48 protein-coding genes, 8 tRNA genes and 3 pseudogenes (2 of these 59 running past the window's edge) are annotated in these 56,725 nt (G+C 61.5%); 33 read left to right on the top strand and 26 right to left on the bottom strand.

What is annotated here, in order from left to right; genetic code table 11:
- The 6 genes from A7317_RS08800 to A7317_RS08825 all read left to right on the top strand — a co-directional run.
- A protein-coding gene (locus tag A7317_RS08800; RefSeq protein ID WP_069075586.1) for an AMP-binding protein crosses the window boundary here: on the top strand, positions 1–55 show its 3' end. The gene continues 1,601 nt to the left of window position 1, outside the view; only the last 55 of its 1,656 coding nucleotides appear in the window; its start codon lies beyond the left edge, outside the window; its stop codon occupies positions 53–55.
- Between the two features lie 30 nt (positions 56–85).
- On the top strand, positions 86–529 hold the full coding sequence (locus A7317_RS08805) for a hotdog fold thioesterase (RefSeq protein WP_024074324.1): 444 nt from the start codon (positions 86–88) through the stop codon (positions 527–529).
- A gap of 97 nt (positions 530–626) precedes the next feature.
- On the top strand, positions 627–1,430 hold the full coding sequence (locus tag A7317_RS08810; protein ID WP_024074325.1) for an alpha/beta fold hydrolase: 804 nt from the start codon (positions 627–629) through the stop codon (positions 1,428–1,430).
- The gene (locus A7317_RS08815) at positions 1,427–2,281 is read left to right on the top strand and encodes an alpha/beta hydrolase (RefSeq protein ID WP_069075587.1); all 855 of its coding nucleotides are present in this window, start codon (positions 1,427–1,429) and stop codon (positions 2,279–2,281) included. Before A7317_RS08810 ends, A7317_RS08815 begins: the two co-directional genes overlap by 4 nt.
- Positions 2,282–2,395: 114 nt before the next feature.
- Positions 2,396–3,214 (top strand): DUF4892 domain-containing protein, encoded by an 819-nt coding sequence (locus A7317_RS08820; protein ID WP_024074327.1) that lies wholly within the window; start codon positions 2,396–2,398, stop codon positions 3,212–3,214.
- Between the two features lie 72 nt (positions 3,215–3,286).
- Positions 3,287–4,348: an AI-2E family transporter gene (locus A7317_RS08825; protein WP_024074328.1), complete on the top strand. Its 1,062-nt coding sequence runs from the start codon at positions 3,287–3,289 to the stop codon at positions 4,346–4,348.
- A gap of 31 nt (positions 4,349–4,379) precedes the next feature.
- Here A7317_RS08825 and A7317_RS08830 read toward each other — a convergent pair whose 3' ends face one another.
- Together A7317_RS08830 and A7317_RS08835 are read right to left on the bottom strand one after the other, a co-directional pair.
- Entirely contained in the window at positions 4,380–5,414 is a 1,035-nt protein-coding gene (locus tag A7317_RS08830; protein WP_069075588.1) for a sensor histidine kinase, read from the bottom strand.
- A complete protein-coding gene (locus tag A7317_RS08835; RefSeq protein WP_041161131.1) occupies positions 5,414–6,178 on the bottom strand; it encodes a response regulator in 765 nt (254 codons plus the stop codon). Before A7317_RS08835 ends, A7317_RS08830 begins: the two co-directional genes overlap by 1 nt.
- 260 nt (positions 6,179–6,438) lie before the next feature.
- Between A7317_RS08835 and pyrF the strand changes: the two genes are divergently transcribed.
- Entirely contained in the window at positions 6,439–7,137 is a 699-nt protein-coding gene (pyrF, locus tag A7317_RS08840) for an orotidine-5'-phosphate decarboxylase (protein WP_069075589.1), read from the top strand.
- Positions 7,138–7,199: 62 nt separating this feature from the next.
- On the opposite strand, the gene A7317_RS08845 is transcribed toward pyrF, so the two are convergent.
- Positions 7,200–8,207: an NADP-dependent oxidoreductase gene (locus A7317_RS08845; protein ID WP_024074332.1), complete on the bottom strand. Its 1,008-nt coding sequence runs from the start codon at positions 8,205–8,207 to the stop codon at positions 7,200–7,202.
- A gap of 292 nt (positions 8,208–8,499) precedes the next feature.
- Between A7317_RS08845 and A7317_RS08850 the strand changes: the two genes are divergently transcribed.
- The 4 genes and pseudogenes from A7317_RS08850 (at position 8,500) to A7317_RS31475 (ending at position 12,959) form a co-directional block, all read left to right on the top strand.
- The gene (locus tag A7317_RS08850) at positions 8,500–9,261 is read left to right on the top strand and encodes an SDR family oxidoreductase (protein WP_024074333.1); all 762 of its coding nucleotides are present in this window, start codon (positions 8,500–8,502) and stop codon (positions 9,259–9,261) included.
- A gap of 203 nt (positions 9,262–9,464) precedes the next feature.
- Positions 9,465–10,877 carry a PLP-dependent aminotransferase family protein gene (locus A7317_RS08855; RefSeq protein ID WP_069075590.1) on the top strand — a complete coding sequence of 471 codons (1,413 nt, stop codon included), beginning with the start codon at positions 9,465–9,467 and terminating at the stop codon, positions 10,875–10,877.
- A gap of 1,023 nt (positions 10,878–11,900) precedes the next feature.
- Positions 11,901–12,098: pseudogene (locus A7317_RS31470) on the top strand (HAMP domain-containing protein); the annotation flags it as partial.
- Between the two features lie 18 nt (positions 12,099–12,116).
- The gene (locus A7317_RS31475; protein ID WP_371858394.1) at positions 12,117–12,959 is read left to right on the top strand and encodes a methyl-accepting chemotaxis protein; all 843 of its coding nucleotides are present in this window, start codon (positions 12,117–12,119) and stop codon (positions 12,957–12,959) included.
- 36 nt (positions 12,960–12,995) lie between these two features.
- Here the strand turns inward: A7317_RS31475 and A7317_RS08865 are convergent, their stop codons facing one another.
- Positions 12,996–13,808 carry an alpha/beta fold hydrolase gene (locus A7317_RS08865; protein WP_069075592.1) on the bottom strand — a complete coding sequence of 271 codons (813 nt, stop codon included), beginning with the start codon at positions 13,806–13,808 and terminating at the stop codon, positions 12,996–12,998.
- Between the two features lie 114 nt (positions 13,809–13,922).
- Positions 13,923–14,693: a hypothetical protein gene (locus A7317_RS08870; protein WP_024074338.1), complete on the bottom strand. Its 771-nt coding sequence runs from the start codon at positions 14,691–14,693 to the stop codon at positions 13,923–13,925.
- Positions 14,694–15,051: 358 nt separating this feature from the next.
- Here A7317_RS08870 and A7317_RS08875 point away from each other — a divergent pair.
- The 4 genes from A7317_RS08875 to A7317_RS08890 all read left to right on the top strand — a co-directional run bounded on the left by A7317_RS08875 (position 15,052) and on the right by A7317_RS08890 (position 15,466).
- A tRNA-Glu gene (locus A7317_RS08875) sits at positions 15,052–15,127 on the top strand.
- A 3-nt stretch (positions 15,128–15,130) separates the two neighbouring features.
- Positions 15,131–15,206, top strand: a tRNA-Gly gene (locus tag A7317_RS08880).
- A gap of 105 nt (positions 15,207–15,311) precedes the next feature.
- Positions 15,312–15,387, top strand: a tRNA-Glu gene (locus tag A7317_RS08885).
- Positions 15,388–15,390: 3 nt separating this feature from the next.
- Positions 15,391–15,466, top strand: a tRNA-Gly gene (locus tag A7317_RS08890).
- 100 nt (positions 15,467–15,566) lie between these two features.
- Here A7317_RS08890 and A7317_RS08895 read toward each other — a convergent pair.
- The 7 genes from A7317_RS08895 to A7317_RS08925 form a co-directional block, all read right to left on the bottom strand.
- On the bottom strand, positions 15,567–17,303 hold the full coding sequence (locus A7317_RS08895; RefSeq protein ID WP_069075593.1) for a dipeptidase: 1,737 nt from the start codon (positions 17,301–17,303) through the stop codon (positions 15,567–15,569).
- A gap of 213 nt (positions 17,304–17,516) precedes the next feature.
- Positions 17,517–19,256: a dipeptidase gene (locus A7317_RS08900; RefSeq protein ID WP_069075594.1), complete on the bottom strand. Its 1,740-nt coding sequence runs from the start codon at positions 19,254–19,256 to the stop codon at positions 17,517–17,519.
- Positions 19,257–19,351: 95 nt separating this feature from the next.
- Positions 19,352–20,569, bottom strand: coding sequence for a phospholipase D-like domain-containing protein (locus A7317_RS08905; protein WP_069075595.1), 1,218 nt, complete (start codon positions 20,567–20,569; stop codon positions 19,352–19,354).
- Between the two features lie 54 nt (positions 20,570–20,623).
- Entirely contained in the window at positions 20,624–21,271 is a 648-nt protein-coding gene (locus A7317_RS08910; protein WP_069075596.1) for a MotA/TolQ/ExbB proton channel family protein, read from the bottom strand.
- Positions 21,272–21,288: 17 nt separating this feature from the next.
- A complete protein-coding gene (locus tag A7317_RS08915; RefSeq protein WP_024074347.1) occupies positions 21,289–23,568 on the bottom strand; it encodes a TonB-dependent receptor in 2,280 nt (759 codons plus the stop codon).
- Positions 23,569–23,592: 24 nt separating this feature from the next.
- A complete protein-coding gene (locus A7317_RS08920) occupies positions 23,593–24,303 on the bottom strand; it encodes an energy transducer TonB family protein (protein ID WP_069075597.1) in 711 nt (236 codons plus the stop codon).
- A gap of 2 nt (positions 24,304–24,305) precedes the next feature.
- Complete coding sequence (locus tag A7317_RS08925; protein ID WP_017254317.1) at positions 24,306–24,713, bottom strand: ExbD/TolR family protein; 408 nt, start codon at positions 24,711–24,713, stop codon at positions 24,306–24,308.
- Positions 24,714–24,903: 190 nt separating this feature from the next.
- Here A7317_RS08925 and A7317_RS08930 point away from each other — a divergent pair.
- Positions 24,904–25,203: pseudogene (locus tag A7317_RS08930) on the top strand (GNAT family N-acetyltransferase); the annotation flags it as partial.
- 11 nt (positions 25,204–25,214) lie between these two features.
- Positions 25,215–26,789: an alkaline phosphatase D family protein gene (locus A7317_RS08935; protein WP_024074350.1), complete on the top strand. Its 1,575-nt coding sequence runs from the start codon at positions 25,215–25,217 to the stop codon at positions 26,787–26,789.
- Between the two features lie 40 nt (positions 26,790–26,829).
- Here A7317_RS08935 and A7317_RS08940 read toward each other — a convergent pair whose 3' ends face one another.
- Positions 26,830–27,456 carry a serine-tRNA(Ala) deacylase AlaX gene (locus A7317_RS08940; protein ID WP_024074351.1) on the bottom strand — a complete coding sequence of 209 codons (627 nt, stop codon included), beginning with the start codon at positions 27,454–27,456 and terminating at the stop codon, positions 26,830–26,832.
- 89 nt (positions 27,457–27,545) lie between these two features.
- Between A7317_RS08940 and A7317_RS08945 the strand changes: the two genes are divergently transcribed.
- A complete protein-coding gene (locus A7317_RS08945) occupies positions 27,546–28,478 on the top strand; it encodes a LysR family transcriptional regulator (protein WP_041161134.1) in 933 nt (310 codons plus the stop codon).
- 368 nt (positions 28,479–28,846) lie between these two features.
- Here A7317_RS08945 and A7317_RS08950 read toward each other — a convergent pair whose 3' ends face one another.
- On the bottom strand, positions 28,847–29,254 hold the full coding sequence (locus tag A7317_RS08950) for a PA2817 family protein (RefSeq protein ID WP_010567536.1): 408 nt from the start codon (positions 29,252–29,254) through the stop codon (positions 28,847–28,849).
- Between the two features lie 75 nt (positions 29,255–29,329).
- Entirely contained in the window at positions 29,330–31,777 is a 2,448-nt protein-coding gene (locus A7317_RS08955; protein WP_069075598.1) for an acyl-CoA dehydrogenase, read from the bottom strand.
- Positions 31,778–31,978: 201 nt separating this feature from the next.
- Between A7317_RS08955 and A7317_RS08960 the strand changes: the two genes are divergently transcribed.
- The 4 genes from A7317_RS08960 to A7317_RS08975 all read left to right on the top strand — a co-directional run bounded on the left by A7317_RS08960 (position 31,979) and on the right by A7317_RS08975 (position 35,155).
- Positions 31,979–32,638: a transglutaminase-like domain-containing protein gene (locus tag A7317_RS08960; protein ID WP_024074354.1), complete on the top strand. Its 660-nt coding sequence runs from the start codon at positions 31,979–31,981 to the stop codon at positions 32,636–32,638.
- Between the two features lie 56 nt (positions 32,639–32,694).
- Complete coding sequence (locus A7317_RS08965; protein ID WP_024074355.1) at positions 32,695–33,312, top strand: glutathione S-transferase family protein; 618 nt, start codon at positions 32,695–32,697, stop codon at positions 33,310–33,312.
- Positions 33,313–33,446: 134 nt separating this feature from the next.
- Positions 33,447–34,379, top strand: coding sequence for an ABC transporter ATP-binding protein (locus A7317_RS08970; protein ID WP_024074356.1), 933 nt, complete (start codon positions 33,447–33,449; stop codon positions 34,377–34,379).
- Positions 34,376–35,155, top strand: a complete 780-nt coding sequence (locus A7317_RS08975; protein ID WP_024074357.1) for an ABC transporter permease — start codon at positions 34,376–34,378, stop codon at positions 35,153–35,155. Before A7317_RS08970 ends, A7317_RS08975 begins: the two co-directional genes overlap by 4 nt.
- A 128-nt stretch (positions 35,156–35,283) precedes the next feature.
- On the opposite strand, the gene A7317_RS08980 is transcribed toward A7317_RS08975, so the two are convergent.
- Positions 35,284–35,829 carry a TetR/AcrR family transcriptional regulator gene (locus tag A7317_RS08980; protein ID WP_069075599.1) on the bottom strand — a complete coding sequence of 182 codons (546 nt, stop codon included), beginning with the start codon at positions 35,827–35,829 and terminating at the stop codon, positions 35,284–35,286.
- Positions 35,830–35,920: 91 nt separating this feature from the next.
- Between A7317_RS08980 and A7317_RS08985 the strand changes: the two genes are divergently transcribed.
- The 4 genes from A7317_RS08985 (at position 35,921) to A7317_RS09000 (ending at position 40,651) form a co-directional block, all read left to right on the top strand.
- A complete protein-coding gene (locus A7317_RS08985) occupies positions 35,921–37,114 on the top strand; it encodes an MFS transporter (RefSeq protein WP_069075600.1) in 1,194 nt (397 codons plus the stop codon).
- Positions 37,115–37,157: 43 nt separating this feature from the next.
- Entirely contained in the window at positions 37,158–37,469 is a 312-nt protein-coding gene (locus A7317_RS08990) for a cupin domain-containing protein (RefSeq protein WP_024074360.1), read from the top strand.
- A 107-nt stretch (positions 37,470–37,576) separates the two neighbouring features.
- A complete protein-coding gene (locus A7317_RS08995) occupies positions 37,577–38,725 on the top strand; it encodes a TDT family transporter (RefSeq protein WP_024074361.1) in 1,149 nt (382 codons plus the stop codon).
- Between the two features lie 57 nt (positions 38,726–38,782).
- The gene (locus A7317_RS09000; protein WP_069075601.1) at positions 38,783–40,651 is read left to right on the top strand and encodes an MFS transporter; all 1,869 of its coding nucleotides are present in this window, start codon (positions 38,783–38,785) and stop codon (positions 40,649–40,651) included.
- Between the two features lie 130 nt (positions 40,652–40,781).
- Here A7317_RS09000 and sugE read toward each other — a convergent pair whose 3' ends face one another.
- The 3 genes from sugE to rdgC all read right to left on the bottom strand — a co-directional run bounded on the left by sugE (position 40,782) and on the right by rdgC (position 43,195).
- Entirely contained in the window at positions 40,782–41,096 is a 315-nt protein-coding gene (sugE, locus tag A7317_RS09005) for a quaternary ammonium compound efflux SMR transporter SugE (RefSeq protein WP_024074363.1), read from the bottom strand.
- A gap of 105 nt (positions 41,097–41,201) precedes the next feature.
- Entirely contained in the window at positions 41,202–42,167 is a 966-nt protein-coding gene (locus A7317_RS09010; protein WP_069075602.1) for a bile acid:sodium symporter family protein, read from the bottom strand.
- 107 nt (positions 42,168–42,274) lie between these two features.
- The gene (gene rdgC / locus A7317_RS09015) at positions 42,275–43,195 is read right to left on the bottom strand and encodes a recombination-associated protein RdgC (RefSeq protein ID WP_069075603.1); all 921 of its coding nucleotides are present in this window, start codon (positions 43,193–43,195) and stop codon (positions 42,275–42,277) included.
- Between the two features lie 159 nt (positions 43,196–43,354).
- Here rdgC and A7317_RS09020 point away from each other — a divergent pair.
- The 5 genes from A7317_RS09020 to pcaG all read left to right on the top strand — a co-directional run bounded on the left by A7317_RS09020 (position 43,355) and on the right by pcaG (position 46,188).
- Positions 43,355–43,430 (top strand) — tRNA-Val (locus A7317_RS09020).
- Between the two features lie 19 nt (positions 43,431–43,449).
- Positions 43,450–43,526: transfer RNA gene (locus A7317_RS09025), tRNA-Asp, on the top strand.
- A gap of 268 nt (positions 43,527–43,794) precedes the next feature.
- Positions 43,795–44,724 (top strand): pca operon transcription factor PcaQ, encoded by a 930-nt coding sequence (gene pcaQ / locus A7317_RS09030; RefSeq protein ID WP_024074366.1) that lies wholly within the window; start codon positions 43,795–43,797, stop codon positions 44,722–44,724.
- Positions 44,725–44,853: 129 nt separating this feature from the next.
- Positions 44,854–45,573 (top strand): protocatechuate 3,4-dioxygenase subunit beta, encoded by a 720-nt coding sequence (gene pcaH, locus A7317_RS09035; RefSeq protein WP_024074367.1) that lies wholly within the window; start codon positions 44,854–44,856, stop codon positions 45,571–45,573.
- 12 nt (positions 45,574–45,585) lie between these two features.
- Entirely contained in the window at positions 45,586–46,188 is a 603-nt protein-coding gene (pcaG, locus tag A7317_RS09040; RefSeq protein ID WP_069075604.1) for a protocatechuate 3,4-dioxygenase subunit alpha, read from the top strand.
- A 52-nt stretch (positions 46,189–46,240) separates the two neighbouring features.
- Here pcaG and A7317_RS09045 read toward each other — a convergent pair whose 3' ends face one another.
- The 3 genes and pseudogenes from A7317_RS09045 to A7317_RS09055 form a co-directional block, all read right to left on the bottom strand.
- Entirely contained in the window at positions 46,241–48,673 is a 2,433-nt protein-coding gene (locus tag A7317_RS09045; protein ID WP_024074369.1) for a TonB-dependent siderophore receptor, read from the bottom strand.
- 78 nt (positions 48,674–48,751) lie between these two features.
- Entirely contained in the window at positions 48,752–49,735 is a 984-nt protein-coding gene (locus tag A7317_RS09050) for a FecR family protein (protein ID WP_024074370.1), read from the bottom strand.
- A 6-nt stretch (positions 49,736–49,741) separates the two neighbouring features.
- A pseudogene (locus tag A7317_RS09055) lies at positions 49,742–50,260 on the bottom strand (sigma-70 family RNA polymerase sigma factor).
- Between the two features lie 200 nt (positions 50,261–50,460).
- Between A7317_RS09055 and A7317_RS09060 the strand changes: the two are divergent.
- Positions 50,461–50,536, top strand: a tRNA-Val gene (locus tag A7317_RS09060).
- A gap of 19 nt (positions 50,537–50,555) precedes the next feature.
- Positions 50,556–50,632, top strand: a tRNA-Asp gene (locus tag A7317_RS09065).
- 191 nt (positions 50,633–50,823) lie between these two features.
- Here the strand turns inward: A7317_RS09065 and A7317_RS09070 are convergent.
- From A7317_RS09070 to kdpC, 4 genes are all read right to left on the bottom strand, one after another.
- Positions 50,824–51,516 (bottom strand): response regulator, encoded by a 693-nt coding sequence (locus A7317_RS09070; protein WP_024074372.1) that lies wholly within the window; start codon positions 51,514–51,516, stop codon positions 50,824–50,826.
- Complete coding sequence (locus tag A7317_RS09075) at positions 51,513–54,164, bottom strand: sensor histidine kinase (protein ID WP_069075605.1); 2,652 nt, start codon at positions 54,162–54,164, stop codon at positions 51,513–51,515. The genes A7317_RS09070 and A7317_RS09075 overlap by 4 nt, the downstream gene beginning before the upstream one ends.
- A 130-nt stretch (positions 54,165–54,294) precedes the next feature.
- Positions 54,295–56,364, bottom strand: coding sequence for a potassium-transporting ATPase subunit KdpB (gene kdpB, locus A7317_RS09080; RefSeq protein WP_069075606.1), 2,070 nt, complete (start codon positions 56,362–56,364; stop codon positions 54,295–54,297).
- 12 nt (positions 56,365–56,376) lie between these two features.
- Positions 56,377–56,725: the 3' portion of a K(+)-transporting ATPase subunit C gene (kdpC, locus tag A7317_RS09085; protein ID WP_069075607.1), read on the bottom strand. The gene runs 311 nt beyond the window's last position; only the last 349 of its 660 coding nucleotides appear in the window; the start codon falls outside the window, past its right edge; it ends in the stop codon at positions 56,377–56,379.

Raw genomic sequence — 56,725 nt, forward strand, 5'->3', positions numbered from 1 at the left:
TCCACAGTTTCAGGTGTGGAGCGAGCGCAACGAAGTGATTCTGTGGCAGGATTAGGGCCATCATAAAACCAACAAGGACAACGGTATGAGCCTGTGGCGCACCCAACCCAATATCGAGCAACTCAACGCGAGCCAGAAAAACACCATTGGTGAGTTGCTGGATATTCGTTTCGAAAGTTTCGACGACGAGTCCCTGACCGCCAGCATGGTGGTTGACCATCGCACCCACCAGCCCTACGGCTTGCTGCACGGCGGGGCGTCGGTGGTGCTGGCCGAAAGTGTCGGCTCCATGGCCGCCTACCTGTGCATCGATGCCAGCAAGTTCTATTGCGTGGGCCTGGAGGTCAACGCCAACCACCTGCGCGGGGTGCGCAGCGGGCGGGTGACGGCGGTGGCCAAGGCGATTCATATCGGCCGCACCACGCAGGTGTGGGACATCCGCCTGACCAACGATGAAGGCAAGACCAGTTGTGTCTCGCGCCTGACCATGGCCGTGGTGCCCCTGGGCGAGACCCCGCCGGCGCGATAGGCGTGGCGTGAGTGTCATCATTCCTGGCGGTTACGGTCATTGCTGTCCGAGCCAGGCGTGGGACAATCAGTGTCTGTTTTTTGTCGATGGAACCGGTATGTCGCAGCCTGTGTTTTTTGCCCACGCCAATGGCTTTCCTTCCGCTACCTACGGCAAGCTGTTTGCCGCCCTGGCGCCGGAATATGCCGTGGCCCATCTGCCGCAGCACGGCCACGACCCCAGGTTCCCAGTGGACGATAACTGGCAGAACCTGGTGGACGAACTGATCCACCATCTGGAGCAACAGCCAGAACCGGTGTGGGGGGTAGGCCATTCCCTGGGCGGTGTACTGCATTTGCATGCGGCCATGCGCTGCCCGCAGCTGTATCGCGGCGTGGTGATGCTCGATTCGCCAGTGCTGACCCGCGCGGACCGTTGGGTGATCCGTGCCGCCAAGCGCTTTGGCTTTATCGATCGCCTCACGCCGGCCGGGCGTACCCTGGGTCGTCGCGAAGAGTTCACAGACCTGGAGGCCGCGCGCAGTTATTTCGCGGGCAAGACCCTGTTTCGCGGCTTCGACCCGGAATGCTTCGACGCCTATCTGCAACACGGCCTGCACCAGGTGGGTGATCGCCTGCGCCTGCGCTTTGACCCCGCTACCGAAATCAGCATCTACCGAGGCGTGCCCCACACCAGCCCAGGTCAGGTGCGCCAGTTGAAAGTGCCCTTGGCAGTGGTGCGAGGTCGCCAGAGCCGGGTGGTGATGCGTCACCATGCCAGCGGCGTCGACCGCTTGCCCATGGGCGAAATGCTCACCATGCCGGGCGGCCACATGTTTCCCCTTGAACGCCCCCAGGACACTGCAACCTTGATCAAGAACCTGTTCACTCGTTGGCAGACCCGCGAGCGCAGTTGCGCATGAGTACGCCGGTCGAAGAGGTTCGCCTGGGCTTGCCGCATATCGAATTGGCGGCGCACCTGTTCGGCCCCGAGGATGGCGTGCCGGTGATCGCCCTGCATGGCTGGCTGGATAATGCCAACAGCTTTGCGCGGTTGGCGCCGAAGCTGCAGGGCTTGCGCATCGTCGCACTGGACATGGCCGGGCACGGGCATTCGGCGCATCGCCCTGTCGGAGCCGGTTATGCCTTGTGGGATTATGTCTTTGACGTGCTGCAAGTCGCCGAGCAACTGGGCTGGAAACGTTTTGCATTACTTGGCCACTCCCTAGGCGCCATCGTCTCGTTGGTACTGGCCGGCGCCTTGCCGGAGCGCGTGACGCACCTGGGGTTGATCGACGGCGTGATCCCGCCGACCGCCAGTGGCGAGAATGCCGCTGAGCGCCTGGGCATGGCGTTGCAGGCGCAACTGAACCTGCGGGACAAGCGCAAACCGGTCTACAGCACCCTGGAGCGTGCGGTCGAGGCGCGCATGAAAGGGGTGGTGGCTGTCAGCCGCGAAGCCGCGGAACTGCTGGCCCAGCGCGGTTTGATGCCGGTGCCGGGCGGTTACACGTGGCGTACCGACAGCCGCCTGACCCTGGCGTCGCCGATGCGTCTGACTGATGAGCAGGCGATGGCGTTCGTGCGCAGAGTGAGTTGCCCTACGCAATTGGTGGTCGCGGCTGACGGCATGCTGGCGAAACATTCCGAATTGCTTTCTCAACTACCCTTTACGGTCACAACGCTGCCGGGAGGCCATCATTTACACCTGAATGATGAGCCGGGCGCGGTCCTTGTTGCAGACTGTTTCAATCGGTTCTTCCACGCGCCTTGACTTGGCGCGGGCAACTGCCGAGGCTGGGCGGATTGAAAGGGAGTCAACCATGTACGATCTCAACACCGATCTTGAAACTGCTGTGACCTCCGATGGCCAGGGCTTGCCGATCCGATGAGCCTGCGTAAAGGATGTATCCGTGCCCTCGGCCTGTGCTGTTTCAGCCCCTTGGTGTTCGCCGCCGATGTGCCGGGAAGCCAGGATTTACCTGCCGTGTCCCGCCAGGTTGATGCGCAAATCGTCGATTACCGCCCCGCTGAAGAAAAGGAACGCATCTACCCCATGGGCGCGATCCGCAAGATCAGCGGCCAACTGCGCTACGAAGGCCAGGCCACTGCCCGCGGGCGAACCACGGCGATCACCTATGAACTGCCCGCCGAACACACCTCCAGCGCCGCTTTCACTGCCACGCGCGAAGCCTTGCAGGCCAAGGGCGCGCAACTGCTGTTCTGGTGCCAGGCCCGCGATTGCGGCGAAAGCAGCCTGTGGGCCAATGAAGTGTTCGGCAATGCCAAGCTGGTCGGCGCCGACGGCCAGCAGGAGTACCTGCTCTTGCGCCTGGCCGCCCCGCAGGAAAACTCCCTCGTGGCGCTGTACGGCATCACCCGGGGCAATCGCCGGGCTTATCTGCATGTCGAGCAAATAGACGCCGGCGCACCGCTCGGCGAGCTGCTGCCAACCTCCGCCACGCTGTTGCGAGAGCTGAAAAGCACCGGCGAACTGGACTTCCCGACCTTGGGCACAGACCCTGACGCCACCTGGTTGACCTTGATATCCCGCGGGTTGAACCTCGACACCACCTTGCGTGTCAGTTTGACCGGCCCTACTGCCGAAGCGTGGCGCCAGGCCCTGGTTGACAGCGGTGTGCGGGCTACGCGGCTGGAGACCGGCACGGATCAAGCCAAGGGTCTGCACCTGCATCTGATACGCTGACCGTAACAGGGCGAACGGACCCGTGCCGTTCGCCTAAGCTCTCCTCCTACAGCCTTTTGCTAGAGATACCCCATGCTCAATAACGATCGCCTGCTGGTGCAAATCCTGCTGCTGGTGCTGTTCGGTGCCAGCTTCTGGGTGATGGCGCCGTTCTGGTCGGCGCTGTTCTGGGGCGCGGTGCTGGCGTTTGCCAGTTGGCCGCTGATGCGTCTGCTCACCCGTTGGCTCGGCGGTCGTGAATCCCTGGCCGCCGGCATCCTGACCCTGGGCTGGATGCTGCTGGTGGCGGTGCCATTGGTGTGGCTCGGGTTCAACCTGGCGGACCATGTGCGTGATGCGGTGGCACTGATCAAGGATATTCAGGTCGACGGTTTGCCCGCGGCGCCGACCTGGCTGGGTTCGATCCCGTTTGTCGGCGAGCGGTTGGTGGCGATGTGGGACAGCATTGACCAGCAGGGCGCGGCGCTGATGGTCAGCCTCAAGCCGTACCTGGGGCAGGTCGGGAATTGGCTGCTGGCGCGCAGTGCGCAGATCGGCGGCGGCATTCTGGAGCTGACCCTGAGCCTGGTGTTCGTGTTCTTTTTCTATCGTGATGGGCCGCGCCTGGCGATGTTCGTGCACCGCTTGCTGGAGCGCCTGATTGGTGACCGTGCCGGTTATTACATCGAGTTGGTGGCTGGCACCGTGCAGCGCGTGGTCAACGGCGTAATCGGTACCGCCGCCGCCCAGGCGTTGCTGGCGCTGATCGGCTTCCTGATCGCCGGTGTGCCGGGCGCACTGGTATTGGGTATTGTCACCTTCCTGCTCAGCCTGATCCCCATGGGGCCACCGCTGGTGTGGATTCCGGCCACGGCCTGGCTGGCGTGGAAGGGCGATTACACGTATGCGGTGTTCCTCGGCGTGTGGGGCACGTTCATCATCAGCGGCGTGGACAACGTGCTCAAGCCGTACCTGATTAGCCGTGGCGGCAACCTGCCGCTGGTTATCGTGCTGCTTGGGGTGTTCGGCGGGTTGATCGCCTTTGGCTTTATCGGCCTGTTTATCGGCCCGACCCTGTTGGCGGTGGCGTACAGCCTCTTGATGGATTGGAGCGCGACCCAGGCCCAGGGGCGGCGTGATGACAAAACGCTGTAGAGGCTTGCAGTCGCTACGGCTTCAACTCCCCCTAGCGGCGGGGGAGCCACATGACGGCGGTGAGGCCGCCGCCCGGAGTGTCTTCCAGGCTCAGGCGGCCGCCGAGGCGCTCCACCGCGTCCTTGGCGATTGTCATCCCCAGGCCGACGCCGCCGGAGTTGCGGTTGCGTGAGCCTTCCAGCCGATAGAACGGTTCGAACACCGCTTCGCGTTTATCCGCCGCAATCCCCGGCCCGTGGTCGATCACGCGGATAATCAGGGCCTCGCGGCTATCCTGCAGTTCCACACGCGCCGTGCCAGCGTAGCGCAGGGCGTTGTCGATCAGGTTGTTCAGGCAGGAGCGCAGCGCCATGGGCTGCACCTGCAAAGGCGCGCAGGTGCCGGCAAACTGCACATCGGAACCTTGGTCCTGGGCGTTCTCGCTGAGGGACTCCACCAGTGCCTGGACGTCGAGCCAATGTCGGGTTTCGCTGGTGCGTTGTTCGTGCAGGTAGCTCAGGGTAGCGTCGAGCATGCCAATCATGTCGTCCAGGTCCTGGCGCATCTGGCCTTGCAGCTTGGTGTCTTCGATCTGCTCCAGGCGCAGCTTGAGGCGTGACAGCGGGGTGCGCAGGTCATGGGAGACCGCGCCGAGCATGCGTGCACGCTGGCTGACCTGCTCGCGAATGCGCTTTTGCATCAGGTTGAAGGTCGATGCCGCCTGTCGGGCTTCCCTGGGGCCGGATTCGTCGAGGGGCGGGCTGTCGAGGTCGAGGCTCAAGCGTTCGGCCGCCGCACTCAGGCGCTGGATCGGTCGGCTCAACAGTTTGGCGCCGTACCAGGCCGCGATGATCAACGAGATGAACTGAAACGTCAGCGGTACCACCGGGCCACCAAACCACGGGCGACGATGCTTGTGCAGGGGCTTCATCGTGCCATCGGGCTGCTGCACGAAGGTTTCTGCAGGCGGTGGCGGCGGCGGGCCGTAGTGGTGAAACCAAAAGAACGCCAGGCCATGGGCCAGCACAATCGCAATCAGCAACACGCCGAACAGCCTGCCGAACAGCGTGTTGAAGGTGTTGCGCATCAGCCGATATCCCGCGCGTCGAACAGGTAGCCTTCACCGCGCACGGTCTTGATCAATTGCGGTGCCTTCGGGTCATCGCCCAGCTTCTGGCGCAGGCGTGAAACCAGCAAGTCGATGCTGCGATCAAACGCCTCGATAGAGCGCCCACGGGCGGCATCCAGCAATTGTTCGCGGCTGAGCACCCGACGCGGCCGCTCGATAAATACCCACAGCAGGCGGAATTCGGCGTTGGACAGCGGTACCACCAGGCCATCGTCGGCCACCAGTTGGCGCAGCACACTGTTCAGGCGCCAACTGTCGAAGCGGATGTTGGCGCGCTGCTCAGTGCGGTCATCGCGTACCCGGCGCAGGATGGTCTGGATACGCGCGACCAGCTCACGGGGTTCGAACGGCTTGGACATATAGTCGTCGGCGCCCAGCTCCAGGCCGATGATGCGGTCAGTGGGTTCGCAGCGGGCGGTGAGCATCAGGATCGGGATATCCGATTCGGCGCGCAGCCAGCGGCACAGCGACAGGCCGTCTTCGCCCGGCAGCATCAGGTCGAGCACCACCACGTCGAACGTTTCCGCTTGCATGGCCACGCGCATCGCGGCGCCGTCGGTCACGCCGCTGGCGAGAATATTGAAACGCGCCAGATAGTCGATCAGCAGTTCTCGGATCGGCACATCGTCGTCTACGATCAGCGCTCGGGTATTCCAGCGCTTTTCATCGGCGATCACCGCGCTTTTTTGCTCGTCGTTCACAGAAGCCGAAGGGGTATGCATAGTGCGATCATCTGCCTGGTTGTAGCGGTCAGCATAGGCGCCCAGCCCCATGGCTGGAAGTGCTGCACGGTGGGTCGTGCGGGCGAGCCTAGCCTTGGGGCGTGTTGAGGGCATGTCGTGAATGTATCGGCTTTGAAACAATTCGCCGAAAAGGCCTGTCCGACGGCGCCTGGTCAGTATTTACCGATCATCGGATCCCGCAACGGCGCCGCTTGCGCTACAATCCGCGCCGATTTCGACTTGCCTGAGAGCCTATTCCAATGTCCGTCTGCCAGACTCCTATCATCGTCGCCCTGGATTACCCCACCCGTGACGCCGCACTGAAGCTGGCTGATCAGTTGGACCCGAAGCTTTGCCGGGTCAAAGTCGGCAAGGAACTCTTCACCAGTTGCGCCGCGGAAATTGTCGGCACCCTGCGTGACAAAGGCTTCGAAGTGTTCCTCGACCTGAAATTCCACGACATCCCCAACACCACTGCGATGGCGGTCAAGGCTGCGGCTGAAATGGGCGTGTGGATGGTCAACGTGCACTGCTCCGGCGGCCTGCGCATGATGACAGCCTGCCGCGAAGTGCTGGAACAGCGCAGCGGCCCCAAACCGTTGCTGATCGGTGTCACCGTGCTGACCAGCATGGAGCGTGAAGACCTGGCCGGCATCGGCCTGGACATCGAGCCTCAGGAACAAGTGCTGCGCCTGGCCGCCCTGGCCGACAAAGCCGGCCTGGATGGCCTGGTTTGCTCGGCGCTGGAAGCCCAGGCCCTGAAGACCGCTCACCCGTCGCTGCAACTGGTGACCCCGGGCATTCGCCCGGCGGGCAGTGCCCAGGATGACCAGCGTCGTATCCTGACGCCGCGTCAGGCACTGGATGCAGGCTCTGATTACCTGGTGATCGGCCGTCCGATCAGCCAGGCAGCCGATCCGGCCAAAGCGTTGGCGGCGGTAGTGGCCGAGATCGCCTGATCAGTCACCGATCAAAAATATGGGAGGGGGCAAGCCCTTCCCATATTTACAGCGGTTGTCGATCAGTCGACCTTGAGCACCAACTTGCCAAAGTTTTCCCCGTTGAACAGCTTCATCAGCGTCTCCGGGAATGTCTCCAGCCCCTCCACGATATCTTCCTTGCTCTTGAGCTTGCCCTGGGCCATCCAGCTGGCCATTTCCTGCCCGGCCGCCGCAAAGTTCGCCGCATGGTCCATCACCACGAAGCCTTCCATACGCGCGCGATTGACCAGCAATGACAGATAATTGGCCGGGCCTTTCACGGCCTCCTTATTGTTGTACTGGCTGATGGCACCGCAAATCACCACGCGGGCTTTGAGTGCCAGGCGGCTGAGCACGGCGTCGAGAATATCGCCGCCGACGTTATCGAAATACACATCCACGCCTTTGGGGCACTCGCGCTTGAGAGCGGCGGGCACGTCTTCGTTCTTGTAGTCGATGGCGGCGTCGAAGCCCAGCTCATCCACCAGGAACTTGCACTTGTCGGCACCGCCGGCAATGCCTACCACGCGACAGCCTTTGATCTTGGCGATCTGCCCGGCAATGCTGCCGACCGCGCCGGCCGCGCCGGAGATCACCACCGTTTCGCCAGCCTTGGGCGCGCCGGTGTCCAGCAGGGCAAAGTAGGCGGTCATACCGGTCATGCCCAGCGCCGAGAGGTAGCGGGGCAGGGGCGCGAGTTGCGGGTCGACCTTATAGAAACCACGCGGCTCGCCCAGAAAGTAATCCTGCACGCCCAGGGCACCGTTTACGTAGTCCCCCACTGCAAAGTTCGGGTTGTTCGAGGCAATCACCTTGCCCACGCCCAGCGCACGCATGACTTCGCCGATACCGACGGGGGGAATGTAGGATTTGCCCTCATTCATCCAGCCGCGCATGGCCGGGTCGAGGGACAGGTATTCGTTGTGCACCAGCACCTGCCCTTCCTGGGGCGTGCCCACGGGCACTTCCTGGTAGGTGAAGGTTTCCCGCGTGGCTGCGCCGACCGGGCGTTTGGCAAGCAGGAACTGGCGGTTGGTCTGGGCGGTCATGGCAAGGACTCTTTAGAAATGAACCTGAGTGATAGACCCAAGATGGCCTGGAAGCAAGGTTGTCCGAGGCGGGCGAATGCCCTGTCTCTTATACACATCTCCGAGCCCACGCCTGGAAGCAAGGTTGTCCGAGGCGGGCGAATGCCCGCCGATAGGCCGTGATGATAGTGATCCACGACGCCTTATCACTGCGACGCATACAGCCTCAACCGGCCTTCTGATAGTGCTGACGCGCCTATCCGGCTGTTGGCTAGACTCGTCCCACGGTAACTTTTCCCAAAGGACATCCTCCATGAGCATGACGTTTTCCGGCCAGGTCGCCCTGGTCACTGGCGCCGCCGCCGGTATCGGCCGCGCGACCGCCCTGGCATTCGCAGGTGAAGGCTTGAAGGTCGTGGTAGCCGACCTGGATGTGGCAGGGGGCGAGGGCACCGTCGAGCTGATCCGGCAGGCCGGTGGTGAAGCGCTGTTTGTGCGTTGCAACGTCACGCTTGAAGCGGATGTGCAGCAACTGATGGCGCAGACTGTCGCCGTGTATGGCCGCCTGGACTATGCCTTCAACAATGCGGGCATCGAGATCGAGAAGGGCAAGCTGGCCGACGGCAGCCTGGATGAGTTCGACGCCATCATGGGCGTCAACGTGAAAGGGGTTTGGCTGTGCATGAAGTACCAACTGCCGTTGCTGCTGGCCCAGGGCGGCGGTGCGATCGTCAATACCGCATCGGTGGCGGGGTTGGGCGCGGCGCCGAAGATGAGCATCTACGCGGCCTCCAAGCATGCGGTGATCGGCCTGACGAAGTCGGCGGCCATCGAATATGCGAAAAAGAAAATTCGTGTCAACGCGGTATGCCCGGCGGTGATTGATACCGATATGTTCCGCCGTGCCTATGAAGCCGACCCGCGCAAAGCCGAATTTGCAGCGGCCATGCATCCGGTAGGGCGCATCGGCAAGGTCGAGGAAATCGCCAGCGCCGTGTTGTACCTGTGCAGTGATGGGGCTGCCTTCACAACTGGCCATGCGCTCGCGGTGGACGGTGGCGCGACGGCAATCTAGGACTCCGTGCAGCGCGCCATTCGAAAAGGCATGAGGCGCTGTGGGGCGTTTCCAGAGCTGGCAAAGCGCCGCGTGTGAATGTGTATCACCAGGTAAATAAGCTAATAAAATCAATACTTTAATAAAAGTTGTCGGCCGGTTTGGCTGGGCTTCTGTGCTTAACTGTTTGAGGTTGAATAACAGACAGTTGAAGTGAGTGGCTCATGGATTTAGGGATCGATCGACAAGCCCTTGTACCGGTGGTGCAGCAAATCGTCAGTGCGGTGGCGGAATGGATTCGCAAGAGCGGGGTCAGCCCCGGTACCCGCTTGCCGTCCATCCGCCAGTTGGCCCTCGACAACTTGCTCAGCCAGTCCAGTGTCATCGAGGCATTCGAACGCATGGTGGCCCAAGGGGTGCTGGCCTCGAAACAGGGGGCGGGGTTCGTGGTCGCGCGTCCTCCCACCGTCCACGAATACCACTGGTATGAAGGCGCGGAACGGGAATGGGGGGACTTTACCGATAGCCCATTGGGTGAACTGAAACTGGGGTGTGGCTGGTTGCCGGACGCCTGGCGCGAAAGTGATGACATCAGCTATGCGATTCGCGAAATCTGTCGCACCGATACCGGCGGTTTGTTCAACTACAGTACGCCGCTGGGGTTGCCGGCGTTGCGCGAGCAGTTGCTCAAGCGCCTGACCCAGATCCGCGTGGCCACCAGCCTCGATCGCATTCTCACCACCCAGGGCGCCAGCCATGCCCAGGACCTGTTGATACGCACCTTGCTCAAGGCGGGCGACACCGTCGTGGTCGAGACCCCAGGCTATGGCAACCTCTATCGCCAATTGGCGCATCATGGCGTCACGTTGCTGGAAGTGCCTCGGACCCGTGGCGGCCCGGACATCCCGGCGCTGGAGGCGCTGCTGCAACGGCATCACCCCACGTGCCTGTTCATCAACAGCCTCTATCACAACCCCACCGGCACCAGCCTGTGCCGCGCGGTCGCCGAGCGTTTGCTCGAACTGGCACGCCGCGAGGATTTCCTGATCATCGAAGAGGATGTCTACGGCGACCTGCAACACGCCAGCTGCACGCGACTGTCGGCGCTGCCCCATGATGACCGGGTCATCTATGTCTCGAGTTTTTCCAAGACCCTCAGTAGCGCCTTGCGGGTGGGCTACCTCAGCGCCAGCACCGCGCTCATTGCCCGCTTGGCTCACCTCAAGACCCTGACCGGCATCGGTACTTCGCGCTTTGCCGAGGCGGTGGTGGCCACGTTGCTGGCCAATGGTACCTACCGCAAGTGGGTGCAGCGCCTGCGCAAACGCCTGGGCACGCAGATGACCGCCACCTTGCAGGTACTGGAGGATGAGGAATGGCAGGTGTTTGCCGTGCCGGCCGGCGGGATGTTCCTGTGGGTGCGGCCTGCCGTGGCGGATCGTTCGCGGCTGCAGGCATATGCGCGCAAGTTCGGCGTCTTGTTGTCACCGGGGGCGCTGTTCAACCCGACGGGTGAATCCAGTGAGTGGCTGCGCATCAATGTGGCCTATGCTGATGATCAACGGGCACTTGCGTTATTCCGCGCCTTGGGCCCTACCAGATCGACCTCGACCATTCTGAAAACGACGAGCGTGTAGCTTTTTGCCATTATTCCGGCGCCAACAGCTTGTGCTCAATGCCTTGGGGTTGCGAATCTCGCTTCTTGTAAACCGGGCTTATGGCATCTGCCATTGCAAGAGGATTCAAGTGCAATGATTTCGGCCGTGCAACGACGTTTCGCCAACCTCGGTATGGCGAAAAAACTGGGCTTGGGCTTCCTTCTTGTCCTGCTGCTGACAGCTTTGGTGGCGGCCATCGGTGTGTGGTCCCTGCAAACCGTTGGCCAGCGTTTCGAAGGCCTCAAGGCAATGTCTTCGCTCAACAACGGCCTGTTCAAGGTGCGCTTGATCGAGCAGGACTACGCGCTGCACGCCGACCCCAAGGCTGTCGATGCCCTGCATGAGAGCGTCGACGCGTTGGCGGCGCTGGCGGCCAGGCTCAAGGCAGAGTCCGCCGCCAATGTGCCAGTGATGACCGATGTGGAGCAGGCCCTGGCGGCTTATCGCAAGGCATTCGATGAGTTTGTCGAGCTGACCCAAACCAAGGACCTGGCCCTGGAAATGGCCACTTGGTCGGTGTCCAGCGTGGCCAATAACCTCGACGTGTTGCAGGCCGGCCTGGCGGACGATGGCGCGTATGGTCTCAAGGAGAGCCAGGGCAAGGAAGGTGCCGAGTTTATCGAGCAGGCGGGGCAGGTCAGCCAGGTCTCGCGCCTGATGTTGCAAGCCATGAACGAAGCCCATGTGCGCCTCGACCAGAGCCGCAAGGCCGACGCCGATGACTCTCAGCAGGGCAAGATCGAGCAGGCCGACCAGGCCCTGGCCCAGGTCGAACAACTGAAAACTTCGGTCAAGGACCCGGGTTACCAGACGGTGCTTAACGAAGTGTCCGGGCATATTGCCTCGTTCAGTGAAAAGCTCGGTGAATACACCGGCCTGCTGGCCCAGGAAAAGGTGGTCTACAAGCAGTTGCATGACCGCGCCGATCAAGTGGTCAGCCGAGTCAACCAGGCCTACGCCACCGAAGACCAATCGATGCAGGCGCAACTGAAGGAAAGCGCGATGTTGATCGTTGGCTCGTCAGCCTTGGCATTGTTGGTGGGGCTGATCGCTGCCTGGGTGATCACCCGGTTGATCGTGGCGCCGCTGCGCAGTGTGATTGCGGTGGCCCAGCAGATTGCCGCCGGAGACCTGAGTGGGCGCATGGAGGTTGATCGCCGCGATGAGATCGGCCAACTGATGCAGGCCATGCAGCAGATGGGCAATGGCCTTAGCCACATGGTCAGCGGGTTGCAGGCGGGTATTGAGCAACTGGCCAGTTCGGCGCATACGTTATCCAGCGTGACTGAGCAGACCAACGTCGAGGTCAGCAGCCAGAAGGAAGAAACCGAGCAAGTGGCGACCGCGATGAACCAGATGACCGCCACGGTGCACGATGTGGCGCGCAACGCCGAGGAGGCTGCACAAGCGGCGCAGACGGCGGATGACAAGGTCGACAGTGGCCAGCAGGTGGTACGCCAGAGTTTGCAGCGCATAGAGTTGCTGGCCACCTCCAGCGCCCACGCCAGTGCCAGCATCGACAGCCTGAGTACGGAAATCCAGAACATCGGCACGGTGTTGAGCGTGATCAAAAGCGTGGCCGAACAGACCAACTTGCTCGCCTTGAATGCGGCAATCGAAGCGGCCCGAGCCGGCGAGCAAGGCCGTGGTTTTGCGGTGGTGGCCGATGAAGTGCGCGCGCTGGCCAAGCGCACCCAGCAGTCGACCGAGGAAATCGAGCGTCTGGTCAGCACTCTGCGTGCTGCGGCGCAGTCGTCGGTGCAGCAGATCCAGCAGAGTGGCGAGCTGGTGAAACTGGCGGTGAGCGATGCGCTGGAAACCGAAAGCGCCTTGGGCAGCATTGCCGTCGCGGTGTCATTGATCCAGCAGATGAACCAACAGATCGCCGCCGCTGCCGAGCAGCAGAGCTCGGTGGCCGAAGAGATCAATCGCAGTGTCACCAGCATCCGCGCGAGTGCCGATCAATCGGCATTGAGTATGCAAGGCAACGCCGCGTCGAGCATCCAGCTGGCGCAGTTGGGGGCGGAGCTGAAGGGGATGGTGGGGCACTTCCGCCTTTGATCGCCGCGTGCTGGCGGCGATCAAAGGGCAGGGCAATCAGGCGTGGTTGGCGAGGAAGGTCAGCAGGGCTTCATTGACGAAGTCCGGATTCTCCCGGCTGGAGATATGCCCGGCGTTTGGGATCAGGGTCAGGCCGCAGCCAATCAACTTGGCCATGGCGTCGGACTCGGCGGGTGGGCGCGGTTTGTCCTGCTCGCCGCACATCACCAGGGTGGTGTCGGCATCCAGGCGTGGCAATTGCTCCAGCACATCCGAGCGGCTGAAGATCAGCCGGCCCAGGGGCACGATGCTGTGCAGCAGGCGTTCCCGGGAGAATGACTGCAGGGCCCTGCGATAGTCCTGGTACAGCGCGGATTCGCGGTCGATGCCGGGGCGGAAGAAGATCGGCGCGATGACATCCAGCAAGGGCTCGGGGATCGCGCCGGTGTCTTCGATCATCTTGAACAGCGAGAAATAGTACTGGCGCGTGGCTTCGGGCTCGGCGCCGAGGTAGGTGTCCATCAGCACCAGGCTGTTGACGCGCCCAGGTGCCTGCAACGCCAGGCGTGCGCCCCACATGCCGCCGACCGACAGGCCGACCAGGTTGACCTGGGCAATTTCCAACTGGTCGAGCAGGGCCAGGGCCTGGCGCGCCAGGTCGTCGAGGGAGCGGGTTGACGCGGGCAGCGGGCCCGACTCGCCGTGCCCCCACAGTTCGGGGACGAGCACGCGGTACTGTTGCGACAGGGCTTCAATCTGCGGCGCCCACATATCGCGATCCCACAGGTAGCTTGAACCCAGGAGCACCGCTGGGCCGGTACCCAGGTCGAGATAGTGCAGCGGTTGTCCATCAATCACGGCGACAGGCATAGCAGGCCTCTAACTTCACGGAGTGAGGGGCACTTTTTTACGCTAGTCGAGAGCGGGGGGATAGGTACAAAGTGATGGCATGTGGCGACGGCGGTCGCCACATGGCGGTGGGGATCAGTCGTAGATGACTTTCTTCTTCCACTCGGCGTCGGCGTCGACGACTTTCAGGCCTTCCGTCAGTTCGTTGACTTCGTCTTCGGCAGGCTTGCTGTTGGTCAGCACCGTGGAGTTGGCGCGGGCCAGCTGCGACTCCAGCAATTGCAGCTGCGCACTGTACAGCACCGGTTCGGGCTGTTTGCGCAGGTACTGTACGCCACGTTCGAAGGCCAGGCGTGCCTGGCCCGGCTGGCCTTGCTGCAAGGCATGCTGGCCGAGGTTATTGAAGAACTCGATATGCAGCAGCACCAGGATATGCCGAATTTCCTTTATCCAGTGCTTGGCCTCGTTGGTCGGCAGGAAACCATCCTGGGCGGCGCGGGTCACCTGGCCGTGCAGGGCTTCCAGCAGGAAACGCACGTCCTTGGCCTTGGTTTCGGTCTGGATCGGGGCGGGCGGGTTGTTGACTGGAATCGACTCACCCTGGGCCACCAGGGCATTGAGCTCGGCGATCCGTGCCTTGACCGCGGCGTTGGTCCTATTGAGGTGCAACAGGCGTTGGTTGACGTTGAGTTCCAGGCGGGTCAGCAACAACTTGAGCGCCGGGGTCATCAACTGGCCAGGGAAAGTCTCGGTGATTTCACCGCAGCGACGCAGCCGATCATTGAGTTCGATCTCGGTGCGCTTCTTTTCCAGTTTGTTGTTTTCCACCACGTGGTTCATGTAGCCAATGGCGATCAGTATTACGATCCCGGCTATTACCAGCAGGGTGATCATGAGTGGTGTCACCGGTGTGACCTCTTTATAGGGTTTGCTGTTGAGTGTAGTGACTGGAACAACCGACGGATAGGACTCTTCGACCAGTTGCCCAGGTAGTTTCTTCTATATAGGTCAGCGCTCCCTGCATGGATGCACATTGCCATCATTTGCTGGAGCGAACTATAGCGTCTTGTAGGGCGTCAGAATATAGGCGTCAAGGGGCGGACGGGCAGAATGCCTGAGCAGGCCGGTAAACGGGGGCGAAGTCATTGATTTAAATAAATTTATCCTTGGGGGTTGACGACCTTTCAATCCATCCATAGAATGCGCGCCACTTACAGCGTAAAGCACACAGCGAAACGCGGTAGGGAGTGAATGTTGTACGTGTGTCCCCTTCGTCTAGTGGCCTAGGACACCGCCCTTTCACGGCGGTAACAGGGGTTCGAGTCCCCTAGGGGACGCCATTTGCGGGAATAGCTCAGTTGGTAGAGCACGACCTTGCCAAGGTCGGGGTCGCGAGTTCGAGTCTCGTTTCCCGCTCCAATTTTTAAGCAGTGTTGCCCTCGGGCGGCACTGAGTGAAACCAGGACCACATCTTCGGGTGAGGCCTCTGGGCACTGGAATACACACCATGTGTTTCAGTAGCGTGTCCCCTTCGTCTAGTGGCCTAGGACACCGCCCTTTCACGGCGGTAACAGGGGTTCGAGTCCCCTAGGGGACGCCATTTGCGGGAATAGCTCAGTTGGTAGAGCACGACCTTGCCAAGGTCGGGGTCGCGAGTTCGAGTCTCGTTTCCCGCTCCATATTCAATGAAAACGCCGATCAGTGATGATCGGCGTTTTTGTTTGCGTGGGATTTATGCCGGCCGAAAAAGCCCGCCATCGCGGCGGCCTCATTCGGCTATCAGAGCTTCGGCAACTGCCCGATACGCCCCATCATTTCAGTAACGATCTGCAGATCCAGCAAGAACTGGTCGACCGTCTTGAACTCTTTATTGGTGTGGCCGGTGTACTTAACGTCGAGCCTGGCCAGGCCGAACTGCACGCCGTTGGGTAGGTCATGCACCGAGGTTGAGCCGGCAGAGGCGCCGAATTTTCGCGGCATGTCGAGGTTTTCGCTGGCTACGTCCAGCAAAGCCTTGACCCACTCACCCTCGGGGTCGCGGAACATCGGTTCGGTCATCAAGTAGTCCACGTCCATTGCAATGGCGTTCTTCGTGCTCCAGGCGCCCAACTTGTCGGCAATCTCGGCTTTCAGCACGTCCAAACGTTTTCCCTTTGGTACGCGTAGGTTGACCGTCAGCGTGAAGGTCTTTTCGTTCATTCCGATGAAGGTCAGTGATGTAGTCAGAGGCCCCATGAAAGTGTCCGAAAAGCCAATACCCAGTTTGCCTCCCAGGTAATCCAGCCCCCAGTTGTCGGCAGCGTAACGCGCGGCATCGGAAATATGGTTTTGCTTGAGTGCGATGTTCCCGTCCAGGCTGTGGATGAAGCCCAACATCCTGGAGACGGGGTTCACACCGGATTCGGGTTCTGATGAATGCGCGGACACGCCGGTAACGGTCAGTTGGACTTCCTTGCCGACGACTTGGGCGTTTACGTTGAAATTATCGCCATTGCGCCTCGCATATTCGTTACCCGCCTTTTGCAGGCGGGCTGCCAATTCAATCGGATTTTCCCCCAACAGTATGGCAACCGAGGTCAGCGGGATCTGGTTGGCGGCGAGACCTCCGGTCATGGAGATGATTTCGGCGCCGTCGCCTTGTGCGGTGCGTCGGGCAAAGTTCGCGGTGACAGTGCCATAGCCTTTCTCGGCAATGACCACCGGATAACCGCCATCCAGAGCCACGTTGTAGTGGGGCGTGGGGTTGCGTTCAAAGTAGTAGGCGATTGCATCGCCGGCGATTTCCTCAGTGGTATCGACCAGCAGCTTGAAGTTTCTCGCCAGCGGTAGCCGCTCCTCCTGGATGACCTTCATGGCGTAGAGCGCCACCACGATGCCATTCTTGTCGTCCTCCGTGCCTCGGCCATACAAGCGGTTGCCGACCTGGGAAACCTCGAATGGGTCGAGCCGGGTGCCGTTTTCCAATACCCAGTCCTGCGGATTGGCAGGCACGACGTCGGCATGCGCGTGAATGCCCACGACTTCATCGCCGGCGCCGTTGAGCGAGACCTCGAAAACGCGGTTGTCGATGTTGCGAAAGGAGAGGTTGAATGATTCTGCCAACGTCTTGAGTGTGTTGCCCATCTTGATGAATTCGGGGTTATCGTGCTGGGCAACCCCCTCCACACGAAATGTCGGAATGGCCACCAGTTCGCGCAGGGTGCCAATGGCGGCGTCCCCGTACTTCAATCGGGCATAGAGGCCAAGCAGGCGATGAATCTGGTTTTGCTGTGCGGTGGAAAGTGCCTTGCCGTCAAGGAAACCGCTGATTGCCGCGCCGAGGTCGCTTCTCATGGGTGGGGCGCTCACGCCCAGCTGTCTCAGGAACTCACGGAAGTCAGTGGGCAATGTTTCGCTGAAGTGCGTGAGGATGGCGCGGCTTTGTTGCGGGGAAATATTGGCCTGTACGGGCAGGGTGAATGCTGCAAGGGGGACTACCAGGGCAGCGATGAGCAGGTGCTTAAGTGATGACTTCATTGTTGTGGCACTCCTATCTTCGTAGGCAGTTGAGATTGCCTGCCGAAGCTAACACCGTGAGGTAGAAGGACGGGTGCTCAAAACAAAATGAGATGTTTCCTACGAGCGTCTTACCCATGCAAAAACGCCGCTCGGTCAAGGGCGGCGTTTTTATTTGTGCGCAGCCAGGCAGCCAGCGCGATGGACCCGCCAGGACGGCGGATCCGAGGGGGGTCAGAGCTTCGGCAGTTGCCCGATGCGGCCCATCATTTCGGTAACGATCTGCAGGTCCAGCAAAAACTGGTCGACGGTCTTGAACTCGTTGTCGGTGTGCCCGGTGTATTTCACTTCCGGGCGCGCCAAGCCGAACTGCACGCCGTTCGGCAGCTCATGCACCGACGTCGCGCCGGCCGAGGTCCCGAACTTGTGTTCCATGCCCAGGTTTTCGGTGGCCACCGCCAGCAGGGCCTTGACCCACTCGCCTTCGGGGTTGCGGTACATCGGTTCGGCGATTGAGTAGGTGAAGTCCACTTTGACTTTGGTTTTCTTGTCCCAGGCGCTCAGCTTGTCGGCAATCTCGGCTTTGAGTTTTTCCGGCGACTTGCCCTTCGGCACACGCAGGTTCACCGCCAGCTTGAAGGCTTTGTCATCCAGGCCGACAAACGTCAGCGAGGTGGTCAGCGGGCCCATGAAGTCATCGGCGAAACCTACGCCCAACTTGCCCCCCAGGTAATCCAGGCCCCAGTTATCCGAGGCATACCGCGCGGCGTCGGTGATGTGGTTGTGCTTGAGGGCGATCGTGCCGTCGACGCTGTGGATCAATTCCAGCATGCGCGCCACCGGGTTGACGCCGGACTCCGGTTCGGACGAGTGCGCGGACACGCCGGTGACGGTCAACTTGACGTCTTTGCCGTCGACCTTGGCGGTGACCTCGAAATCGCCGCCGTTGCGCTTGGCGTATTCAGCCCCGGCCTTTTGCAGGCTGGCGGCCAATTCGGCCGGCTTGTCGCTGACCAGGGTGGCGACTGAAGCCGACGGAATCTGGTTGGTGGCCATGCCGCCGGTCATCGAGATGATTTCCGCGCCTTTGCCTTCACCCTTGCGACGCGGGAAGGTGGCCATGACCGTGCCATAGCCTTTCTCGGCAATCACCACCGGGTAACCGCCATCCAGTGCCAGGTTGTACTGCGGCGTCGGGTTGCGCTCGAAGTAATACGGGATCGCATCCCCCGACGTTTCCTCGGTGGTGTCCACCAGCAGCTTGAAATTGCGCGCCAGTGGCAGTTTCTCCTCCTTGATCACCTTCATCGCATACATCGCCACCACAATACCGTTCTTGTCATCCTCGGTGCCGCGGCCATACATGCGGTCGCCAATCAGCGTGACCTTGAACGGATCGAGCTTTGTGCCGTCCTTGAGTACCCAGTTTTCTGGCGTGACTGGCACGACGTCGGCGTGGGCATGAATGCCGACCACTTCATCGCCGCTGCCCTCCAGAGAGATTTCGTACACGCGGTTGTCGACATTGCGGAAGCTCAGGTTGAAGGCTTTCGCCAGGCCCTGGAGCTTGTCGGCGATCTTGAGGAATTGCGGGTTTTTGTACTGCGGCAGGCCATCCACGTTGAAGGTCGGGATTTCCACCAGCTCGCGCAGGGTTTCGAGGGCGGCCTTGCCGTACTTCACGCGGGTGTAGATACCCAGCAGGCGATGGATTTCGTTTTGCTGCTCGGCGGTGAGGGGCTTGTTGTCGAGAAATGCACTGATGGCCGGGCCCACGTCGCTGGTTTTGCCCAGCTCGCCCTTGGCCAGGGTGCCGAGGAAACCACGAAAATCGGTGACGGAGGTTTCGCTGAAACTCTTGAGAATCGCCGTGCTCTGTTGCGCGGTGATGTTGGCGAAGGCGGGCGAAGTAAAGGCCGAAAGACTGGCCGCGAACAGGGTCGCAACGGCCAATTGCTTAAGTGGAAAGTGCATGGAGGGACGCATTCCTTTGCAGGTAGTGAGTAGGACGTTTCTGATCGATCTGTCAGAAACATTTCCACACACTACCATTACTCAGGTGTCCCTGGTCAATGCTGGCCAGGATGGGGCGCCGGGTACTCATCGGTGACGTTCAAGGCTCTTGCGTAGGGCCCGTCCCACAGCTGCTCATGCAGATCCCCTATACGCCTGGCCATCATTTCACTGCGCATCACCACTTCCAGATTGCGCGAGTTATCCAGGTAGCCACCCAGCCAATTGCTGGTACCCACCCACGCCACTTTCCCGTCGATCTCCAGGGTCTTGCTGTGGATGACCCGCGCGTAGGGAATAAACCCTTGCTTGGCCTCGGGCAGGGTGACGATCTTGATCTGCACGTTGGGCAGTACCGCCAGGCTTTTCAGGTACGGCAGCTCCAGTGCGTCGGTGTTCCAGTTCGACACCATCAGCTTGATCGACACCCCCCGCGCGGCGGCCGCTCGCACGGCGTTGTCGATCACGGCGTAATACGGGCGGGTTTTATCCGGGCCGTAGGACAGCGGCGCGTAGTCGAGCAACTGCACGCGGACTTCGTGTTGTGCTTCGCTGAGCAGGCGTGGCAGTTCGAGTTGTGAATCACCCACGCCCGGCGGGTTGTAGCGTTGCGGGCTGGCCACCAGGTAGTTGCCGGTGCGCGCGGGTGCTGTACCGGCGGCCGGCAGGGGCACGGGTTGGTGCTCGGTGAGGGCGGCCTGCGCTCGCCAGTCCTGGTCAAAGATCGCCTGTACCTGGCTTACCACCGGGGCGTCGGTGATCCGCAGTCCGGTTTCATGGATATGTTCCAAAGAACGCCAGTCGAAATTCTGGCTGCCGATAAACGCCTGTTTGCCATCGACCACCATGTATTTGGCGTGGAGGATCCCGCCGCTCAGTTGTCCGTACGACAACACGCGTAAGCTCAGGTTGGGAATCGCGCGTAAGCGTTCCAGGGTGGAGGCTTCTGACAAGCGAATGCCTTTTTCCTCCAGCAGGAAGCGAATCTTCACGCCGCGTTTGCCAGCGGCTTCCAAGCGTTCGATGACGCTGTCCATCACCGAGCCGGGGTGATCCACCGCGTAGAACTGGCCGATATCGATCGTACTTTTGGCGCCGTCGAACAGCTCGATCCACACCGGGCCCGGCTGGCGCAGATCGGCGGTGCCCAACGCGGTATCCACCGGCACGGTGTGCACCAGTTCAAACCCCGGAATCGAAAAATCCGCCTGGACCAGCGGACTCATGAGCAAGCCGGCGAGGCCTGCGATGCGCACTTTCAAGGAGAGGGACATAGCGGTCTCGAGTCAGAAAAAGAAGACGGGCGCATCACGCGCCCGTCCCAACACTTACGCAGTACGGCTGTGCAACGCCGCAGGCACCAGATGCGGCACTTCACCCTGCACACGGGCACCGGTGGCGGCGCGAATCAGCAGGATCTTCAACTGATCGTTGATGCGCTCCAGGCTGTCCTGGAAGAAGTTGTGGAAGACCACGCAGAACAGTGCAATGGCGATCCCCAAACCGGTGGCGAACAACGCGGTACCGATGCCACCGGAAATCTGCCCTGGGTCGGACACACCCGCCGAGGCCAGCGCCTTGAACGTGTCGATGATGCCGAGGATGGTGCCCAGCAAGCCCAGCAGCGGCGCGGCGGTGGTGATGGTCTCGATGATCCACAGGCTGCGGGCGAGTGGCGCGCGGGTGGTCAGGTATTGGGTTTCGATCACGTCATCCAGGTCCTTGCGCGAACCGTGGGAGGCCTTCTGTGCCAGCACCGGCACCACCATGCTTAATGGCAGGCTGTCGCGACGCGTCAAGCTATCCGGCAAGTCGCGCTCGCTGTGCACCTGGGCGCCCAGTGCCGCGGTCAAGGCGCGTGCCTGGCGGCGGACGTAGGCGAAGTAGATGCCTCGTTCGATGGTGATGAAGATGGCGATGGCCATCGCGGCATACATCACATAGAAGGTGATGTCGTGGAGCAGGTTCATGTCCATGTTCACTTACCTCGCAGTTAGAAATTGGCTTCCAGGGACACCGTCACGGTGCGTTCCAGGCCGACGATGTAGGCCGGGTCGCCGTCGCGGAAACCACCGTAGGTGGCGGCGTTGGTCTTGGTGGTGTACACCCCGTCCAGGTACTTCTTGTCGAACAGGTTGTCGACGTTCAGGCGCAGGGTCGCGTCCTTGACCACCTTCTTGTCCACCGGCAGGTAGATACCGGCGCCGGCGTTGAACACGGTGCGCCCGGAGATGGCTTCATCGTTGGTCAGGTCGCCGTAGAGCTTGCTGGTGTATTTGCCGCCGAAGGTTCCGTAGAAGCGCCCGTCGTCATACCCGATGTTGGCTGCCAGCATGTTTTTCGGCACGTTGGCGAACTGCTTGCCGCTGGTGGGCAACAGGATCGCTTTGCCGGCGTTGTAGACGGTCAGGTCATCCTGCTGCTCGGCCTTGGTGTAGGTGTAGGAGGTGTAATAGTTGAAGTGGTTGGGCAGCAGGCCGCTCCACTCCAGCTCCAGCCCGCTGTTGTTGACGGAGCCGGCGTTGATGTCGGCGAAGTCGCCGTTGATGTCCTTGGACGACACCTGGCGATCCTTGAACTGCATGTAGAACAAGGTGGCGGCCACGGTCATGTCGTCGCCGGTGAAGCGCCAGCCCAACTCATGGTTCCAGCTGGTTTCCGGTTTGGAGTTGATCGAGTCCACGCCCTTGTCGTACAGCACGTAGTTCTGCGGGATACGCATGTTGCGCGACAGGCTGTAGAACAGTTGGTCGCGTTCATCGAGCTGGTATTTGAGGCCAGCGTTGGGCAGCAGTTTGTTGTAGCTCTGGTTACGTTTTTCGGCTTGTTCGGTGAGGCTGCCGTGGTTGGTACCGTCACGCTTGACGTTCATGTACGCCAGGCCGGCCACCAGGGTCCAGTCGGGGGCGAAATACCAGGTGTCCTGTGCCCAGACTTTCTGCGCCGGCGTGACGGTGAAGCGGTCGCGACCCTGCACGGTATTGCCGTTGGCATCGACCACGGCGTCGCCGTCCGGCCAGGTGTCGGTGGGTTTGCCGTTGTTCTTGAGCGCAATGAACGGTTGGGTCTGGCTCTGCCGCGCGCGTTCGTACCAGTAGCCGAATTGCAGGCTGTGTTCTTCCAGGTCCCAGTTCAGCTTGGTGGTAATCCCTGGTCGCCACGTCTGCGTGCGCGAAGGGCGGTAGTACACGCCGGTGGTGGAGGAACCGTCGGCGTTGTATTGCGCTGCGGTAGGCAGGTTGCTCAGGTCGAATACGCCGCCAGCGTTCGAGCCACGGTTGAGTGCGTAGCTCGACGAGTTGACGCCGCTGCCGTTACCCCAGAAGTAATACGGGATCACCGACAGGGCCAGGTTATCGGCCAGTTTGAACTGGGTGTTGAGCACGCCGGTAAAGGTCTGGAACGGGTTCTGCGCCAGGGCGTAGTAGCTATTGAGCTTACCGTTGCTACCCACGGTCGGCGTGGCGGGGTAGGGGTCGTACTTAGGGCCGTTCTGTTGGAATTGGGCCTTGGTCAACTGGCTATAACTGTTGTTGTCCTGCTCGTGGTACTTGAGGATCAGGTTGGCGGTGTTGCCGTTGCCCGCATCGAAGAAACTGTTCCACTCGACCTTGTCCGCCCGCACGGCACCTGAGCCACGCCACATCTCGCCTTCGGTGTGGGACACCGATAGCCAGTTGCTCAGGCCATTGACCTCGCCGGTATTGAGACGGGCGAAGGTCTTGCGCGTGGCGTTGCTGCCCATGATCTGTTTGACGAACGCGCCGGTTTCCTTGGTCGGGCGAATGGTCACGATGCCGATATTGCCGCCGCTGGAACCGATGTGCGGGCCGTCGGATTCGGCCGAGCCCTGGGTGACGAAGATCTGGTCGATGTTTTCCGGGTCGCCCAGCAGGTTGGAATACAACGCGTAGTTGCCGGAATCGTTGATCGGCATACCGTCCACGGACATCCCCACCTGATCGGAGTTAAGCCCGCGCATGGTGAAGCGAAAGCCCGAGAGGCCGGTGTTGTCTTCACTGGAGATATTCAAGCCCGGGGTGTACTTGAGCTTGTCGATCGCATTGCCGGTGGCGGTCTGTTTATCCAGGGCCTCCTTGGTCACGGTGGAGCGAGCCTTGATGCTTTCTTCCTGCACCATATAACCGCCACCGGCAGTGGCTTTGCCCTGAACCCCAATGGTCCCGACATCGCTGTCGCTGGTGTCGGCCATGGCCATGCCGTGGCCCATGCTTGCGGCAACGAGTGCCAGATGAATCCGTGTGAACCTCATCACTGTCGTCCTGGTGTCGGGTGCTTATTGCACGCTGTAGTTGAAGGTGGCGGTGAAGCGCTGCTCATTGCGCCCCCCGAAGGCTTGCTCGGGGAATGGCTTGACTTGCTTGATACGACGCAAGCTGTTGGTGGCGGCCCGGTTGAGCAACATGCTCGAGGCCTGGGTTTGCAAGCCGGAGTCGAGTACCCGACCCTGGCGGTCTACCAGCAGCCAGATCACGACCTCGCCGGTGGGGCGTTCGAGGGAGGCCTGGCGTCCGGTGGGGTATTGCTTGTAGGTGTCCAGCTCATTGCGCAAACCCTTGAGGTAACCGCCTTCCAGTGCCTGGCTGTCGACTTTCGGTGGCGCAGGCGGTGCGGGTGTCGGCGCCGCCGGGGCAACCACGGGTGGCGCCGGTTTGGCGGCGGCTACCGGTGGCGCGGTGGGCGCGGTTTTGGTGATCACCGGTTTGGGTTGCGGTTTTGGCTTGGGCTTGGGTTCCGGCTTGGGCGGTGGCGGTGGGGCCGGCGGGGCCTCTTCGTCCTCGATCACGGGGGGTGGCGGCTCTTGTTCCACCACCGGTTCCGGCACCACTTCGGGCTCCGGTTCGACCAATGCCAACTCGACCGCCGACTCGTCGTACACCGGCTCGACTTTCAACGTCTGGGACTGGATACCCAGTGCAATCAGCACCAGGGCGATCAGGGCCGGCACACTGCCGAGCAGCTGACGCGCACGAAACAGGACGTACATGATCAGGACTTACGCGTGGCAATGGACACGGAGGTAAAGCCACCCATACGCAGGGTGTCCATCACCTCGACCAGGCGCGACACTTCCACGCCCTTGTCGCTGTTGACGATGATCGTCGACTTGGTATCGGGCTTCTCTGCCGCCTTCAGCGCCGGTACCAGAGCGTCGACCGTAAGGTCTTTGCCGTCGAGTTGCAGTTGGCCTTCCAGGCCCAAGGTCAGGATGAATTTGTTCTGTGGCTTGAGCTGTTGTGAGCTGCTGGCGCTGGGCAACTGGGTCTTCATACCGAGCGCCGGAATCACGTTCAGGCTCACGAGTACGAAAAACACCAGGAGGAACATCATCACGTCGATCATCGGGATCAGTTCGATGTGTGCCTTGCGCTTCTTGGGTTCATCCCAGGTTCTCATTCCGCTACCCCGTTATTGAATTAGGGGCGACACGCTAGCAATGAAAAATGACCGAACGGTTAACTTTAGTTGACGTTTTGAGGGCTCTAGGACGCGTCTTACAGACGACTTACCGGTCATTTACGGGGTGTAACCAAACTGACACTCACCGGGGGCATTCTCAAAAAATTTACATCGAGGCGCCCCTGGAATGAGTAGCCAATTGCCACATCTCTCCACCTCGCGACTGCTGTTGCGAGCGCTGGAAAAAGCCCAGGCCGAGACGTTGTGCGCCCTTGCCAACGGGCCGAACGTTGCCGACAACACGGCCAGCATTCCGTCGCCGTACACGCTGGAAGACGCCCATGGTTTTATCGACGGCATGCAGGAAAAATTTCGTTCCCTGGGCTTGATTAGCCTGGGCATGCATCGGCGTGACATAGACGCGTTGGTGGGCATCGTTAGCCTGCGCATCAACGCTACTCATCACTACGGGCACTTGGGTGGCTGGGAGTCTCGGTCATGAGCGGCGAGATTGATCTTGGCCGCCGCCGGGTACTTGCCGGGCTGGCGGTGGCTACCACGTTTTCGATTCTCAGCCCGTTCGCCCGCAGTGCGGGAGTCGACTATCCCTTCACCTTGGGCGTGGCGTCTGGCGATCCGCTGCCAGATGGCTTTGTGATCTGGACACGCCTGGCGCCGTTGTTCAATGCGGTCGATGGCCAGGGTGGCTTGAGGCGTGCGGTGCCGGTACGTTGGCGAGTGGCCAGCGATGCGGCGATGACACGTATTGTGCGCCAGGGCGAGGTGATGGCCACCGAGCGGTTTGCCCATTCGGTGCATGTGGAGGTCGCGGGGTTGGTGGCGGGCAGGCCGTATTGGTACCAGTTCGAGGGGCTGGGGGCGCAGAGCCCGGTGGGGCAGTCGCGTACGGCGCCGCCACGGGATGCGATGGCATCGGCACACGTGGGGTTTGTTTCGTGCTCGCACTGGGAGCGTGGTTATTTCAGCGCCTATCGCCACTTGGCGGCGGAGCAACCCGACCTGGTGTTCTTCCTCGGCGACTACATCTATGACAATTCCTATGCGGCCGATTCGGGCAAGATCATTCGTCCCCATGGCAGTGGCAATGCGGTGAGCCTGACGGATTACCGCAACCGCTACGCCCTGTACAAAACCGATCCGGACCTGCAGGCGCTGCACGCCGCGGCCCCCAGCGTGGCCACCTGGGACGATCATGAGGTGCAGAACGACTACGCCAACCGCTGGTCCCAGGACCCCAGGATTCCAGTGGCACAATTTCTCCAGCAACGCGCAGCGGCCTACCAGGCGTTCTACGAACATATGCCGCTGCGCGCCAGCAGCCTGCCCCACGGCTCGGACATGCGTATCTACCGACGCCTGGACTATGGACGATTGGCGCGTTTCCACGTACTCGACGGCCGCCAGTATCGCTCCGAACAACCGTGCATCCTCGCCAATGGCAGCCACCAGGGGCATGTAGCGGCCAATACTTGCGCCGACTTGCGTGACCCAGGGCGCACGATGCTGGGGTGGCAGCAGGAGGCCTGGCTGGACCAGGGCTTCGCCCAGTCCAAGGCGCAGTGGAATGTGATCGCCCAGGACCTGCTGGTGGCACCGCTGACCCAACGCGACCTGACCAGCCACATGCCTGGGCGCTGGACCGATGGGTGGGATGGCTATATGGCTAATCGTTCGCGGATGCTGGCGTCCATCGAGCGTCATCGGGTCAAGAACCCGGTGTTCTGGGGCGGCGATATCCATTCGTTCTGGGTCACGGACCTGCATGCCGATGGCGATCGCCCGGATTCACCGGTCGTCGCCACCGAGTTTGTCGGCACGTCGGTGACGTCCGACGGGCCGCCCTATGACGCCTTCACCCAGATCCTGCCGCTGAACCCCCATGTGAAGTTTTTCGACAGTCGCCAGCGGGGCTATGTGTCGGTGGCATTGGAGGCGCGAAAGATGCTGACGAACTTTCGGGTGATTACCGATCCTCGCGACCCGGCAGCCACCGTTTCGACGCTCAAGTCGTTTGTAGTGGAGCCGGGGCGGGCAGGGGCGATCATGGTCTAGGGCGTGCTTTTATCACTGAGTTTGCCGCTGATGGGTTGTGTCAGTTGATTTCGTAGCGAACGGACAACGCGCCCTTTTTCTCCGACAGCGCCAGGATCGTCACCTGGCCCAGCTCGCTCAACGCTTGCACATGGGTACCGCCGCAGGCATAGGCGGGCAGTTCGCCAAAGCCGACTTCCCGGGTGCCATCTTCCAGCGTCATATGGCGCGGGAAGTCGGCGGCGATCCATTGGTTGACCTGCTGCTGAATGGCTTCGGCGTCCATGGTCTGGGCCTGTTCGCCACGAATAAACGTGATCTTGCCTTCGCCTGGCCAATGGTGCGCCTTGATCGGCATCCAGCCGAGTGTTTCGCCGACATTGCCGATCAAGTGGCCGGCGGAATGCAGGCGGGTATGCAGGGTGCGACGTTGCTCATCGACCCGCGCCGTGATCGGGCCCGGTTCCACCGGCTGGTCGACATAGTGCACCACGCGATCGGCCTCTTGGGTGACCCGCACTACCTGACTGCCGCCAAGCCAGCCCGTGTCGAACGGTTGGCCACCGCCCTGGGGGTGGAAAATCGTCGATAGCAGGATGACGGCAAATTGCCCTGCGTGCGGCGTGCAGCTCAGCACTTCAAGCTCGGCTGTGAGGTGGTCGTGGGTGAAAAACAGGCGCTCGGTCATTCTCTACATCCGCATCAAGGTTCTGCGGGCAGTATAAATAGTGCGTGAATGAGTGATAATCCGCTGAATTATCAATGGACCTGTGCGTCATGAGCATCAATCTTCCCTTGCCGCTGCTGGGTGAAATGGCGATCTTCGTCAAAGTGGTGGAAGCCGGCAGTTTCTCCGCAGCGGCGCGGCAATTGAGTGTTTCGCCGTCGGCGGTGAGCCGGAGTATTTCGCGACTCGAACAGGCGCTGGCGACTCGCCTGTTGCAGCGCACCACGCGCAAGTTGCGTTTGAGCGAGGGCGGCGAAGAAGTGTTCAAGCGTTGCCAGGAGATGGTCAACGCGGCGCGCTCGGTGATGGAAATCAGCGGCCAGTTCACCCACGAGCCCGAGGGCCTGGTGCGGGTCAGCGTGCCCAAGGCGGTGGGGCGTTTTGTGGTGCATCCGCATATGCCGGAGTTTCTGCGGCGTTATCCCAAGGTGGATGTGCAACTGATCCTGGAGGATCGGCATGTGGACCTGATCGACGACAACGTCGACCTGAGCATCCGCATCACCGACAGCCCGCCGCCTGGGCTGGTGGGGCGGCAACTGCTGCCCATCGAGCACTTGCTGTGCGCGACACCCCAGTATCTGGCCGAGCACGGCACGCCTGGCCATCCCCAGGATTTGTTAGGACACAGTTGTATCTACCTGGGGGAAACCCCGGGGGATTCACGCTGGAAATTTCGCCAGGGCGGCAGGGCGGTGACGGTCGGCGTGCGTGGGCGTTATGCGGCAAACCACACGGGCGTGCGGCTCGATGCCGTGTTGCAGCATGTGGGGATTGGTAGTTTGCCGTATTTCACCGCGCGGCATGCCTTGGAGGAAGGGCGCTTGGTGCAGGTGTTGCCCGCGTGGGACTTTATTGCGTCCTACCATGGCCAGGCGTGGTTGCTGCATTCGCCAACGCGGTATCTGCCGCCGAAGTTGCGGGTGTTTATCGATTATCTGGTGGCGTGCATGGCGAAGGAGCCGACGTTGAGCCCCCGCTGAATCTCTGACGTAGCGCTGTCGCACAGCAAACTGGAAACCCTGTGGCGAGCGGGCCCGTTGTGGCAAGCAGGCCTGTTGTGGCGAGCGGGCTTGCCCCGCGTTGGGGCGCGTAGCGGCCCTAATACCAGTCTCCCGGTTCTACCAGAAGAAATGCGGTGGCCTTATTGGGGCTGCTTCGCAGCCCAACGCGGGGCAAGCCCGCTCGCCACAACGGGCCCGCTTGCCACAACAGGCCCGCTTGCCACAACAAGCCCGCTCGCCGTAAAAAAGCCGTCATTTAAGAGGATATTTTAATTCTTAATCATCAGTGACTTATTTGAGGGTTGAGGGGCTTGCTCCCACCTTCAGTTCAGCAGTGCCTTGAAGGATCAGTGCTTGCTCTGGTCCTGTGGCATGGCCAGCAGTTGCTTTTCCTGGTTCCAGTCGAACGGTTCGTCGTTCTGTTCGGCTTCGAAGCGACGTTCTTCCAGGGCCTGGTACAGGTCCAATTCTTCGTCGGGCATGAAGTGCAGGCAGTCGCCGCCAAAGAACCACAGCAGGTCGCGCGGCACCAGGTGGGCGATCTGCGGGTAGCGCAGGATGACCTGGCTCATCAGGTCCTGGCCCAGGTACTGGCTTTCGATCGGGTCGATCGGCAGCAGGGCGCGCAGTTCGTCAAAGCGTTCGAGAAACAGGGTGTGGCTTTCCTCGGGCACCTGTTCGGCTTCGCCGACGGCAACCAGGATACTGCGCAGGTGGTCGAGCAAGACGAGATGATCGGCAACGACGTTGGACACGAGATAAGTCCTCTAAAGCAAAAACGGGCGCAGGAGTATATAGCCCCAGCGCCCGTTTTTATATGACCGCTGGACTCAGCGGACCTTGCCCTCTGCCTGGGCCAGTTCTTCCTTGCTGAAATCATCCACGTCGATCACCTTGCGCCGTGCCGCCTCGGCGTCGCGCAGGGTCTGCGCTTCGGCCGGTTGCAGCACCCCGGCGTGCAGCGCCGCGTCGATGGCAGGCTCGCCGGCCGTTGGCTTGACCTGGCCGCTCTTGAGCGCAGCATGCAGTTTCTTTTGCAACGGATGACTGGCGCCGAGCAGGTCGTAGGCGTGTTGCAGGGCGCCTACGGGATCGTCCACCGATTGCGGGCGATAGCAGCCGGCCAGCAACTCCTCGAGCGTCGGGTCGCCCTTGGCGCGGCCGATGACCGCGGCCACCTCGGCATCCAGCGCATCGGATGGCCCCGTATGGCGACGGCCGAACGGGAATACGATCACCCGCAGCAGGCAGCCAAGCACCTTGCTCGGGAAGTTGCTCAGCAGTTCATCCAGTGCGCGCTCCGACTCGCCGAGGCTTTCTTCCATGGCCCAGGTGAACAGCGGTTCAAGGTGGTCCGGCGAATCCAGGTCGTGGTAACGCTTGAGCGCCGCCGAGGCCAGGTACATATGGCTCAGCACATCACCCAGGCGCGCCGACAGGCGTTCGCGGCGTTTCAATTCTCCGCCCAGCAGCATCATGCTCAGGTCGGCGAGCAGCGCGAACGCGGCGGCCTGGCGGTTCAGCGCACGGAAGTAGCGCTGGCTCAAACGGTTGCCCGGGGCTTTTTCGAAATGCCCGACACCGAGGTTGAGTACCAGGGTGCTGGCCGCGTTGCTCACGGCAAACCCGATGTGCTGCATCAGCAGGCCGTCGAACTCCTTCAGGGCCTGGTCGTGGTCTTCGCGACCGGCCAGGGCCATTTCCTTGAGCACGAAGGGATGGCAGCGAATCGCGCCCTGGCCGAAGATCATCAGGTTGCGCGAGAGGATATTCGCGCCCTCCACGGTGATGAAGATCGGTGCCCCCTGCCAGCTGCGACCCAGGTAGTTGTTCGGGCCCATGATGATGCCCTTGCCACCGTGTACGTCCATGGCGTGGCTGATGCACTCGCGGCCGCGCTCGGTCAGGTGGTACTTGAGGATCGCCGACAGCACCGAGGGTTTTTCCCCGAGGTCGACGGCATTGGCGGTGAGCATCCGCGCACTGTCCATCAGCCACGCATTGCCGCCGATACGTGCCAGGGCTTCCTGGATACCTTCGAAGGCCGACAGCGGTACGTTGAACTGTTCGCGCACCTGGGCGTATTGGCCGGTGACCAGGCTGGTGAACTTGGCGGCGCCGGTGCCGACGGCGGGCAGGGAGATCGAGCGGCCTACCGACAGGCAGTTCATCAACATCATCCAGCCCTTGCCGAGCATTTCCTGGCCACCGATCAGGAATTCCAGGGGGATGAACACATCCTTGCCCGAGTTGGGGCCATTCATGAATGCCGCGCCCAGGGGGAGGTGGCGGCGGCCGATGTTGACCCCGGGCGTATCGGTCGGGATCAGCGCCAGGCTGATGCCGAGGTCTTCTTCTTCACCCAGCAGGTGGTCCGGGTCATGGGCCTTGAAGGCCAGGCCGAGCAGGGTCGCGACAGGGCCGAGGGTGATGTAGCGTTTTTTCCAGTTCAGGCGCAGGCCCAGGGTTTCCTTGCCTTCCCATTCACCCTTGCAGATCACCCCGGTGTCGGGCATGGCGCCGGCGTCGGAGCCCGCCAGCGGGCCGGTGAGGGCGAAGCACGGAATATCGTCGCCACGGGCCAGGCGTGGCAGGTAGTGGTTGCGTTGTTCGTCGGTGCCGTAGTGCAGCAGCAGTTCGGCCGGGCCGAGGGAGTTGGGCACCATCACCGTGGAGGCCAGGTCGCCGCTGCGGGTGGCGAGCTTCATGGCCACCTGGGAGTGGGCGTAGGCGGAGAAACCCTTGCCGCCATATTCCTTGGGGATGATCAGGGCGAAGAAACCGTGGGTCTTGATGTGCTCCCAGGCAGCGGGTGGCAGGTCCATGGCCTGGCCGATTTCCCAGTCGCTGACCATGGCGCAGAGGGCTTCGGTGGGGCCGTCGATAAAGGCCTGCTCTTCTTCGGTCAGTTGCGCCTTGGGGTAGGCCAGCAGTTTGTCCCAGTCGGGGCGACCACTGAACAGTTCGCCGTCCCACCACACGGTGCCCGCATCGATCGCGTCGCGCTCGGTCTCGGACATCGGCGGCAGGACTTTCTGGAACCAGCTGAACAGCGGCTTGGTGAAGTATTGGCGGCGCAGGTCTGGCAGCAGCAGCGGCGCGGCGACAAGGGCGATCAGCACCCAGAAGATCAGCAGCAGCCAACCCGGTGCGTGGCTCCAGGCGCCCATCGCCAGCAGGTAAACGGCGACCACGCCCAGGGCGGGCAGGGGCGCGGTGCGGCGGTGTGCCAGGTAGGCAATGCCGACCACCAGAACCAGTATCCACAACAACAGCATATTCAATCCTCCATGAAACCAGGGGCAAAACCACCATTGAGCTTAGTCGGCATCCGAGAAAGCGCGGTGATCAGGCGTTACGAGTGGTACTGGGAACACCGTGGGATCACCGATCACCAGGCGCCGACATTTGGCCGATTCGTCGTTATCTCCATGGCACACCTGTCGTTAAACTCCAGGCTTCCCTCGGAGATCAAGCTCATGGATACGTACCTGAGTCCCAGCCGCTTCATCGATAGTGACCACCCTGCCGTGGTGGAGTTCGCCGAAAAACACCGCGGTACCCGCACGGTTTTAAGTGACCAGGCAGTCGCCCTGTATTACGCCGTACGGGAGGCGGTGCGCTACAACCCCTACACCTTCAGCCGCGACCCAGGCACCTTGAACGCCAGCTTCGCCCTGGCGGCTGGCGAAAGCTATTGCGTGCCCAAGGCCACCTTGCTCGCCGCCTGTGCGCGGCACTGCGGCATTCCGGCGCGCATCGGCCTGGCGGACGTGCGCAATCACCTGTCGACGCCGCGCCTGATCGCGCTGCTCAAAAGTGATGTGTTCGCCATGCACGGCTACACCGAGCTTTATTTGAACGGCCGCTGGGTCAAGGCGACGCCCGCGTTCAACCAGCAATTGTGTGAGCTGTTCGATGTGCCGCCGCTGGAGTTCGACGGGGTCAATGACAGTGTTTTCCATGCGTTCAACCGCCAGGGGCAACGCTCGATGGAGTACGTGGTGGATCATGGGCAATTTCCCGATGTGCCCGAGGCTTTCTTCTTCGCCCATCTCCAGCAGTGTTACCCGCACCTGTTTACCGACGACATGCCGAGCCTGCTGGGCGATCTGCGCAGTGATTTAAGCCGCGCGTGAAGCGGCGTATGCTGCTGCGTTCATCCAGCCATGTTCATTCACAATAAGGCACGGTCATGCTGAAAATCTGGGGTCGTAAAAATTCATCAAACGTCAGGAAAGCACTGTGGTGCGCCGAGGAACTCGGCCTGGACTATGAGGCAATTGATGCGGGCGGGGCTTTTGGCGTGGTCGACACGCCGCAATACCGGGCGTTGAACCCCAATGGCCGGGTGCCGGTGATCGAAGACGGCGATTTTGTCCTGTGGGAGTCCAACACCATCGTGCGTTACCTCTGCGCCAAGCAGGCATCCAGCTGGTACCCGAGCGACCTGAAGGCGCGGGCCAACGCGGAAAAATGGATGGATTGGACCACGTCGACCCTCGCCGAACCGTTCAAGAGCGTGTTCTGGGGCATTGTGCGCACGCCCGCTGACAAACAGAACTGGGACGCCATCCACGCCGGGCGCCAGGCCTGCATCGATGCGCTCAAAACCGTCGACCAGGCCCTTGCCACCCAACCCTACCTGTCAGGTAATGAGATCGGCATGGGTGATATCCCTCTGGGCTGCTTTATCTACGCCTGGTTTGAAATGCCCATCGAACGCCCTTCGATGCCCCATCTAGAGGCCTGGTACCAGCGCCTGCAACAACGGCCGGCCTACCGCAAAGCGGTCATGACCGCGTTGACTTAATACTGACTATTAATACAGGTGACTGTACTTGTGCGGCGCGGGCAAGCACCATGCTTGTCATGCGCCGCCGTTGAACTACGTGGGCTGCGCCCTCATCTATTGTTCCTATTCCCTTCTTTGGTGCGTATTCCGATATGAGTTCCGCTCTGTCCATCCGGCAGCTAACCAAAACCTACGGCAACGGTTTCCAGGCCCTGAGTGGTATCGATCTGGACGTTGCCGAAGGTGATTTCTTCGCCTTGCTTGGCCCCAACGGTGCCGGCAAATCCACCACCATCGGTATCCTTTCGACCCTGGTCAACAAGACCAGCGGCACGGTGAATATTTTTGGCCATGACCTGGACCAATCCCCGGCGGCGCTCAAGCGTTGCATCGGTGTGGTGCCCCAGGAATTCAACTTCAACCAGTTTGAAAAGACCTTCGACATTGTCGTGACCCAGGCCGGTTACTACGGCATTCCGGCGAAAATCGCCAAGGAACGCGCCGAACAGTACCTGACCCAACTGGGCCTGTGGGACAAACGCGACGTGCCTTCGCGTTCGCTCTCCGGCGGTATGAAGCGGCGCCTGATGATCGCCCGCGCGCTGGTGCACGAACCGCGCCTGTTGATCCTCGATGAGCCCACCGCCGGGGTGGACATCGAACTGCGTCGCTCGATGTGGACCTTCCTCACCGAGCTGAACGAGAAAGGCATCACCATCATCCTCACCACCCACTACCTGGAAGAGGCCGAGCAGCTGTGCCGCAACATTGGCATCATCGACCACGGCACCATCGTCGAGAACACCAGCATGCGTAACCTGCTGAGCCAGTTGCATGTGGAGACGTTCGTGCTCGACCTGAAAAACAACCTGTCGGTACCGCCGCAACTGGTCGGCTACCCGACTCGCCTGGTCGACGGCCACACCCTGGAAGTCCAGGTGGACAAAGCCATGGGCATCACTGCGTTGTTCAGCCAATTGGCGACCCAGAACATCGAAGTGTTGAGCCTGCGTAACAAAACCAATCGCCTTGAGGAGTTGTTCGTGTCCCTGGTGGAAAAAAACCTGGCGAAGGTGGCGGTATGAGTTCTGAACTGCAACCCAACCTCGTCGCGCTGCAGACCATTGTCTATCGCGAAGTGAAGCGCTTCACCCGGATCTGGCCGCAGACCCTGCTGCCACCGGCGATCACCATGGTCCTGTACTTCGTGATCTTCGGTAACCTGATCGGCCGGCAGATCGGCGACATGGGTGGCTTCACCTATATGGAGTACATCGTGCCCGGCCTGATCATGATGTCGGTGATCACCAACTCCTACGGCAACGTGGTCTCCAGTTTCTTCGGCAGCAAATTCCAGCGTTCTATCGAAGAACTGATGGTCTCGCCGGTGTCGCCACACACCATCCTGATCGGCTACACACTGGGTGGCGTGCTGCGAGGCTTGATGGTCGGTGTGATCGTGACCTTGCTGTCGCTGTTCTTCACCCACCTGCAAGTGCACCACCTGGGGGTCACCCTGTTGGTGGTGGTGCTGACGGCGACGATCTTCTCGTTGCTGGGCTTTATCAACGCAGTGTTTGCACGCAACTTCGACGATATCTCGATCATCCCGACGTTCGTGCTGACCCCACTGACCTACCTGGGCGGAGTGTTCTACTCCATCACCTTGCTGCCGCCGTTCTGGCAGACCGTGTCCCTGGCCAACCCGGTGCTGCACATGGTCAACGCGTTCCGCTACGGCATCCTTGGGGTGTCGGACATCAAGATCAGCGTGGCGATCACCTTCATGATCGTGGCCACGGTGGTGTTGTATATCGGTTGCGCGAAGTTGCTGGTGAGCGGGCGCGGGATGCGTACCTGAGCACCGACCTGAACGTGGGGAAAAATGGGGGGAGGGGGCTTGCTCTCCGATAGCGGTGGATCAGTCAGTGCAAGGCTGACTGTCAGGCCGCTATCGGGAGCAAGCCCCCTCCCACATTTAGATGTGTGTCAGGTCTGCAATGCCAGCTCGATCAGCTCGTGCAGTTCTTCAACCGTCAGCGGTGTGCTCGAGAACAGAATACGAAACACCGTCGGTGCCGCCAGCAGGTTGATCAGGTGATCCACGCTGGGCGGTGGCGGCGTGTCGTGCGGGTAGCGATCGACAATCGCCTGGAACTGCCCGCTGAGGATGCTCACGCAGTACCCAGGCGTAGCCCGGCACTGCACATCGCGCATCATGTTGCGCCCCGGCTCCGAACTCATTTCATCCAGGTATTGCTCGGCCCAGGCTTGCAGGTCGCCACGCAGGCTGCCGGTGTTGGCCGGCTCGCTGTCGGGGCGCATGCGGGCCAGGGCCACGTCCGCGAGCAACACGGAGAGGTCGCCCCAGCGTCGGTAGATGGTTGAGGGGGTGACGCGCGCGCGCGCGGCAATCATCGGCACGGTGACACTGGAACGCTCATGGGTTTCCAGCAGTTCACGCACCGCCGAATGGACGGACTCTTGTACCCGGGCACTGCGGCCCCCCGGGCGGAGGCCTTCTTTTATCGCCATGGGTGTGACCTTAACACAAAGAATTTGCTTTAAGCCCTGATCGGTCGCACACTGCGCAAAAGCAAAATATTAGCTTTAGCGGAGCGTGCCCATGTCCAACCTGACTTCACACCGTTCCAGCCTGGTGTTCCTGGCGATCACTTTGCTGACGTTCCTGGCGGCTTCCAGTGCGCCGACGCCGTTGTATCACCTGTATCAGGAGGGCCTGCATTTTTCAGCGGGCATGCTGACCCTGATCTTCGGGGTATACGCTTTGAGCCTGCTGGTGGCGTTGCTGACCGTAGGTTCGCTGTCGGACCACCTGGGGCGCAAGCCGGTGATCTTCACCGCACTGCTCCTCGAGATGCTGGCGATGCTGCTGTTTATCCATGAAGACAGCGTGGCCTGGCTGATCGCCGCGCGGACCCTGCAAGGTTTCGCCACCGGCATGGCCACGGCGGTACTGGGTGCCGCGCTGCTCGATACCGACCGCCAGCACGGGCCGCTGATCAACAGCGTCGCGCCCTTGCTGGGGATGGCGTGTGGCGCCATGGGGTGCAGCCTGCTGGTGGAATTCGCGCCGTTTCCCACCACCTTGATCTACTGGACACTCTTGAGCCTGATGGTGTTGCAGGCCGTGTATGTGTGGCGCCTGCCGGAAACCGTCAGTCGGATCCCTGGCGCGTTGGCCTCGTTGTGGCCCACCTTGCATGTGCCGCTCCAGGCGCGCCGCGCGCTATGGATTGCGCTGCCGGTGGATATCGCCGTGTGGGCCATGGGCGGGTTCTATCTGTCCCTGGCGCCTTCGCTGGTGCGGGCGGCCACGGGGTCGACGTCCAATCTGATCGGCGGCGGGCTGGTAGCGGTGTTGACCTTGAGTGGTGCGCTGATGATTTTCAGCCTGCGCAATCGCCCGGCGGACAAGACCTTGCGCCTGGGCGCCGTGTTGCTGGCGGTGGGCGTCGCGCTGATCCTCAGTGCCGTGCACGCTGCCAGCCTGCCGTTGTTTTTCCTTGCGACGCTGATCGCCGGCAGTGGTTTTGGGGCCGGGTTCCTCGGCGCCTTGCGCAGCGTTGTACCATTGGCCTTGCCCCATGAGCGCGCCGGCTTGATGTCGGCGTTCTACGTCCTGAGTTACCTGGCGTTCTGTGTGCCATCGCTGTTGGCGGGCAACCTGACGCGCACCTTCGGGTTGATCGCGACCACCGATGCGTATGGCGTGTCGCTGATCGTGCTGGCACTCAGTGCCTTGGCGGCGCTGCTGCTGCAGGATTACACCCGCACCAAGGCGACATCGAGCCCGTGATGCGCTCATAATCGGCGATCTCCGACCGCCTTGAGATTCAAGCATGAAGATCATCCGCAGCAAGGACTTCACCGGCAGCCGCGCCTGGGAGGCGCTGGATATCGCCAACATGAACGGCATCACCACCCGTTTGCACTGGACCGACCAGCCGTACCGCTGGCACGTCAACGATGGTGAGGAAGTGTTCGTGGTGCTCGATGGCCGGGTGCATATGCACTACCGCGATGGCGGCATGGAGCAGGTGGCTGAGTTGGCCGTGGGCGATATTTTCTACGCCGGCGTCGGCACTGAACATGTGGCGCATCCCCAGGGCCCTGCGCGCATCCTGGTGATCGAAAGCGAAGGCAGCGTTTGAGTGCATATCGGTAAAACAGATAACAGTTAGAGATATTACCCGTTATATAGATATTCGATCAGGTTCTACCATGGCCTCAACCTCATGCGAGGAAGAGGATTGCCATCATGACCTGCTCGAATACCATCAGCTACAAGCCCTTCAGTCACCTGGCCCGTCCCCGGGAAGTGATTCGCCAGTTCACCCCCAACTGGTTTGCCGCGACCATGGGCACCGGCGTGCTTGCGCTGGCCCTGGCTCAATTACCGTTCGACCTGCCGGGTTTGCGCGCCATTGCCGAAGGGCTGTGGCTGTTCACCATAGGCTTGTTCCTGCTGTTCAGTGCCCTGTATGCGGCGCGTTGGGTGATGTTTTTCCACGAGGCCCGGCGGATTTTCGGGCACTCCACCGTCTCGATGTTCTTCGGCACTATCCCCATGGGCCTGGCGACCATCCTTAACGGATTGTTGTTGTTCGGCCTGCCACGCTGGGGGAGTGATGTGCTGCCCCTGGCCGAGCTGCTCTGGTGGCTGGATGTGGCCATGTCCCTGGCCTGCGGCGTGCTGATCCCGTTCATGATGTTCACCCGCCAGGAACACAGCATCGACCAGATGACCGCCGTATGGCTGTTGCCGGTGGTCGCGGCCGAAGTGGCGGCGGCCAGTGGTGGCCTGCTGGCGCCGCATCTGGTCGACGCCCATTCGCAACTGGTGATGCTGGTGACCAGCTACGTGCTGTGGGCGTTCTCCCTGCCGGTGGCGTTCAGTATCCTGACCATCCTGATGCTGCGCATGGCCTTGCATAAATTGCCTCACGCCAATATGGCCGCATCGAGCTGGCTGGCCCTCGGCCCCATCGGTACCGGTGCCCTGGGTATGTTGGTGCTGGGCGGCGATGCGCCGGCGATCTTTGCCGCCAATGGTTTGCCCGGCGTCGGTGAAATGGCCAACGGCCTGGGCCTGGTGGCGGGTATGACCCTGTGGGGCTTCGGCTTGTGGTGGATGCTGATCGCGGTGCTGATCACCCTGCGTTACCTGCGCGCCGGTATCCCGTTCAACCTGGGGTGGTGGGGTTTTACCTTCCCGCTGGGGGTATATGCCCTGGCCACGTTGAAGCTGTCGAGCCTGTTGCACCTGGGCTTCTTCAGCGCATTTGGCAGTGTGCTGGTGGGCGCGTTGACGCTGATGTGGCTGGTCGTTGCCAAGCGCACTGTGCAGGGCGCCTATAAAGGTGAGCTTTTTGTTTCGCCGTGTATTGCAGGACTAGGGAATAAGTAAGCGCGATTAGGTAAAGTCGTGGCCTGATCAATAACAGGCCACGCAGGAACACGGACGATGAGCCACCCCTCACAATTCACCTTGCTGCGCACACGGCGTTTCCTGCCGTTTTTCATCACCCAGTTGCTGGGCGCCTTCAACGACAACATCTTCAAGCAATCGCTGATCCTGGCGATTCTCTACAAGCTCACCATCGACGGTGACCGCTCGATCTGGGTCAACCTGTGCGCGCTGTTGTTCATCTTGCCCTTCTTCCTGTTCTCGGCGCTGGCCGGCCAGTTTGGCGAGAAATTCAACAAGGATGCGTTGATCCGCGCGATCAAGATTGGCGAGATTGTGATCATGGCCGTCGGCGCGACGGGCTTTCTGTTCAATCACCTGGAACTGATGCTGCTGGCGCTGTTCGCCATGGGCACGCACTCGGCGCTGTTCGGCCCGGTGAAGTATTCGATCATGCCCCAGGCCCTGCACGACGATGAATTGGTGGGCGGCAACGGTCTGGTGGAGATGGGCACGTTCCTGGCGATCCTGGCCGGCACCATTGGCGCAGGGATCATGATGTCTTCCACCCACTATGCGCCGGTGGTGTCGGCGGCGATCGTCGGCGTGGCGGTGCTGGGTTACCTGGCCAGCCGCAGCATTCCGCGCGCGGCGGCGTCCACCCCGCAACTGCGCCTGGACTGGAACATCTTCAGCCAATCCTGGGCGACTTTGCGCCTGGGCTTGGGCCAGACCCCGGCGGTGTCGCGCTCCATCGTCGGTAACTCATGGTTCTGGTTTGTCGGCGCGATCTACCTGACGCAAATCCCAGCCTATGCCAAGGAGTGGTTGTACGGCGACGAAACCGTGGTGACGCTGATCCTCACGGTGTTCTCGGTGGGCATCGCCCTGGGCTCGATGCTGTGCGAAAAACTCTCCGGGCGGAAGGTGGAGATCGGCCTGGTGCCGTTTGGCTCCTTTGGCCTGACCGTGTTCGGCCTGCTGCTGTGGTGGCATTCGGGCGGCTTCCCGCAGAACGTCCAGGCCAATGACTGGCTGGCGGTGCTCAGCTACGGCCAGGCGTGGTGGGTGTTGTTGGATATCCTCGGCCTGGGGGTGTTTGGCGGGTTCTATATCGTGCCGCTGTATGCACTGATCCAGTCGCGCACCGCCGAGCACGAACGAGCGCGGGTGATCGCCGCCAACAACATTCTCAACGCGCTGTTCATGGTGGTCTCGGCGATTGTCTCGATCCTGCTGCTGAGCGTGGCCAAGTTGTCGATTCCTGAGCTGTTCCTGGTGGTGTCGTTGCTCAACATCGCGGTCAACGCCTACATCTTCAAGATCGTCCCCGAGTTCACCATGCGCTTCATGATCTGGCTGCTCAGCCACTCCATGTATCGCGTGGAGCATCGCAACCTTGAGCTGATCCCGGAGGAAGGTGCAGCGTTGCTGGTGTGTAACCACGTGTCGTTTGTCGATGCGCTGTTGATTGGTGGCGCGGTGCGTCGGCCGATTCGCTTCGTCATGTACTACAAGATCTACCGCTTGCCGGTGCTGAATTTTATCTTCCGCACCGCGGGGGCGATCCCGATTGCCGGGCGCAATGAGGATATCCAGATCTACGAAAAAGCCTTCACGCGGATTGCCCAATACCTGAAGGACGGAGAGTTGGTGTGTATCTTCCCGGAAGGCAAGTTGACGGCTGACGGCGAGATGAACGAGTTCCGTGGTGGCGTGACGCGCATTCTTGAGGAGACCCCGGTGCCGGTGATCCCGATGGCGTTGCAGGGGTTGTGGGGGAGTTTCTTCAGTCGCGATCCGAACAAAGGCTTCCTCCATCGCATCTGGTCGCGCGTCGTGCTGGTGGCGGGTGAGCCGGTGGAGGGTCCGACGCCTGCCAGATTGCAGGAGGTCGTTGGCGCTTTGCGGGGGAGTGTCAGGTAGTTCTGTGCTGGATGTACCGGCCTCATCGGGGGCAAGCCCCCTCCCACATTTGATCACGTTGTTCTGACGATCGCGGTCTAGTGTGGGAGGCGGTGCGACGATTCGACTTGCCCCCGATGGTGGTAGTGGCCTAAGCGCTGATCTTGAGCCCGACAAGCCCGCAAATGATCAACGCCACACTGGCCAGCCGGAACAACGCCATGGATTCCCCGAACAGAATAATCCCGGCAATCACCGTGCCCACCGCTCCCACGCCAGTCCAGATGGCATAGGCGGTGCCCAGCGGCAGCTCCTTCATGGCCAGGCCAAGCAGGCCGAGGCTGATGGCCATGGCGGCAATCGTCAGCGCCGTGGGCAGCGGCTTGCTGAAACCGTCGGTGTACTTCAGGCCGACGGCCCAGCCGACTTCAAACAAGCCGGCAAACAATAGAATGATCCAGGACATGATGACCTCCCTTGCAAAAGCGGGGTCGTCCCCTGATGTGCGCTCGAGAGCGTCGCGAGGTCGTCCCCGCGAAGCTCGGTAGAGTGCCGAAAATGGATCAGGCGATCAAGTTTGCGGGGTGTTTTCCAGCATGCGACGGTCTTCCTTCTCGCTCATGCGGCGGAAGTAGGTCGATAGCAACGCCCCGGAAATATTGTGCCAGACACTGAACAGCGCGCTCGGCACCGCCGCCAACGGAGAAAAGTGCGCGCTGGCCAATGCGGCGCCCAGCCCGGAGTTCTGCATGCCCACCTCCAGCGCCAGCGACTTGCGTTGGGCCAACGGCAGCTTGAACACGCGGCCGGTGAAGTAGCCCAGCAGGTAACCGAAGCTGTTATGCAGCATCACCACGGCCATGATCAGCAGGCCCGATTCGGCGATCTTCGCCTGGCTCGCCGCCACTACTGCGGCGACGATGATCACGATGCTGACCACTGACACCAACGGCAGCACCTCCACCGCATGGTGCACCCGCTCGCCGAGCACGCGTTGCGCGACAACGCCGAGCACGATCGGCAGCAGCACCACTTGCAGGATCGACCAGAACAACTCCATGAACGACACCGGCAACCAGGCCGAGGCCAGCAGCCAGATCAGCGCCGGGGTGAGCAGCGGGGCGAGGAGGGTGGTGACGGCGGCGATGGCCACCGACAGCGCCAGGTCGCCACGGGCCAGCCAGGTCATCACGTTGGATGAGGTGCCGCTTGGGCAGCAGCCGACCAGGATCACCCCAACGGCAATTTCCGGCGGCAGGTGGAAGGCCTGGCACAGCAGCCAGGCCACGCCCGGCATGATCACGAAGTGTGCGACTACGCCCAGGGCCACGCGCCACGGGTGGCGAGCGACTTCGGCGAAGTCTTCAAGTTTGAGGGTCAGCCCCATGCCGAACATCACCAGGCCCAGCAGCGGGACGATGGCGCTTTTCAGGCCGATGAACCCGTTGGGTTCGAAGAAGGCCAGCACGGCAAATATCAACACCCAGTAGGCGAAGGTATTGCCGACGAAGCGGCTCAAGGCGGCGAGTGCGCGCATGGGGGTGTCCTTTTTTATTCGATTTTTGAAATGCAAATGCGATCAAATGTGGGAGGGGCGGTGCGACGATTCGACTTGCCCCTCCCACATTTTGATCTTCACACGGCTTAGATGCCCTGCGGGGTTTCTTCGCCGCCGAGGGCTTCGATCAACGCCGGCAGGAAGTCACCGAAGGTCAGCATCATCAGGGTGAAGCTGGCATCCAGTTGGCCCAGGGCTTCTTCACCACCGTCCTGTTCCGCCTGGTCTTGCAGCAGGTCTTCGAACTTCAGGCGCTTGACGGTCATCTTGTCGTCGAGCATGAAGGACAGCTTGTCCTGCCAGGCCAGGGACAGTTGGGTCACGACTTTGCCGGTGCTCAGGTGCAGCTGGATTTCTTCGCTGGTCAGGTCCTGGCGCTTGCAACGCACGATGCCGCCGTCTTCGTGGGTGTCGCGCAGTTCGCATTCGTCGAGGACGAAGAAGTCATCGGCCGGTTTCTGGGTAGTGACCCAGTCGGTCATGATGGCGGTTGGCGCGGTTTTCACGGTGAGTGGGCGCACCGGCAGGGTGCCGATCACTTCACGCAGGGTGGAGAGCAGGTCTTCGGCGCGTTTCGGGCTGGCCGAGTTCACCAGGATCAGGCCCTGTTTCGGCGCGATGGCGGCGAAGGTCGACGAGCGGCGAATAAAGGCACGCGGCAGGAACGCCTGGATGATTTCATCCTTGATCTGGTCCCGTTCCTTTTTATAGACCTTGCGCATTTGCTCGGCTTCGATTTCCTCGACTTTCTCTTTGAGGGCATCACGCACCACGCTACCCGGCAGGATGCGTTCTTCCTTGCGCGCGGCGATCAGCAGGAAGTCACCGCTGACGTGGACCAGGGGAGCGTCCTCGCCTTTACCGAAAGGCGCGACGAAACCGTAAGTGGTCAACTCCTGGCTTGCACATGGGCGCGCCAGTTTGGTGGCCATGGCCGCTTCCAACGCCTCGGCATCAACAGGCAGATCTTGGGTCAGGCGATAGATAAGCAGGTTCTTGAACCACATGGGGTGAGTCTCTCCTTTATACAAAGGGGGGCATTATTCTCTTGATAGCGGCTGAGGCCAACCCTGCCTAAGCCATTGGAAGCTATCAAAAAAAAGATTTAAGAAAGTGCTTGCCAGACCTGGGGTCGCTCCGTAGAATGCGCGCCACACCGAAACGAAGGGTGATTAGCTCAGCTGGGAGAGCATCTGCCTTACAAGCAGAGGGTCGGCGGTTCGATCCCGTCATCACCCACCATTCGCTTCAAGTGTTACGCGCAGCGGTAGTTCAGTCGGTTAGAATACCGGCCTGTCACGCCGGGGGTCGCGGGTTCGAGTCCCGTCCGCTGCGCCATATTCGGTCACCTGGAACGCTGAACGCCAGGTACCACAGGAAGCCCGCTCATCGAGCGGGCTTTTTTTGTGCCCGGGATTCAGCGCCTTGGTGGCGTCAGGGCGACGACGGTCCATTCTGATCAGCCTGATCCACGAGATCGACAACCTGCGTTCGCTGTGTGGTGAGGTCGATCGGCGATACACTTTCGCGCACAATCTTCCGAATTAGCTTACTTCTCGCGCTTTTTCACGCGCGGTAGGGGACACCTCGAAGGCGGCAACATACGGTGAACATCGATACCCGCATCAAATTCCGCCACCTGGTGTGCTTTCTCGAAGTGGCGCGCCAGGGCAGTCTGGCGCGCGCCTCGGAAAAATTAGCGATCAGCCAGCCGGCGCTTTCCAAGACCCTCAAAGAACTCGAAACCCTGCTGACGGCCACTTTATTTATGCGCAGCAAAAGTGGCGCGGCGTTGACGGAAGCCGGAGTGGCTTTTTTGCGTTATGCCGGGCCGAGCGTACAAGCGCTGCGTGAAGGGGTGAACAGCCTGCGTTCCGGCGAGCACGAGCCCTTCACCGCCAGGCTCGGCGTGCTGTCCACTGTGGAAAGTTTGTTGGTGCCCGAGGTCGTCTGTCGTTTGCATGCCCGACATCCCGCGCTGATCGTGAGCGTGGTGACCGGGCCGAGCGCGTACCTGTTGTCGCAATTGCGGGTGGGGGAGCTGGACTTGGTGGTCGGACGCATGACGGACAGCCCGCAGATCCTTGGGCTGATTTTCGAGCATCTATACAGCGAATCCATGACCCTCGTGGTGCGTAACGGCCATCCGCTGTTGAGCGATCCACAGGCGCAGGAACATATCGAAGATTATCCGCTGGTGTTGCCGCAGGCAGGGACGACGATTCGCAAATTCGCCGACAGCTTGTTCGTGCAGCACAGTATCAATCCGCCGCGCCAGCGCCTGGAAACCCTATCGTTGATCTTGAGCCGGCGTTATGTGCAGTGCAGTCAGGCGATCTGGGTCGCGCCTTTCGATGCGGTCAGGCAGGACTTGAATCGAGGTGATCTGTTTGAGCTGGAGTTGGGAATTCGCGAACCGGGTGGTTCCGTGGGACTGTGCAGCAATCCTGCGTTGACGATGTCCTTGGCGGCTCAATGGTGCGTGGAGGTGCTGCGCGAGGTGGGCCAGGAATATCGCGAGGGTTTCTATCCATAACCATTTGGATATGGATAGGGTTGGTTTTTTCAATTTTGGATAGCGCCTCATCAAGGGACACTGGGTTGTTTATTGTTGTTTATACAATATTCATCCCTGATTTTTATCCATAATAAAAAGGAAACCGACATGTCTGATGCGGACAACAGCCGTTTCGTCATTCGTGACCGCAATTGGCACCCCAAAGCCCTGACGCCTGACTACAAAACCTCAATCCTGCGGTCCCCGCGCCAGGCCTTGGTGAGCATCCCGCAGTCCCAGTCGGAAGCCAGCGGCCCGGATTTTTCCCACTTGGAGATGGGGCATCACGATAACGATCTGTTGCTGAACTTCAACCACGGCGGCTTGCCCATCGGCGAGCGCATCATCGTCGCCGGTCGGGTGTGTGACCAGTATGGGAAGCCGATTCCCCATACCCTGGTGGAGATGTGGCAGGCCAACGCGGGGGGGCGCTATCGGCACAAGAAGGACAGCTATCTGGCGCCCATCGACCCTAACTTCGGTGGCGTCGGTCGTGCCTTGACCGACCGCGACGGCAACTACAGTTTCCGCACGGTCAAGCCTGGCCCGTATCCATGGCGCAATGGTCCCAACGACTGGCGTCCGGCGCATATTCACTTCTCCATCAGCGGCCCATCGATTGCCACACGATTGATCACCCAGTTGTATTTCGAAGGTGACCCACTCATCCCGATGTGCCCGATCGTCAAGTCGATCGCCAATCCGGATGCAGTGCAGAGCCTGATCGCAAGGCTTGATATGAGCATGGCCAATCCCATGGATTGCCTGGCTTATCGCTTTGATATCGTTCTGCGCGGTCAGCGCAAGACTCACTTCGAAAACCGCTGAGGAGGCCCGATCATGCCCGTTGAACTTCTACCTGAAACCCCGTCGCAAACCGCCGGTCCTTACGTGCATATCGGCCTGGCGCTGGAGGCGGCGGGCAACCCGCCCCGCGCGCAGGAAATCTGGAACGAAATGGCCAAGCCCGGTGCGTCGGGGGAGCACATCCTGTTGCTGGGCCATGTCTATGACGGCAACGGTCATCTGATCCGCGATGCGTTCCTGGAGTGTTGGCAGGCTGACCACGAAGGCGTTTACGACAGTGACTACAACCTGGAAAAGCCCTTCAACAGTTTTGGCCGTACGGCGACCACGGATACCGGCGAGTGGCAGATCCATACCGTCAAGCCGGGCACCGTGAAGAATGCTGCGGGTGTGCCGATGGCGCCGCACGTCAATGTTTCGCTGTTCGCGCGGGGCATCAATATCCACTTGCAGACCCGTGTGTACTTCGACGATGAAGCCCAGGCCAATGCCGTCGATCCCGTGCTGAATCTGATCGAACAGCCTCAACGCCGGGAGACGCTGGTCGCCAAGCGTTGCACGGTCGATGGCAAGTTGGCTTATCGTTTCGATATCCGCATACAGGGCGAAGAAGAAACGGTGTTCTTCGACTTCTGACGGGGCACACCCGTAAGCCCGCTCATTGAGCGGGCTTTTTGCTGTCTGGGGGTTAGAAGTCCCAGCGTGTGGTGACCATGAAGTTACGTGGCTCACCGTAGGCTGCGGAGTTATAGAAACCGATGTTGGTGTAGTAGGACTTGTCGAAGAGGTTGTTCACGTTCAGCGTCGTCGACAGGTTCTTGGTCACCTGGTAGCGCGTCATCAGGTCGACCAGCCAATAGGCGTCCTGGGAGAACTCTTCATACTGTGTGTGAGGGGTGTTGTAGATGTCCTGCCAGCCCATGCTCTGCCAGCGCACGCCGCCGCCGACGGTCAACTTGTCGAGGTTGCCCTTGAGTTTATAGGTGGTGTACAGCTTGATCTGGTCTTCAGGCTCGAAGGTGGAAATCTTCACATCCTTGTCATCGCGCACCACCTTGTGGGTGTAGCCAGCCTGGAGTTGCCAGCCGGGCGCAATCTCGCCGGACATCTCCACTTCATAACCCTTGGTGACGGCCTTGCTGCTCTTGTACGCATAGTTATTCGGGATCGGCGTCTGGTTGTTGTACTCATCATCCGAGAGCGCGCGATTGGATTCGTGGATTTCAAAGTAAGCCGCGCTGGCGTTTACGCGGCCGTCGAGGAAGTCCGCCTTCACGCCCAACTCCCAGTTCTGGCCTTCATCCGGTTCAAGCAGCTTGTTGTCGCGGTCGCGGTTGTAGTTTTCCTGCGGCATGAAGATATCGGTGTAGCTGGCGTAGACCGCATAGGTGTCGTTGAGGTCGTACACCGCGCCGATGTACGGCACGAAACGTCCGGACTCGCGGTAGTTGGGGTTATAGCCTGTGACCTGATAGTTGACCACGCGCCCGCCCAGCAGCAGCTTGAGGTCATCGGCCAGATTCAGGCGCGTGGTCATGTAGGCGCCGGTCTGTCGCACGGTGTCGTCGGTCAGCGATTGGGCGGTGCCCCAGTCCGGTTCGCGGGCGTTGCCGTGCCAGTTATTGAAGTCGACGATATTGGGGGAGAGGTTCCAGTAGCCCTTGCCTTTCCATTCCGAGGCACTGATCGAACCGCCCAGCACCAGCTCATGCTCGCGCCCGCCCAGGCTGAACGGGCCGCTCACATACAGGTCGGCGGAATCGCTGACCGTTTCCCCGGTGTACTTGCCCGAGGTGAGTTGCGCGGTGCCGTCGGGCTGTGGCTGGTCGCCCTGGATCGAGCCCATCAGCGCGTGGTAGCCATTGATCTTGTGGTCCAGTTGCAGTTTGCCAACCCAGCCGTTGCCCAGGTCATGTTCAAGCATGGCGAACACGGTGCGGGTGTATTGCTCCCAACTGCTCCAATCGGCGGCATTGTTGAACGAGCGCTTGACGCTGTTGCGCTCGCCGTTGGCGTTGATCAGTGGGAAGCTGCCGGACCACGACGAGGCGGTCGGCAGGCTGTCCTGGTAGTCGCCGCCGACGGTCAGCAGGGTGTCGGGTGACAGGTCGAATTCCATGATGCCGTAGTAGGTCGGGCTCTTGCGTGAGTAGCGGTCCATGAACGAGCGCTTGTCTTGATAGGCGGCGACTGCCCGGCCACGCACATTGCCGCTTTCGGTCATCGGGCCGCTGACGTCCAGCTCGCTGCGATAATTGTCCCAGGAGCCGGCGCCCAGGGTGGCATGCCCCTGGAAATCCGCGGTGGGTTTCTTGCGCACCAGGTTGATCGTTGCGCCCAGTGAGCCGGCGCCGGTGAGCAGGCCGGTGGCACCCTTGAGCACTTCGACGCGGTCATAGATCGCCATGTCGCTCAGGGTGTTGCCTGCCGAATAGGCGACGTTGCGCGCGGTCGAGGGGATGCCATCGTACTGGAAGTTGTTGATGGAAAAACCACGTGCGTAATAGTTGCTGCGCTCGGTGTCGAAGGCCGACACCGTGATGCCGGGGGTGTGGCGCATCACGTCGTCGACGTTGTTCAGGCCGAAATCGTCCATGTGCTTACGCGTGATGACGCTGACGGACTGCGGGGTTTCCTTGGGGGTCAACACCAGGCGAGTCGCGGTCGCAATGCTGCCGGGTGTGTAGGAGCTGCTGTCTTCGGTGACGTTGCCTAGTTGGTTGGCGGTGACCTGCGTCGGGCCCAATTCCATGACGCCATTGCTGCTAGTCGGCATGGGCTGCAGCGCATACACCTGGTCGCCCTTGACCGCGCGGTAGCCGCTGCCTTGCAGCAAGCGGTCAAAACCCTCCTGTGTGGCGTACTGCCCTTTCAGGCCGGGACCGTTGAGGCCTTCCAGTTCGTGAGACTGGAACACAATCGCCACGCCGGCCTGCTGGGCAAAGCGATTGAGTGAACTGCCCAGCGGTCCGGCGGGAATGTCATAGGTCTGTGCCGCGACGTTAACCGTGTCCGCCTGGGCCAGGTTGGCGGTCATCGCGCTCGCGGCCAGCATGGCCAGGGAAAACGGGGCGCTTTTCAGCAGGCCAAAGCGCCCGCGTGGGGAGGAGGGGGTGTGCATGGTGGCGGCAATCCTTTACGTGTCGAATTACCTTGCTTGACGGGCAGCCTCGAAAAAACCGGAAGCAAATGCGAATAATTATTTATTGGGCGTTTTGTCTAGGGCCACCCGGATCAGCCACGGCGTGTAGGTGTACACCTTGATCGGCAGGGTTTGTGCCAGTAATTGCAGGGCATGGTCGCTGTCATCCAGGGGGATCACGGCCGACACACGCAGGTTTTGCAGCGCGGCCCGATCAAATTGCAGGTGGCCGGCGCGATGCCGTGCGATCTCATCGAGGACCTCGGGTAATGGTCGGTTTTCCACCACCAGTTGATGGCGGCGCCAGGCGTCGTTGATGCTGGCCGGGTCAATGCGGCCGGCCAGGCGTACGCTGTTGGCGCTGACCAGCGCCTGGGAGCCGGCGTCGACTTCCAGGGTCTGCTGGGCATTGGCACTCTGTGCGGCCACCCGCGATTCCAGCATGCTGAGCACGGTGACATCGTCCTCACGCTTGACCACAAACCGTGTGCCCAGCGCCCGCAAGGTGCCTTGGGCCGTCTGCACGATAAACGGCCGCGCCGGGTCATGGGCCACCTCCACCAGGATTTCGCCTTGCAGCAGATCGATGCGTCGCTGGGTGGCATCGAAATGCAGGTTCGCCGCGCTGATACCGTTCAACGTCAGTGCCGAGCCGTCCGCCAAGTGCAAGGTTTGCCACTGGCCGGGACCGTTGCGCACGTCGGCCATCCACCGTTGTGGATAGGGACTGATCAGCAGCGCCGCTGCGGGAAGGGCCAAGCTGCAAGCGAGCAGCAGGGTGCGCATCGCGTGTTTATTGCGGCGCGATGGTTTATCGGCAAACGCCGCATCCAGGGCTGCCCGCGCCGGTGATTTTGTCTCGCGCAGGGCCTGCACCCTGACAATCACAGCCTCCATGCGCGCAGCGGCGGCGGCGTACCGCGGGCCTTGCTGTTTCCAGCTCTCGAACGCCAGGCGTTGGGCCTCGCTCAAGGGGCCTTCATGCAACTGCAGCTGCCATTCGGCGGCTTGTTCTTCGATGTGCTGTCGGGTATCGGGCATGGGCCGTCAGGTGTCCATGCTGTGGCCGCAATGCACCAGCGCCTGGATCAGGTACTTGCGCACGGTCCGTTCCGATAGCTTGAGTTGCGTTGCGATTTGCTGCTGGGTCAGTTCTTCGAGGTAGTACAGCACGAAGGCCTGGCGCGAATAGGCGTGCATGCCTTCGAGGATAAAGGCGATGTGCTCCAGGGCTTCGAGGGTGGTGTGGATCTGCTCCGGCGACTGGAACCCCTCCAGCGCATCCAGGGTCAGCGCCAGCTCTCGCAGGTAGGCCTGTTCGATTTGCCGGCGTCGGGCCTGGTCGATAATTAGGCGCCGGGCGGTGGTGCTCAGGTACGCCCTGGGTTCGCGAATGGTCGCCACGCATTCGCGGGTGTGCAGGATGCGTGCAAAGGTGTCCTGTGCCAGGTCAGCCGCGTTCTGCCGACAGCCCAGCTTGCGCCGGAGCCAGGTGAGCAGTCAGCCATGATGCTCGCTGTAGAGCTGGGTTATTTCCCGTTGGTATGGCGGTTCACCCACAGACATAGGCGTGGCTCAAGGGTTATTGAGAATGGTTTTTAATTGTGCGGCCTGGGGTGGGGCAAATGCAATAGACTCGCGTTTGGCACGCAAGGCGCGTGTTTTCAGGGCTGGCGTGTCGGTCGAAAATTTATTTCAAATAAATTGCATTTAAATCAACACATTGCAGATTTTTCGTATATGATGCGCCCCACACCGAAAGTGAAGGGTGATTAGCTCAGCTGGGAGAGCATCTGCCTTACAAGCAGAGGGTCGGCGGTTCGATCCCGTCATCACCCACCATTCGCTTCAAGTGTTACGCGCAGCGGTAGTTCAGTCGGTTAGAATACCGGCCTGTCACGCCGGGGGTCGCGGGTTCGAGTCCCGTCCGCTGCGCCATATTCGGTCATCTGGAACGCTGAACGCCAGGTACCACAGGAAGCCCGCTCATCGAGCGGGCTTTTTGCTGTCTGGGGTTTGGCAAAGCGGCTGGAAGAGTTCGTCCAGCACGCAGTAGAACGCGATGCGCTGTTCATCGGGCTTGACCCCGAAAATCCGCGTGTTCCTGGACGTCGCCGCCGAACGCCTGTTCACAACCCCATCAGCCGATAGCCCACCTGCAACTCGGTAATGAAGTACTGCGGTTGAGCGGGGTCCTCCTCCAGTTTCTGGCGCAGGTGCGCCATGTGCACCCGCAAGTAGTGGGCGCGATCCACGTAATCCAGGCCCCACACCTCCAGCAGTAGCTGGCGATGGGTGAGCACCCGGCTTTGGCCGCGCACCATCGCGCAGAGCAGGCGGTATTCGATGGGTGTGAGGTGTACCGGTTGGCCCTTGCGCCAGACCTCATGGGTGGCGAGGTCGACTTCAATCTCGCCAAACGCCACTTTGCTGGTGGCCGCCACGCTGCCGGTCTGCCCGTGCCGGCGCAGTTGGGCGCGGATGCGGGCGAGCAACTCGGGCACGCCGAAGGGCTTGGTCAGGTAGTCATCGGCACCGGCGTCCAGGGCGGCGACTTTTTCTTCTTCGCGATCACGTGCCGACAGCACCAGGATCGGCACCGCCAGCCAGCCGCGCAGCTCGCTGATCAGTTGCTTGCCATCGCCATCCGGCAGGCCGAGGTCGACGATCACCAGGTCCGGCTGACGGCTGGCGGCGTGGATCAAGGCGCGCTTGACGCTATCGGCTTCGAACACCTGGAACCCTTCGTCTTGCAGGGCGATGCCGACAAAGCGCCGGATATTGGCTTCGTCTTCAACAATCAGAATACGTGCAGTGTTCATAGGGATTCCATGGACGGCGGAGTGCCCGCCGGTAGCGTGATGATGAAATGCATGCCGCAGGTACGCCCCGGGTTGGCCTCGATACGCCCGCCGTGTGCCTCGACAATACGTTTGGCCAGCGCCAGGCCCAGGCCGATGCCGGTCACGGAAGACTCCTGTTGGCCGCGCGCAAACGGTTCGAACAGATTGGCCGGGGCCCGACCCGGGCCGGTGTCGCTGACCATCAGCACGATGCTGTCCGACGTGGCGTGGGCCGCGACGCTGATGGTGGTGCCCGGTGGGGTGTACTTGGCCGCGTTGTCCAGCAGGTTGACCAGCACGCGTTCGATCAACAGCGCGTCGACGTCCACCAGCGGCAACCGCGTGTCGAGCGAGGTGTGCACCTGATGCCGCGCCAACGGCTCGCGCAACTGGCGCAGGGCGCTGCCGACGATTTCTTCGAGGGAGTGCCATTGCCGGTTCAGGCGCACGCCGCGTTCCTGCATGCGCGCCATGTCCAGCAGGTTTTCGATCAGGCGCTGCATCGACGTGGCTTGTTCGTGGATGCCGTGCAACAACTCGCGCAACGGCCCCGGTGGGGCGTGGGGCAGGGCGGTGTCGGCGGCACCGATCAAGGTAGTCAATGGTGTGCGCAGGTCGTGGGAAATCGCCGCAAGCAGGGTATTGCGCATTTTTTCACCCTCCATCTGCACCAGGGTGTTTTGCGCCACCTCGACAAAATGCACGCGCTCCAGGGCAATCGCCAGTTGGCTCATGCAGGCTTCCAGCAGGCGGCGTTCCTGTGGGTCGTTCAGCCGTTCGCTCTGGGCCAGTTCCAGCACCAGCACACCGCGTACGCGCATAGGCGCCTTGAGCGGCAGGTAGCAGCCCTTGGCCGCCGATAGGGTGTCGGTGCCGTGGCCGGCGGCATGGCCGTGGTCGTAGGTCCATTGCGCGATGCTGTCATCCATCGGCAGCCCGCCTGCGCCCACGCTGTGTACGCCATCGGCGGCGTCCGGCAGGGCCAGGCCGACGCGGGCTTCGAACACGCCGCTGAACGTGCGCAGCGCGACTTCGCTGATTTGTTCCACGGTCAACGCTGCCGACAAGTCACGCGCCAGCCGCGCCAGGGAGGTCGCACGGCGTTCGCGCGCGGCGGCGGTGCGCGCTTCGTGGCGCAGGCGTGCGGTGAGTTGCCCGGTGATCAAGGCGATGCCGAGCATCAGCGCAAAGGTGAAAAAATACTGGGTGTCAGTGACCGTGAAGGAATAGCGCGGCTGCACGAAAAAGAAGTCGAAACACAGCACCGCGAGCATCGCTGCCCACACGCCGGGGCCGCGTCCATACCGCAAGGCCACCAGCACCACCGTGAGTAAAAACAGCATGACCACGTTGGCCAGGTCGAACACTTGCAACAGCAACGCGGCGACGGCGCTGGCGGCGAAACAGGCAAGGCTGGCCCACCCATAGGCCAAGGCCCTACCTGGCACGGGAGCAGGTTTTTCGAGGATCGGGGGCCTGTCGGGCACAACCCCGTGGGCCATCACGATCTGGTCGATTTGCGGATGATGGTGGCTGATCCGGTCGCTGACCGATTGATGCCAGAACCGCCAGGCCTGGCGCGGGTGATGGCCCAGCACCAGGCGATTGGCGTTGTGCTCACGGGCACAGGCGACCAAGGCTTGCGCCACGTCCATGCCCGGCAACGTGGCCGTATCGGCGCCGAATTCGCTGGCCAGGGCCAAGGTTTTAATCGCGCTCAGGTAGCGCCTGGCACCGCGCCCCTGGGCGGAGGCGACATGCACGACAATCCAGTCCGCCTCCAGCTTTTGCGCCAGGCGCGCCGCTTCACGCACCAGGCGTTCATCGCCGGCATCACCGGCCACACCCACCAATAGCCGTTCGCGGGCGGGCCACAGGGTCTTGATCGACTGTTCGCGACGGTACACGCGCATCTGCGTGTCGACCCGATCCGCCGTGCGCCGCAATGCCAATTCGCGCAGGGCCAACAGGTTCCCCTTGCGGAAAAAATGCTGCGATGCGCGTGCCGCCGCAGGGCCCAGGTACACCTTGCCGTCCTTGAGGCGTTGCAGCAGATCGTCCGGCGGCAGGTCGACCACCACCACTTCGTGAGCGTTATCGAACACATGGTCCGGCACGGTCTCGCGCACGCGAATGCCGATGATGCCGCTGACCAGGTCATTCAGGCTTTCCAAGTGTTGCACGTTGAGGGTGGTCCATACATCAATGCCGGCGCTGAGCAGTTCTTCCACGTCTTGCCAGCGTTTGGGATGGCGCGAACCGGGGATGTTGCTGTGAGCCAGTTCATCCACCAGTACCACGGCGGGATGGCGCAGCAGGGCGGCGTCGAGGTCGAATTCGGTGAGGGCGAACTCACCGTGCAGGCGGTGGGCGCGGGGCAGTTGCTCCAGGCCGTGGAGCCGTTCGGCGGTCTCCGTACGGCCATGGGTTTCCACTACGCCAGCCAGTACGTCACGGCCCTGGGCGACCTCGCGTTGCGCTGCCTCGAGCATGGCGCAGGTCTTGCCCACGCCGGCGTTGGAACCGAAATAGATACGCAATTTGCCGCGCAAGGCGGCCTGTTCTTCCTGTTGCACCCGCGCCAGCAGGGCGTCGGGGTCGGGGCGTGCATCGTTTAAGGCGGGCATATTCTTCCTCTAGTTGTCTGTAGGCGCGGGCTTGCTCGCGAAAAAACTGAGGGTGCCGTTGGGTGTCAGGTTTCCCGCGTTATCGTTAACGCCCTTCACGAGCAAGCTCGCGTCTACAGTGGATGGGGCGCTATACGAGGCCCAATCCCGTCAGCAGCAGGTCGATCAGCTTGATCCCGGCAAACGGCACCAGCACCCCGCCCAGGCCATAGATCAGCAGGTTGCGGTTGAGCAAGGCCGCCGCGCCGATCGAGCGGTAAGTCACGCCGCGCAGGGCCAGGGGAATCAACGCGACAATGATCAGCGCGTTAAAAATCACCGCGCTGAGAATCGCCGAGTTGGGGCTGCTCAGCTGCATCACGTTCAACGCACCGAGCTGGGGATAGGTCGCGACAAACGCCGCCGGGATGATCGCGAAGTACTTGGCCACGTCATTCGCCACACTGAAGGTGGTGAGGGCGCCGCGGGTCATCAGCATCTGTTTGCCGACCTCGACCACTTCGATCAGCTTGGTCGGGTTGCTGTCCAGGTCGACCATGTTGCCGGCCTCTTTGGCGGCCTGGGTGCCGCTGTTCATCGCCACCGCCACATCGGCCTGCGCCAGTGCCGGCGCATCGTTGGTGCCGTCGCCGGTCATGGCCACCAGCTTGCCCTGGGCCTGATAGTCGCGGATCAGTTGCAGCTTGTCTTCCGGGCGGGCCTCGGCGAGGAAGTCATCCACGCCGGCCTCCACGGCAATCGCGGCGGCGGTCAGGCGGTTGTCACCGGTGATCATCACGGTCTTGATGCCCATGCGCCGCAACTCGGCGAAGCGCTCCTTGATACCGCCCTTGACCACATCCTTGAGCTCGACCACGCCCAGCGCCTTGGCGCCATCCGATACCACCAGCGGCGTGCTGCCGCGGCGTGCCACTTCATCCACCTTGGCCTGCAAGGCCGCCGGAAAGCTGCCCCCCAAGGCTTCGATATGACTGCGGATCGCGTCGGCTGCGCCTTTACGAATCGCCCGGCCTTCGGGCAGGTCGACGCCGCTCATGCGCGTCTGTGCAGTGAAATGTACGAAGTTGGCGCCCAGGGCGTTGATGTCCCGCCCACGGATGTCGAACTTTTGCTTGGCCAGGACCACAATGCTGCGGCCTTCCGGGGTTTCATCGGCCAGCGAGGCCAGTTGCGCGGCGTCCGCCAGCTCGGCTTCTTTCACCCCTGGCGCCGGCAAAAAGTTGCTGGCCTGACGATTGCCCAAGGTGATGGTGCCGGTCTTGTCCAGCAGCAGGACGTCGACGTCGCCCGCCGCCTCGACCGCCCGCCCGGAGGTGGCGATGACATTGGCCGACATCATGCGGCTCATGCCCGCCACGCCGATGGCCGAGAGCAGGCCGCCGATGGTGGTCGGGATCAGGCACACCAGCAAGGCCACCAGCACCGTGGCGCTGACCACGCTGCCCGTACCGCTCATGGCCACGGCGAAGATCGAATAGGGGCTCAGCGTGGCAATCACCAGCAGGAACAACAAGGTCAGGCCCACCAGCAGGATGGTCAGGGCGACTTCGTTCGGGGTTTTCTGACGCTTGGCCGATTCGACCATCGAGATCATGCGGTCCAGGAACGATTCGCCAGGGTTGACGCTGATGCGTACGACCAGCCAGTCCGACAGTACCCGCGTGCCGCCCGTGACCGAGGAAAAGTCACCACCGGCCTCGCGAATCACCGGCGCCGATTCGCCGGTGATTGCGCTTTCGTCCACCGAGGCGACGCCTTCGATCACGATACCGTCCAGCGGCACCAGGTCGCCGGCTTCGATCAGCACCACCTGATCTTTGCGCAGCAGCGTGGCTTCCGTCGGCAGCCACGCCGCGCCGTGCTTGGGCTGTTGCAACAACTTGGCCAGTGTCTGGCGTTTCATCCCGCGCAGGCTCGCGGCCTGGGCCCGGCTGCGGCCCTCGGCCAGGGCTTCGGCAAAGTTGGCGAACAGCACGGTGAACCACAGCCACAAGGTGATGCTGAGGATAAAGCCGCTGGGCGCTTCACCCTGGCCACCGAGGGACTGGAACCACAGCAGCGTGGTAAGGATGCTGCCCAGGTACACCACGAACATCACCGGGTTTTTCCACTGGGCCTGGGGCAGCAGTTTCTTGAACGCTTCCGCACAGGCGGTCAGCACGATACTGCGATCAAACAGAGGTAAACGAGCATTCTTCATGGGGGAAATCTCTTACTCACTGGCCGCAATGGGGGGCTGACGCGATGGCAGGCGAGCGTCCAGCGCAAGGTTGAGTTGCAGCACATTGACCCGTGGTTCGCCGAGCAAACCGAGGGTGCGCGCGGTGGTGTGGGCGTTGACCAGTTGCAGCAGCTCGGCTTCGGGGAGTTGCCGCAGGCGGGCGACCCTTGGCAGTTGCAGCCGCGCGTTGGCCACCGAGATATGCGGGTCGAGGCCGGAGGCGGAGGCGGTGACGGCGTCCACCGGCACTTGCGCGTCGGTGGCCAGGCCGTTGTCCTGGCGATAGGCCTGGACGCGTGCGGCGACCTGGTCCACCAGCTTCTGGCTGGTGGGGCCCAGG

The sequence above is a fragment of the Pseudomonas fluorescens genome, assembly GCF_001708445.1.
Taxonomy (GTDB): Bacteria; Pseudomonadota; Gammaproteobacteria; order Pseudomonadales; family Pseudomonadaceae; genus Aquipseudomonas; species Aquipseudomonas gorinensis.

Coding starts and splice junctions, on each gene's coding strand:
- A7317_RS08805 (WP_024074324.1), top strand. CDS start 86: ATGAGCCTGTGGCGCACCCAACCCAATATCGAGCAACTCAACGCGAGC.
- A7317_RS08810 (WP_024074325.1), top strand. CDS start 627: ATGTCGCAGCCTGTGTTTTTTGCCCACGCCAATGGCTTTCCTTCCGCT.
- A7317_RS08815 (WP_069075587.1), top strand. CDS start 1,427: ATGAGTACGCCGGTCGAAGAGGTTCGCCTGGGCTTGCCGCATATCGAA.
- A7317_RS08820 (WP_024074327.1), top strand. CDS start 2,396: ATGAGCCTGCGTAAAGGATGTATCCGTGCCCTCGGCCTGTGCTGTTTC.
- A7317_RS08825 (WP_024074328.1), top strand. CDS start 3,287: ATGCTCAATAACGATCGCCTGCTGGTGCAAATCCTGCTGCTGGTGCTG.
- A7317_RS08830 (WP_069075588.1), bottom strand. CDS start 5,414: ATGCGCAACACCTTCAACACGCTGTTCGGCAGGCTGTTCGGCGTGTTG.
- A7317_RS08835 (WP_041161131.1), bottom strand. CDS start 6,178: ATGCATACCCCTTCGGCTTCTGTGAACGACGAGCAAAAAAGCGCGGTG.
- pyrF (WP_069075589.1), top strand. CDS start 6,439: ATGTCCGTCTGCCAGACTCCTATCATCGTCGCCCTGGATTACCCCACC.
- A7317_RS08845 (WP_024074332.1), bottom strand. CDS start 8,207: ATGACCGCCCAGACCAACCGCCAGTTCCTGCTTGCCAAACGCCCGGTC.
- A7317_RS08850 (WP_024074333.1), top strand. CDS start 8,500: ATGAGCATGACGTTTTCCGGCCAGGTCGCCCTGGTCACTGGCGCCGCC.
- A7317_RS08855 (WP_069075590.1), top strand. CDS start 9,465: ATGGATTTAGGGATCGATCGACAAGCCCTTGTACCGGTGGTGCAGCAA.
- A7317_RS31475 (WP_371858394.1), top strand. CDS start 12,117: ATGGTCAGCGGGTTGCAGGCGGGTATTGAGCAACTGGCCAGTTCGGCG.
- A7317_RS08865 (WP_069075592.1), bottom strand. CDS start 13,808: ATGCCTGTCGCCGTGATTGATGGACAACCGCTGCACTATCTCGACCTG.
- A7317_RS08895 (WP_069075593.1), bottom strand. CDS start 17,303: ATGAAGTCATCACTTAAGCACCTGCTCATCGCTGCCCTGGTAGTCCCC.
- A7317_RS08900 (WP_069075594.1), bottom strand. CDS start 19,256: ATGCACTTTCCACTTAAGCAATTGGCCGTTGCGACCCTGTTCGCGGCC.
- A7317_RS08905 (WP_069075595.1), bottom strand. CDS start 20,569: ATGTCCCTCTCCTTGAAAGTGCGCATCGCAGGCCTCGCCGGCTTGCTC.
- A7317_RS08910 (WP_069075596.1), bottom strand. CDS start 21,271: ATGGACATGAACCTGCTCCACGACATCACCTTCTATGTGATGTATGCC.
- A7317_RS08915 (WP_024074347.1), bottom strand. CDS start 23,568: ATGAGGTTCACACGGATTCATCTGGCACTCGTTGCCGCAAGCATGGGC.
- A7317_RS08920 (WP_069075597.1), bottom strand. CDS start 24,303: ATGTACGTCCTGTTTCGTGCGCGTCAGCTGCTCGGCAGTGTGCCGGCC.
- A7317_RS08925 (WP_017254317.1), bottom strand. CDS start 24,713: ATGAGAACCTGGGATGAACCCAAGAAGCGCAAGGCACACATCGAACTG.
- A7317_RS08935 (WP_024074350.1), top strand. CDS start 25,215: ATGAGCGGCGAGATTGATCTTGGCCGCCGCCGGGTACTTGCCGGGCTG.
- A7317_RS08940 (WP_024074351.1), bottom strand. CDS start 27,456: ATGACCGAGCGCCTGTTTTTCACCCACGACCACCTCACAGCCGAGCTT.
- A7317_RS08945 (WP_041161134.1), top strand. CDS start 27,546: ATGAGCATCAATCTTCCCTTGCCGCTGCTGGGTGAAATGGCGATCTTC.
- A7317_RS08955 (WP_069075598.1), bottom strand. CDS start 31,777: ATGCTGTTGTTGTGGATACTGGTTCTGGTGGTCGGCATTGCCTACCTG.
- A7317_RS08960 (WP_024074354.1), top strand. CDS start 31,979: ATGGATACGTACCTGAGTCCCAGCCGCTTCATCGATAGTGACCACCCT.
- A7317_RS08965 (WP_024074355.1), top strand. CDS start 32,695: ATGCTGAAAATCTGGGGTCGTAAAAATTCATCAAACGTCAGGAAAGCA.
- A7317_RS08970 (WP_024074356.1), top strand. CDS start 33,447: ATGAGTTCCGCTCTGTCCATCCGGCAGCTAACCAAAACCTACGGCAAC.
- A7317_RS08975 (WP_024074357.1), top strand. CDS start 34,376: ATGAGTTCTGAACTGCAACCCAACCTCGTCGCGCTGCAGACCATTGTC.
- A7317_RS08980 (WP_069075599.1), bottom strand. CDS start 35,829: ATGGCGATAAAAGAAGGCCTCCGCCCGGGGGGCCGCAGTGCCCGGGTA.
- A7317_RS08985 (WP_069075600.1), top strand. CDS start 35,921: ATGTCCAACCTGACTTCACACCGTTCCAGCCTGGTGTTCCTGGCGATC.
- A7317_RS08990 (WP_024074360.1), top strand. CDS start 37,158: ATGAAGATCATCCGCAGCAAGGACTTCACCGGCAGCCGCGCCTGGGAG.
- A7317_RS08995 (WP_024074361.1), top strand. CDS start 37,577: ATGACCTGCTCGAATACCATCAGCTACAAGCCCTTCAGTCACCTGGCC.
- A7317_RS09000 (WP_069075601.1), top strand. CDS start 38,783: ATGAGCCACCCCTCACAATTCACCTTGCTGCGCACACGGCGTTTCCTG.
- sugE (WP_024074363.1), bottom strand. CDS start 41,096: ATGTCCTGGATCATTCTATTGTTTGCCGGCTTGTTTGAAGTCGGCTGG.
- A7317_RS09010 (WP_069075602.1), bottom strand. CDS start 42,167: ATGCGCGCACTCGCCGCCTTGAGCCGCTTCGTCGGCAATACCTTCGCC.
- rdgC (WP_069075603.1), bottom strand. CDS start 43,195: ATGTGGTTCAAGAACCTGCTTATCTATCGCCTGACCCAAGATCTGCCT.
- pcaH (WP_024074367.1), top strand. CDS start 44,854: ATGTCTGATGCGGACAACAGCCGTTTCGTCATTCGTGACCGCAATTGG.
- pcaG (WP_069075604.1), top strand. CDS start 45,586: ATGCCCGTTGAACTTCTACCTGAAACCCCGTCGCAAACCGCCGGTCCT.
- A7317_RS09045 (WP_024074369.1), bottom strand. CDS start 48,673: ATGCACACCCCCTCCTCCCCACGCGGGCGCTTTGGCCTGCTGAAAAGC.
- A7317_RS09050 (WP_024074370.1), bottom strand. CDS start 49,735: ATGCCCGATACCCGACAGCACATCGAAGAACAAGCCGCCGAATGGCAG.
- A7317_RS09070 (WP_024074372.1), bottom strand. CDS start 51,516: ATGAACACTGCACGTATTCTGATTGTTGAAGACGAAGCCAATATCCGG.
- A7317_RS09075 (WP_069075605.1), bottom strand. CDS start 54,164: ATGCCCGCCTTAAACGATGCACGCCCCGACCCCGACGCCCTGCTGGCG.
- kdpB (WP_069075606.1), bottom strand. CDS start 56,364: ATGAAGAATGCTCGTTTACCTCTGTTTGATCGCAGTATCGTGCTGACC.